Here is a 57671-nt window from a genome sequence, read left to right as displayed (position 1 = left end):
GTTCAGTTGTAAGATTTGGTGTTAAGCTACCTCCACCGACAAGCATTACCGCCTTAGGAGCAGTCTGATTATTAAGGCGTAAAATTTCTTCCCCAATGGCTTTTGCAAGTTGCTTAACAGCAGGTTCGATTGCTTGAAGAACCTCTTGTTTCGGATAATATTGATCAAAGCCTAAAATATCCTGAATTAAAATGTCTTCTTCTGTTTGCAGTTGGCGCTTCGCTCCTTCAGCAACAGGGAAGTCGAGTAAGTAGTGGTCACTTAAAGCCTCCGTTATTTCATCACCAGCTGTTGGTACCATGCCATATGCGACAACAGTGCTTTTATCGGTAATGGCAATATCAGATGTACCAGCACCAATATCAACAAGCGCCACATTTAAACGACGCATTGTTGGGGGGATAAGTACATTAATAGCTGCAATAGGTTCTAATGTTAGTGCATCCATTTCTAAATCCGCGCGTTTAAGAGCCGCGATAAGTGATTCTACGACAACTCGTGGCAAGAACGTAGCAATAACTTCAATTTGTGCTTCATCACCTTGCTGATCGAGTAGGCTACCAATTTCTTCGCCATCTAAACGGTAGTATAAAACTGAATAACCAACACAATAATAGTGGCTTATTTTAGCGTCTTCTTTGTGTTGAAGGAGCTGTTGCTGTGCCTGTTGAACAGCTTGCAGTTCCAGACGACTTATATCTTCTTCCGTAAAAATTGGTCGATTACGTATATTGATCGTCACGCTTGCTTGTTCTGTTTTCAATGAGCGACCAGCCGCAGCGACACTCACTTTTTTTAAAGGACCATGCTTCTCTTCAAGTTCATGTTTAATTTCATTGATTAAATCTGCCACATACATGACATTATGTATTTGACCATCAACCATGGCGCGTTCTTTATGTTCTTTTACTAAGATGTCTTCCACGTGAAAGCGGTCATTATCTTCAGCTAAAATAATGCCTACTACAGAACGTGTACCGATATCAAGTGCAAATAATTTTGAACTCAATGTACTCGCTTCCTTTCTCGTAATATATTAACTTCTATCAGCAAAATTCAGCTGGCATAGAGGACCTCAGGCTAAGAAATTCACATCCTGTGAAAACGCCTGAGTGACCAACAACGTGTTGTTGCTGTCGCTTCGCTTTCGCACAGACTAAAACCCTTTGCTGACGCTATGTTGCACTGCGCTTTCGCGCAAAAAACATGTGTTTGCCAAAGCCTCCGACGGATGTCACGAATCGGAAAGGAGTTCTTTGTACTAGCTTCCTTTCTCGTTATATGTTAATATAATTTAGCGAGTTGAAGCGCTAAATTAAAAATGCGTGACATTCTGTGCAACATTGATTATAATGTTGCTAATATCTAAAAATGTAACATACATTTCAGAGTTCTGAAAGTGTCTGTCATGAGGAGAGGAGCAAGAAACATGAGCCAAAAAGATTTAGAAAGCTTACGTAGTCAAATAGACGGTTTAAACTTAGAAATTCTTCGTCTAATTAACGAACGTGCAGCAGTAGTTGATGAAATCGGTAAGATTAAAGAAAAACAAGGTGTGAATCGCTATGATCCATTACGTGAACGCCATATGCTTGATCTTATTAAAGAGCACAATCAAGGTCCATTAAACCAAATGACGGTTGATTATATATTTAAGCAAATCTTTAAAACAGCTTTAAAACAACTTGAAGCGGATAAGAAAAAAGAATTACTTGTTTCTCGTAAGAAAAAATCAGAAGATACTGTCATTAATGTGAATGGTGAGCTAATTGGCCAAGGAAAACCATCTTTCGTATTTGGACCTTGTGCTGTAGAATCATACGAGCAAGTAGCGGCAGTAGCAGCATCTATTAAAGCAAAAGGTGAAAAGTTAATTCGTGGCGGTGCTTATAAACCACGTACTTCTCCATATGACTTCCAAGGTCTTGGATTAGAAGGACTTAAAATTTTGAAACGTGTGTCAGAGGAATACGGTTTAGGCGTTATTACGGAAATCGTTACACCAGGTCATTTAGAGGAAGCTTTAGATTACATCGATGTTATCCAAATTGGTGCACGTAATATGCAAAACTTCGAATTATTAAAAGCGGCGGGTGCAACAAATAAACCTGTACTTTTAAAAAGAGGCTTAGCAGCGACAATTGATGAGTTCATTCACGCAGCAGAATACATTATGTCTAAAGGAAATGAGAACATCATTCTTTGTGAGCGTGGTATTCGTACTTACGAAAAAGCAACTCGTAACACATTAGATATTTCTGCTGTACCAATTTTGAAACAAGAAACGCATTTACCAGTATTTGTAGACGTAACGCATTCAACAGGTCGTCGTGATTTACTATTACCATGTGCTAAGGCAGCAATTGCTATTGGAGCTGATGGCGTTATGGCAGAGGTGCATCCAGATCCATCTGTAGCACTTTCTGATTCACAACAACAAATGGATATTCCAACATTTGATGCTTTCTACGAAACACTACAAAAATTCATGAAGAGCCATGAAATCAATGCATAACTTCCTTCAGCAATTATTTTCTGTAGCGAAAGCGTAGCGCCAGGTACAGAAGTCTCTCACCTCTATAGGTGGTGAGATGAATGCAGATTTAAGTTACTTTTTAGTGGGGGTCCAAACACCTGCTGAAATAGAGGAACTCAGTCTAAGAACGCCACGTCCTGTGGTAATTTATCTGTGCGAAAGCGAAGCGGCAGCAACAACACATGACTGAGTGATCAACATCGGTGCTGCTGACGCTGCGTTAGCACTACGCTTTCGCGCAAAAAACATCTGTTGGCCCAAAGCCTCCGGCGGATGTCACGGAATTATGCCGGGGTATAATTGATATGTTGATAAACACCGCTTGCTTTAATCGGCAGGCGGTGTTTACTATATAGTGACAAAATAATGACTAGAAAAGTACTATTTGTACTTGGTTTTTCTTTTCATGTACATACTGCTTCTTGAAAAGAATATGAAAATTATCGTATGATAAGGCTATAAAAGGAAAAAAGGGAGGCACGTACGATGACTGTTACAATTTATGATGTTGCAAGAGAAGCAAATGTTTCTATGGCAACGGTCTCTCGTGTAGTCAATGGTAATCAAAACGTAAAACCAGCAACACGAAAAAAAGTATTAGAAGTAATTGAACGATTAGAGTATCGTCCAAACGCAGTAGCGCGTGGATTAGCAAGTAAGAAAACAACAACAGTTGGCGTGATTATCCCGGATATTGCAAATAATGTTTATGCGGAGCTGGCACGTGGTGTAGAGGATATTGCAACAATGTATCGTTACAATATTATTTTAGCCAACTCAGATCAACATGAAGATAAAGAGCTTCAGCTACTGGATACAATGCTAGGAAAACAGGTTGACGGTATTGTTATGATGAGTGACGAAGTAACTGAAAAAATGCAACAAACTATGGATCATTCACCTGTACCAATTGTGCTTGCAGGTTCAGTAGATGAATCGCAAACAATTGCGACTGTTAACATTGATTATTTCCAAGCAGCTTATGAGGCGATTACATTACTCATTCAAAATGGCCATAAGCGAATCGCTTTCGTAACAGGACCGCTTACGTATACTATTAATGGAAAATTCAAACTTGAAGCTTATAAAAAAGCCTTACAAGATGCAGGTTTACCTATAGATGAATCACTAATCGCTGCAGAAGAATCGAGCTATGATATGGGATTAGAGGCGTGGGAATCATTATCCTCACTTGAAAATCCTCCAACTGCTTATTTTGCAGGTAGTGATGAATTAGCAATTGGATTGATTCATGGTGCGCAGGATGCAGGCAAAGATGTGCCTGAGGATATCGAAGTGATCAGCTTTGAAAATTCCAAATTAGCACGCATGGTTCGCCCACAGCTAACAAGCGTCGCATTACCACTGTACGATATCGGAGCTGTCGCAATGCGCTTGCTGACTAAATTGATGAACAAAGAGCCTGTTGAGGACGAAGCGGTTATTTTACCTCATCGTATTGAACATCGACAGTCTGTCAAAAGTAAATAACAGTAATTAACACGTAAATCTGAAAATGGATTTGCGTGTTTTTTTATAGACGGATTGATAGCCGAAAGTGATGGCTAGAATGCCAAGAGTCACTGAAAGAGGACTAAGGTAAAAATAAAAAGCCTCACGATTGTCGTGAGGCATAGTGTTAAGCGTGTTTTTCGTTGCGAATAATATGAAGCGCTTTGGTTAGCATTTGCGCGTTTTTTTCTTCAATTTCAGCCTTTCGAGGGATTGGCTCATACAATGGATTTGGATCCTCCCAAGTTGGAATAAAAGGCACTGGTGCTTCAGGTTGCCAACGATCTAACCAAGCTTGAGGTAGGGGTCCTGTTGGTAATTGTTGATCTGTCATTTCAAGCCATAGCATCGACCATGCGCGAGGCACAACACGCCAAATATCATAGCCTCCACCGCCAACGGCAATCCATTTCCCTCCACAATATTCATGTGCTAATTTATGCGCAAGTTTTGGAATTTCTCTATAAATGTTCATTGTTCCATATAAATGTGTTAATGGATCAAAATAATGTGCATCTGCGCCGTTTTGCGTTAACACAACATCCGGCTTGAAAAATTCAAAGACTTCTCGCATAGCCTTTTCATATATTTCTAGGAAACTCTCATCTTCTGTAAAAGCATCAATTGGAAAATTAAAAGAAGTGCCATAGCCCTGCCCATTTCCGCGTTCCGTAATATTACCAGTTCCTGGGAAAAGATAGCGCCCTGTTTCATGAATAGACAATGTACAAACATCTGGATCTTCATAAAAACTCCATTGCACCCCATCTCCATGATGGGCATCGGTATCTACATAAAGAACACGAGCATTGTATTTTTCCTGCAAATAGCGAATAGCTACTGCACTATCGTTATAAATACAAAAACCTGATGCACGGCCACGGAAGCCGTGGTGTAGCCCTCCCCCTAGATTGAGGGCGTGCTCGGCTTTTCCTTCCATTACATAATCGACAGCTGTTAATGTTCCACCGACAAGCTGTGCACTTGCTTCATGCATATTTTCAAAAATGGGTGTATCTTCGGTGCCTATGCCGTAGCTTTCACATTGTGCCTCTGAAAGCTCACCATGTCCTGCTCTTTTAACGATTTCAATATATTTTGGATCATGTGCAAGTAAAAGTTCTTCCTCTGTTGCGACACGAGCTGGAACGATATCCAAATCACCAAGAGCATCAATATTCTTTAACAAATCCATTGTAAGCGTCAAGCGTTTATGATTGAAAGGATGGGTATCTGAAAATTTATATCCGAGTTGCTCTGGTGAGTACACAAATACTGCTTTTTTCATTGTAATGAAACACCTGGTAAATTAGGCCATAATACATCAAAGCCCTCTTTACGAAGTTCTTCAATCATAGCTAGTGGATTGAGAGTTTTTACTCGGATACTTAAAATTTTATTTTGTGTATTTTCAGAGTCAGGATAAACTAAGACGCTTTGGACATTTGCATGATGTTTACGAAAAATTTTAGTAATCTCAAATAATATTCCTGGAGTATCGGATACACGAATTTCAATTTTTGAGCCAGGTTCAGTGGCACCAGTTAACTCTATGTATGTATAGAGTAAATCTGTGGTAGTGACAATCCCAACTAATTTTCCTCCGGAGACAATTGGTAAACAGCCTATTTTAGATTCATAAAAAGTAAGAGCTACTTCTTCTACGAAATCAAGTGGATGACCGACAATCGGATTTTTAATCATAATCTCTTCCACTTTTGCGTTAAAAACTGGAGAATTAGGCTCTTCCCGTAACGAGGAAGGCAATGCCTCTTTAATATCTCTTTCAGTGATTACCCCAAGAACATGATGTTCCTCATCTACAACTGGTAAATGACGTACTTTTTTCTCACGCATGAACTTCAGCGCTTCAACCACTGTATTTGTCGGAGCCAGCGTGTAGGGCTCATCATTCATAATTTCTTCTACGATCATATACTCATCCCCTTTGTGTTGGTTTTAATACATGAAGCGATTTTTAAAGCGAAGTCTATCGAATCTTTCCATTGTCTCAGGTGGCACGCGTTTGCCTTCACGTGCCATCAGGCAGTTAGCAGGATGTGATGTAATTTCAGGGTCATCTGTAGCAAAATATTCGAAGTTGGCAGAGCCCATCATTTTCTCCATCATTTTGCGATAATCCCAAACATTTAAACCAGTCCCTTTTAAGTCCCAATGCCAATAATATTCGGTAGTGATAACAAGATAGTCTTCCATTTCATCTCCCATAAAAGATACGGCTAGTAGTGCTTTACCAGCACCTGTACCACGATAGTCTGGAATGACTTCAATAGCACCTAGCTCAATCATGTTATCAATTCGATCCTCCGCCCAGCGTTCGAGTGGATCGGGATATAGATAAGTGACGTAGCCTACAATAATGTTTTCATTTCGAATAATAATAATTCGTCCTTCAGGAAGTCCTGCAATTTCTATAATGGCTTGCTGCTGTTGCTTTGGAGGTCTAAAAGCAACCAAGCCTTCGTGGAATGAATATGTAGCTAATTTTTCTGGAGGAACAGGTCCTTCCACATACACAGTACCATGCTTTGTTTCCTTTATGACAGAAAAAAAAGTTTTTTTATGTTCCATAATTACACCACCTGAGTTTAATAGTTCCATTATAGCTGATTTCCTGCGGAAAAACGCTATCTTTTGCAAAATATACCTGTGTTTTTAGAAAAATGAAAATACTAAGACATTCTTAATGAATTCGTGTAAAATATATGTATATCGCATCTGTTATTTAACAGAAGAATGTAGTGTGAATAAGCATTCACTAATTTCACACTACAAAATCTGTTGTATAACAAGTGCTGCATAACGTAGTTGTCTTTGGAGAAAGTGGCGGATTTTGAAGGGGGAAATAATGAAATTACAATTTGAAATTTGCCTACTAATGTACTAAGGCGATAGCAAAGAGAGGGGTAGTTTCATGGGGATGAAAATGTTGGAGAAGTTGAATGCTTTACCGGGGCAATATAATTTGCTTGATTATGAGAAAGCTGCGGCAACACATGATTGGGCAGAGACAGAAAAGGAATTCAGTTGGTATGAAACAGGGCTTGTGAATATGGCGTATGAGGCAATTGATCGTCATACAGAAACGCATCGAAAAAACAAAGTTGCACTTTATTTTAATGATGGAAAGCGTAAAGAGGCTTATTCTTTCAATGAAATGAAAAAGCTGACGAATAAAGCCGCAAATGTTTTTAAGGCAGCAACAAATTTAGAAAAAGGTGATCGATTATTTATTTTTATGCCACGTTCACCGGAGCTTTATTTTTCTTTATTAGGCGCATTGAAAATGGGTGTGATTGTAGGTCCACTATTCGAGGCATTTATGGAAGGTGCTGTTTATGACAGACTAGCAGATAGCGAAGCTAAAGTATTAGTGACAACACCAGAGTTACTTGAACGTGTACCTTTAGCAAAGCTACCACATTTGCAGCACGTCTTTTTAGTAGGATCTGATATAGAGGAAACAACACAAATTTTAGATTTTAATAGACGCTTAAAAGAAGCATCTTCTCAATTTGATATTGAATGGGTGGACAGAGAGGATGGTATGATTCTTCATTATACTTCTGGATCAACTGGAGCACCAAAGGGCGTATTGCATGTTCATAATGCTATGCTTCAACAATATCAATCAACGCAATGGGTATTAGATTTGCGTGAAGACGATATATACTGGTGTACGGCTGATCCAGGATGGGTGACAGGTACAGCATATGGCATTTTTGGTCCATGGTTAAATGGTGTCACAATGCTAATTGTTGGTGGGAGATTTTCACCACAAGCTTGGTACCAAGCTATTGAGGATTATAGTGTAACAGTTTGGTATAGTGCACCAACTGCTTTCAGAATGTTAATGGGTGCTGGTAGTGGTATGCTTGAGAACTATGATCTAACATCGGTACGCCACATTTTATCTGTTGGTGAGCCGTTAAATCCAGAGGTGATTCGTTGGGGGACTGATGAGCTAGGTCACCGTATTCATGATACGTGGTGGATGACAGAAACTGGTGCGCATATGATTTGTAACTATCCTTCTATGGATATTAAGCCAGGCTCAATGGGTAAACCATTACCAGGTATTCATGCGACGATTGTTGATGATGCAGGTAATGAAGTACCACCTTTTACAATGGGGAATTTAGCAGTTCGACGTGGTTGGCCTGCAATGATGCGTCAAATTTGGGGAAATCCAGAGCGTTATGAATCCTATTTCTTAAAAGGTGAATGGTATGTGTCTGGGGATTCTGCCTATATGGATGATGATGGTTACTTCTGGTTCCAGGGGCGTGTAGATGATGTTATTATGACAGCTGGTGAGCGGGTAGGTCCTTTCGAGGTAGAAAGTAAGCTACTAGAGCATCCCGATATAGTAGAGGCCGGGGTGATTGGAAAGCCAGATCCTGTCCGAGGTGAAATTATTAAAGCCTTTATATCATTACGTGAGGGTGTTGAACCTTCAGATGCATTGATTGAGGATATTCGTAATTTTGTTAAGAAGGGCTTATCTGCACACGCAGCACCACGTGAAATCGAATTTAAGGATAAGCTACCCAAAACACGTAGTGGTAAGATTATGCGTCGTGTGTTAAAGGCGTGGGAGTTAAATTTACCAACTGGTGATTTATCTACGATGGAAGATTAATTATATGAAGCAGGAATTTATTCGATCGACGAAAAATTCCTGCTTTCTTTTTTGAAAAAAGTAAAATTTCATTCAACAGAGTTTTTGTGGTTTAGTATTAGCCCTCTACAAGCGCCGTATATAATAATTGTTTACCTTCTATTTCAACAATAATCGTGTAAGTGTCATGATCATTTGTAGCGGAAATTTCAGATTCAACTGGCAATTTAGTAGCACAAAAGTCTTTGAAAAATAGAGTGGATGTCGTCGTTTTTTTTATATCTCCGATTTTATCTTCTTTTATAAAAGCATCCTTTTTTAGAGATTCTTGATCGGCTGCTTTTATATAGATTAATTCATCAATTTGTAAAATATCTGCTTGGGCATTTTCTTTAAGAATAGTTTTTGCTGTTAGATTACCTGGTATAACAGAAGAACACCCTGTTAGTACTAATATAAACATGAAAGAATATACTAATATTTTTTGCATAATAATACATCTCCTTTCAAATAGAAAGAACGTCTTACTCTAAGTTTTTAGAGAAATTGGTTTCCTCGCTTTTATACCTTCTAGAAAAAATCGTATTGCTATTATTTAATACAATAATATTAAAAAGTTAAGTAAATATAACTATTTTATTTGCTTAGAGCTTATCATCAAAAGTTGGAGATGACATTTGTTAAATCGTATGCCATGTATATTAATTGATTGGAGTGGAGACTGGGCGACTCCTTGGAGATCAGCGATAGAGGAACGAAGGCTAAAACCATCACGTCCTGTGATAACGCCTTCGTGACCAACATCGTGTTGGCCCGAGACCCTGGAGCGAGCAACGCGAGTGAAGCGGCTCAACGGACGCCCCCAGGAAAGCGCCCAGTCGGAACGGAAATCAACCCCACGTTATGATGATGATCAATGAAGATTGCGAAAAATTTAAAAATAAATAAAAATTCAGTTGACTTAATAAATATGCAGACGTATACTAATTTTAACTTATTTCAGAGGTGAGGGCATTGAAAGTAGGAATTGTTGGTGCAACCGGATATGGTGGATTAGAGCTTATTCGATTTTTACATAATCATAAAGCGGTGGAGCGGATTGATTTATTCACATCTTCAGAAGAAGGCGTAATTTTTTCTTCTAAGTTTGGTCATCTTGTTCATATTGTCGATACACCTTTACAAAAAATTGATTATGGGGCTTTAGAGAAATTTGATGTTGTTTTTACAAGTACACCTTCAGGGGTGACAAGTGAGCTATTACCGTCATTGGTAGGGAAAGGTCCTAAATTAATAGACTTATCTGGTGACTTCCGTTTACAAGATCCAGCGAATTATGAAGCATGGTACGGTAAAAAAGCGGCGCCATTAGAATTCATTCAACAAAGTGTATATGGCTTAACTGAATGGAATGCAGAAAATATTCAACCTGCTCCTCTTATCGCAAATCCAGGATGTTATCCAACAGCCGTTTTACTGTCATTGTTACCATTGCTAAAAGAACGATTGATAGATCCAAGCTTTTTAGTGATTGATGCGAAAAGTGGGATTTCAGGGGCTGGAAATAAACCATCGCAAACAACGCATTTTAGTGAGGCAAACGAAAGCTTTTCGATCTATAAAACGAATACACATCAGCATATACCGGAAATCGAGCAGGCTATTTCAATGTTTGCAGGGGTTGATACAACCATTTCTTTTAATACTCATTTAGTGCCAATGACTAGAGGGATTTTATCTACCTCATATGCACCTGTTATGTCTGGTGTTACAGAGCAACAGTTAGTAGCTTGTTTACAGAATGCCTATGAAAAGCATCCGTTTGTACGGATTGTTACAGATGTAAATAGTCTAGGAACAAACCGTGTTAAAGGTTCGAACTATTGCGATATTTTAGTGAAAGTTGATAGCCGTACGAATCGTGCCACAATTGTTGGCGTCATCGATAATTTAGTTAAAGGGGCTGCAGGGCAAGCCATTCAAAATATGAACGTTCAATTTGATTTACCACAAACGACAGGATTAGATGTCGTTCCGTTCTTTCTATAACTTATTTCAGCGAATCTCAAATGAGCGAAAGCAGAGCGTCAGCTACTCTTATACGCCAAGGAAAATTGATTAACTAAGGAGGAAGGATATATGACATTAATAGCATCCACAAGTATTATGAAAAAATTATCAAGTAAAAATATTGTTTCACCAAAGGGCTTTAAAGCTGCGGGTTTACATTGTGGTTTAAAGCATAAGAAAAAAGATTTAGCTGTGTTAGTTAGTGAAGTACCTGCAAGTGTAGCAGGTGTCTTTACAACGAATGCTGTACAGGCAGCACCATTAAAAGTAACGAAAGACGTTGTGTACACAACGAAGAAAATGCAGGCGATGATTGTTAACTCTGGAAATGCTAATGCATGTACAGGGAAGCAAGGGGCGAAGGATGCACAAACAATGCAGGTCCTCATGGCAGAAAAGCTTGATATCGAGGCAAATTTAGTAGGTGTTTGCTCAACTGGTGTTATTGGTGAAATTATGAATATGGAGCCAGTAACAAATGGGATTAATCAGTTAGAGCCAAAGGATAATTTAGAAAGTGCTATTGATTTTGCACAAGCGATTATGACAACAGATACGGTTATGAAAAACACAAGCTACAGCACTATTGTAGATGGCAAAGAGATTATTATCGCTGGCGTAGCTAAAGGGTCAGGTATGATTGAACCAAATATGGCAACGATGCTAGGTTTTATTACGACAGATGCAAATATTGAATCAGATGTTTTACAGGCTACATTATCTGATATAACAGATATGACTTTTAATGCAATTACAGTGGATGGGGATACATCTACAAATGACACAGTAGTTGTGATGGCAAACGGCTTAGCAGGAAATGTAGCTTTAACTCCTGACCACCCAGATTGGCAAAACTTCTATTTTACATTGAAAACAGTAGCTGAAGACTTAGCGAAAATGATTGCCAAAGATGGTGAGGGTGCAACGAAGCTGATTGAGGTTGAAGTTGAAGGAGCACTTTCGGATGAAGAAGGACGTAAAATTGCTAAAACAGTAGTTGGTTCACCACTTGTGAAAACGGCTGTATTTGGCTGTGATGCAAACTGGGGACGTATTATTGCCGCTGTAGGCTATAGTGGCGCAACAGTTGATCCAGAAAAAATTACGATCCAAATTGGCGGTGTAACAATGGTTGAAAACGGTGAGCCAGTTCCATTTTCGGAGGATGGGTTAATTCAAATTTTAAAAATGCATGAAGTGAAAATCTATGTGTCGCTTGGTATTGGGGAAGGCAAGGGGCATGCTTGGGGATGTGATCTAACTTATGACTACGTTCAAATCAATGCCTCATACCGCTCGTAAACGAATGGTCATTAAGCTTGGTGGAAGTACGTTAGAGGGCTTAAATGAGTCGTTTTTTGAGAATTTTAAAAAACTCCAAGAAAGCGGTATTGAGCTTATTATTACCCATGGTGGTGGCCCAGCTATTAACCGTGAACTGGCGGTGCGCGGAATAGAATCACGTGCATTAAATGGTATTCGTGTCACGAGCGAAGCAGCGATGGATATTGTACAGTCAACATTAATAGGAAAGGTCAATCCTGCGCTTGTTCATGAATTAACAACTGCTGGCATTGCTGCAATTGGATTAAATGGCTTCGATGGTCAGCTAATTGTAGCGGATTATCTAGATAAAGATGTATACGGTTTTGTTGGTGAAGTGAAAACCGTCAATACATCTTTACTAGAAGCAATAATTAGTGCTGGGGTTGTACCGGTTATTGCTTGCGTGGGATCAGATGAACATGGTCAGGCATTAAATATTAATGGAGATACGGTAGCAAGTGAAATAGCACTAGCTATAGATGCGGATAGCTTATTACTTGTAACGGATGTAAGTGGTATTCGAATTAATGATGAATATCAATCGAAAGCAACACCTTCTTTCATCAATCAATGGATTGAGGAGGGTCATATTTATGGTGGGATGATTCCTAAAGTCCATGGGGCTCTCGAATGCTTAAGTGCAGGCATTCCATCAGTGCAAATTGTTGGAGAATCCTTAGTAGGTACGACGATTTTATCTGGGGGATGAAGAAACCAAATCAGTAAAAGTTATTCTTCTTTATAGTTTAAGAGTGACCGTTCTACTGGCATAGAGGTAGCAATATAGTTGTTTAGAGAAGATGATTGTTATAGTCAAAATTAGTAGGGGTTGATAAAATGAGTGCTTTATTTGGAAACTATGGCAAACGCCGCGCCCAAATTGTCAAAGGGCAAGGAACTGTTGTAGAAGATTCGGCTGGGAAAAAATATTTAGATTTTACAAGTGGAATCGCTGTAGTGAGTCTTGGTCATGCACATCCTGCAATGGTGGAGGCTATTCATGATCAGAGTAAAAAGCTTTGGCATATTTCTAATTTATTTGATATTCCCGGTCAGGAGAAGGTTGCACAAAAATTAATAGCAGATACACATTTTTCTTATGCATTTTTCTGTAATAGTGGTGCAGAAGCAAATGAAGCGGCCATTAAGCTTGCTCGTAAGCATACAGGGAAAAATCATATTATTACTTTTGAAAAATCCTTTCATGGGCGAACTTTTGGAGCGATGTCTGCAACAGGTCAGGGCAATATACATAATGGCTTCGGACCACTTGTTGAAAAATTTACGATTCTTCCTTTTAATGATGTGGCAGCACTTGAAGCAACGATTGACGATTCTGTTGCAGCAATTATGCTAGAAATGATTCAAGGTGAGGGTGGTGTTAACAGTGTATCACCAGAATTCGCTGCAGCAATCGCTAAAGCCTGTGATGACAAAGGAATATTATTAATGATCGATGAAGTTCAAACAGGTATTGGACGAACAGGAACAAGATATGCCTATGAGCAAACAATTTTGGAGCCAAATATCGTGACATTGGCAAAAGGGTTAGGTGGTGGATTCCCAGTCGGTGGGATGCTTGGAACAGCCGAGCTATATGATACATTTGGTCCTGGTACACATGGGACAACATTCGGTGGGAACCCACTTGCGATGAGTGTTGCTGAAACCGTGCTTAATTATGTTTTTGAACCTGCTTTCTTACAAAATGTGCAGGAGCGATCTTCGTATTTTGTTAAGCAGTTGAAAGAGAATCTACCGACTACGTATACGGTACAGGGCCAGGGCTTACTTCTTGGCATTGGTTGTGGCGATACTGAGGTAGCCTCGTATATAGCTGCAGCAGAGGAAAACGGCTTATTATTGGTAGGAGCAGGACCAAATGTTATTCGTCTACTACCACCTTTAACCGTTTCAAAAGAAGAAATAGATGAGGCAATTGCGATTTTAAAAACGATACTGTTATAGTATCTGGACAATTCAAATAAAAATGAATCTGCTAGACTTTCTTTTGTGAGAGTCTAGCAGATTTTTAATGGCTTGTCATCGGAAGTTTGGGATTACATTTTGTTAAAACATAGGCCATATGAATAAGTTGATTGGAGGCTGGGCGACTCCTTGGGGATAAGCGATAGAGGAACGAAGGCTAAAATCATCACATCCTGTGATAACGCCTTCGTGACCAACATCGTGTTGGCCCAAGCGTCTCATCGGACGTCCCCAGGAAGCTTTGCTCTGTGCGAAAGCGTAGCGACAGCAACAACAAAGCGCCCAGCCGGAGCGGAAATCAACTTATATACATAACTTAAGTTTTAAAAAATGTCATCCTCAACTTTTGGGTATTTTAGTAATATCTTATTGTAACTCTTTTACTAATGTTTTCACTAAAGTAGGGAGCCAATTATGAAGTTGAGTAAATGTAAAGCCTGCAGCTTCTGCCTTTGTAGTTGACATATACCAATCAGCTGGAACCCCATACGGTGACTGCGACATTTCATCGCCACCTACCAGAGAAATTTTTGCAGACTTTCCGGTCGTTTCTTCAATAAGCCCCAGCAAATCTTTTAACGAAATTGCACCTGCAGCTGTTGCATTATAAGGTCCTTCAATTGGTGTAATGCCAGCAAAATATAAAAATGCAGCTGCTTCGTCATCTGTAATAAAGCTCATCTTTGCTTCAATATTTGGTAATGAAATAGGTTGGTCCTGTAAAATTCGTTCAACATGAAAATGTAAACGGCGTGTATAGTCGTTCTCCCCCATAACGATCGGGAAACGTACAGCGACGACTGGGAATGTGGCCTCTTTGAAAAGTACTGCCTCTGCTTGACGCTTACCTTCACCATATGAAAAATCTTCACGATTCCCCATCCGAACTTCATAATCATATGGATTAAAATCTTCTTCAGTTTTGACAATGCCGTCTAGTTCGTAGGTGGATAGAGTAGATGTGAAAACGAGCTTTTTCGTTTTACCTTCCAAAATTCCACATATTTTATGAGCTTCGTTAGGAGAATAGCAAATATTATCATAGACAATATCCCATGTTGTACCTGATAGTGCCTGTGACAACGAATCGGCATCATCTCGATTAACAATTAGCTGCTTCACCTTTGTGCTAAAAGGATTTCCACTTTGTCCACGTGTTAAAATAGTTACGTTATGCCCATTTTGAAGATAGAGTTCAACAAGCTTTTTACCAAAAAAACGAGTGCCTCCTAAAACTAAAATGTTCAATTATTTCCATCCCTTCAAATTAGTAGTCCCCTTTATAATGACAAAAAAACAGGCATACTACAATTACTTTGTAGTATGCCTGTTTATTATTGGGTAGGTGGTGGATTAGTCGGTGGAGTTGTATTTCCGTTGTTTCCTCCGTTAGAGCCATTTCCGCTATTTCCGGAACCACTGCCGTTATTCGAGCCGTTTCCGTTATTTCCGGAACCACTGCCGTTATTCGAGCCGTTTCCGTTATTTCCGGAACCATTGCCGTTATTCGAGCCGTTTCCGTTATTTCCAGAACCATTGCCGTTATTTGAGCCGTTTCCGTTATTTCCAGAACCATTGCCGTTATTCGAGCCATTTCCGTTGTTTGAGCCGTTCCCGTTACTACCATCTGACCCATTGCCATTTTCCGAACCGTTTCCGTTATGGTTTGAGTCTTCGCCGTTAGTAGGCGGAGTAGTTGGTGGAACTTTTTCTTCCTTGTCTTTTTCAGGTTGTTTTTCATTCGCACTCCCACCAGTAGAAGCGACATTAGATTGCGATGAAGTTAAACCTGTAATATCGACAGCGACAACAACATAGGCTTGACCACTTGCTACCGTCATACTTTGTGATGACTCAGGCACTGATCCGACAAGAGTTCTACCACCATTTGTTACTTTATATATTCGATAACCGACAACATCATTTGAAGAGCCAGTCCAAGACAATGTATTGCCATTAATTGAAGCAGTTACTGCTGCTGGCGAATTGTGATCTGCCGGGAAATCAACAGCTGATACCGATGAATTCGATAATGTCGAATTTTTTGGTAATAGGCTGGCTGGATTACCGCCAAGTCTGCCTAACATTCGTTTAATAAATGCTTGATTAATACCTGCACCACCTGGTTTAACAAATTCTGGTGGTGTGCTAGGGAGTGCATTATACGTTTTACCTTTAATCGTAACAACCTTTGAGGAAGCTAAGCTATCATCAGGCTGCGAAGGTAAAAATACTTTCGCGTTAAACAAATCAGAGCGTACGAGACCAGCATTAGCACATGCTGCTGAAGGTGCTAGACCCGAAATACCACAGAATGATGCAGTGACAACGTTTTTCGGTTGCTTAAATCTAGTTTTAGGGGCAATTAATTGTGGATCGACATCATACACAGAATTCATTAATGTTCCCCATAGCTTGTTAATTCGCACACTAGGCTGCTGATACGTATTATTAAATGTATACAGTGATTGATTGTTATCATAACCCATCCATACACCAAGAGAAACATTCGGGTTATAGCCAACTAGCCAAACGTCTTTATAATTTTGTGAAGTACCTGTCTTAGCAGCAAAGTCAGCAGAGAATTTAAGTGAATTTCTTGCAACTGTACCTGTTCCTTTTGTTAGCACATCTCGTAACATATCTGTAACGATATAAGAAGTTTCAGGACTAAACACTTGTTCAGGTTTAACTTCGTGTTTATAGATGATATTTCCGTTTTGGTCTTCAATTCTATCAATCATGTAAGCGTCAACGAATTGTCCGCCGTTTGCGAAGGTTGCATAGGCATTGGTGTTCTCTTCAACAGTAATACCATCTTTTACTCCCCCAATCCCAGCTGCAAGGTTTGTAAAGTCATCAGGTTGTAAGGTTGAGATCCCCATTTTTACTAAATAATCGGCAGGACGTCTGTTAAGAATATCATAATATAGACGTAAAGCAGATAAGTTTTGTGAACTAGCTAATGCTTCACGTGCAGGTATAAGTCCTCGTTCATCACTAGTAATATAGTTGCTCGGACTCCAACGGCCAACAGAGAATTTTACGTCGACTAAGGGACTACCTGCACCGATTGCACCGTATTCTATTGCAGGTGCATATACGAGTAATGGCTTCATTGTTGAGCCATTTGAGCGTTTTGCCTGTGTAGCATAGTTATAATTTTTTAATTCAAAGTCACGACCGCCGACAAAGCTTAAAATACGTCCAGTATTATTTTCAATTAAAATACTGCCGACCTGTACAGGCATTTCAGCATCCACTTCTTCCCCTGTTACAGGATCCTTGTCTTTAACGGTGTAAGTATGACCATAATTTTTGAAGTTTTCCGCTGCTTTTTGCATCGAATCGTACATATCTTTATTTATAGTTGAATAGATGCGGTAACCTTTTGAGCGGACATCACGATCTGCTAGGATCGTATACTTATCTTTTAATTTTTTTTCATTTTTTAAGCGTTCTGGATCAATACCATCTGCTACTGCTAGTTTTTCAGCAATAATTTCTGTCGCGCGACTTTCAAGCTCATATGTTAGCCATGGGTAGCGATCCTCCGAGCGCATCTCAGGTGAACGGAAGTCAGCAGTAATATCATAAGCGAGTGCTTCTTTATATTGAGCTTCGTTAATGTAACCTGCGTCTTTCATGCGATAAAGTACAGTTTTCATACGATCAATACCCTGTTGAAGAGCTTCTTTACTTTTAAGTGCACCCGTATTTGTAAAAGGTGTGTAAGTAAAAGGTGCTTGAGGAATACCAGCTATATACGCTGCTTGAGGAAGCGTTAAATCCTTTGCTTTTACATTGAAAATACCTTCAGCAGCTGTTTCAACTCCTGCAATGTTTCGACCGGAAGAGTTACGACCATAAGGAATTATGTTTAAATAGGCCTCTAAAATTTCTTCCTTTTTCATAAAGTGCTCTAAACGCATAGCAAGTAAAAGTTCTTTTGCTTTTCGCTCGTAAGATACTTCGTTTGTTAATACTTGGTTTTTTATAAGTTGTTGTGTTAGTGTAGAACCACCAGTTTGAGTGGAAGAGTTTGTGACGTCTTGAAGTAGCCCGCGGATGACGGCTTTCGGAACTATTCCGTTATGTTCACGGAAATACTCGTCCTCTGTCGCTAATACCGCATTAATAACATCAGGTGCGATATTGTTTAATGTTGTTGCTCGACGGTCTAAATCTGTACGTAATTTTCCGATATAAATATCGTTGGCAAAATAAATCTCACTTGTTGAATCGTAGTTGAAAATTTCATTTCGTAATTCTTGCTTTGAGCGTAGTGGCTCTTCTTTTACAAGTGACGCAAAATAGCCAGCGCCAACTGAACCGGCAAATACAGTACCTACCAATGCAAAGACTAAAAATAGTAAAAATAAGTTCCAGGTAACACTTCCTGAAATACGTAATTTCTTCATCCATTTTTGTTGAATTAATTCATCGATCTTTGCATTGATTTTCTCAATCCAATCTTTCAATGTATCGACCTCCTAAAATCTTGTTTATTATAGCACATATTGATTTAGGTCGAACATAGTTATTGACAATGAAAAAGAATCGTATAGAATAATGCTTATAGTTTTCTAGTGATGAAGAGCTTGCAGTAGTGTCTATATTCCCTGTTTAGAGAGCCAGCGGTTGGTGAAAGCTGGTCATAATGTAGAGACGAATTACGTGTTTGGAGCTTAGACGTGCGCGCCTGCGATAAAGGCGGTTGAACGAAGAGGAAGATGGATGACATCTTCAAGCCGGGTGGTACCGCGTTAGATATTAACGTCCCTGCATGCAATGTTTTGCGTGTAGGGACTTTTTTGTTTTTAAAATAATTCTCCCTACACGAAATATTAAACACTTAGGAGGAATAAAAATGACGAACGAATTATTACAAGACTTAGAATGGCGCGGATTGTTATACCAACAAACTGATGCTGAAGGTATGACAAAATTATTAGATGAACAATCTGTATCTTTATACTGTGGCGTTGATCCAACTGCGGATTCTATGCATATTGGGCATATTGTACCTCTTTTAACGCTACGTCGATTCCAAAAAGCAGGTCACCGTCCGATTTTGTTAGTTGGTGGTGCGACTGGTATGATTGGAGATCCATCTGGGCGCTCTGAAGAACGCCAATTACAAACAGTTGAGCAAATTGATAAAAATGTTCAAGGTATCCGTAGTCAATTAGAGCGTATTTTTGATTTTGCAGAAGATGGAAATGGTGCTCAGTTAGTTAATAACCGTGACTGGATCGGCAATATAAATACGATTGAGTTTTTACGTGATTATGGGAAATTAATTAACGTGAACTACATGTTAGCAAAGGATACAATTGCATCACGCCTTGATACAGGGATTTCATTTACTGAGTTTGCGTACACATTAATTCAAGGTATTGATTACAATCATTTATACAACAACTACAACTGTCGCATTCAAGTAGGTGGCTCTGATCAGTGGGGGAATATTACAACTGGTTTAGAAGTTATTCGTAAAACACATGAGGAAGAGACAAAAGCTTTTGGTATCACAATTCCGTTAGTAACGAAAGCAGACGGTACGAAATTTGGTAAAACAGCGGGTGGTGCGGTATGGTTAGATAGTAAGAAAACATCTCCATACGAGTTCTACCAATTCTGGATTAATGCTGCGGATGCTGATGTTGTAAAATACTTAAAAATCTTCACATTCCTTTCTCGTGAAGAAATTGAAGCTTTAGCAGTATCTGTAGAAGAGGAACCACATGTACGTAAGGCGCAAAAAGCACTAGCTGAAGAAATGACTCGCTTAATTCATGGTCAAGAAGCATTAGACCAAGCAATCCGCATTACAGCTGCTTTATTCTCTGGAGACTTAAAAGCACTTTCTGCTGATGAAATGAAGGATGCGTTTAAAGATGTTCCTTCTATTGAATTGGCGAAAGAAGATAAAAACATTGTGGACTTATTAGTGGAAGCGGGTATTTCACCTTCAAAACGTCAAGCTCGTGAAGACGTAACAAATGGTGCGATTAGCGTGAACGGTGAAAAAGTCACTGAATTAGAATATGTAATCGACGGCAAAGATCGTTTAGAAGATGCATTCAGCATTGTTCGTCGCGGCAAGAAAAAATACCATATGGTGAAGTTTGTTTAATCCTAACAAACATGTCAAACATCCCCTCGAAATTTGAGGGGATGTTTTGCTTTGTTGAAAAACGATTGTGTTAATGAAAATAAGATGCAAATAAAGTATGGCTCTTCGGCAAAATGAGGGGTTGATTTTCCGTTCCGGCTCGGCGCTTTCCTGGGGGCGTCCGATGAGCCGCTTCACTCGCGTTCCTCTATATCGCTGATCCCCGAGGAGTCGCCCAGCCTCCACTCCAATCAACCATTTCACATAGCATGTATCTTCTGGCATGTTATAGTTATAAAACGAAACACCAGCAATGCTTTACCTGTGCGAAAGCGAGTAGCTTGGGACGGAAATCACTCTCATTTATAGCGCTACAATATTAACAAAGACTTCATTGACCATTTCTTTTAACTATCTAAAAAGCTAGGAAGCTTTATTTGCTTATATTCTTCTGGGTGAAGCAAATTCGCAAGCTTTAATGCGCCCTCTATGAGGCGTGGTGATGGGCGACAATAAAGCCATTCCTCCATTACGTGAAGCTGTTTCATTTTAACGGCTTGAAGCTCCTGCGCATGTGTACGCTTTAATAAATTTGCTGGTTGAATACGCTCAAAGGCAACTCCTACCCAAGCCAACATAATATAGTCTGGGTCGCGCCTTACTACATCGGACCAATCAGTTTGCACGCTTGCTAGTTCTACATCTTGAAACAGATTTTGCCCGCCAGCAATGGCACTAATTTCAGTTAGCCAATTTATTTTACCTGGCGTAAAGATAGGGTTTGGCCACCATTCCCAATAGAGAGTAGGTTTTTTAGGAATTGTTTCAGCAACTGTGCGAAGACGATCGATACCTTGTAAATATTCCTCAGAAATATTTTTTGCACGCCCTTCAACTCCACAGGCTTTACCTAAAGTATGGAGATCCTGTGCGATTTCCTCTAATGAATTAGCATTAAAAACAATATGGGGAATATTTCTAGCTTGTAATGCTTCAATATTTTTTTCCATGCCAGGGACACTTAAGGATGCGAGTACAAGATCAGGCTGCAATGCCTCTAATGCATCCATATCAATTGATAAATCTGGGCCAAGCTGAGGTAAGTTTTTTACTGCTAATGGCCAATCCGAAAAATCATCGACACCAACAAGTTGATCAGTCAGGCCTAAATAAGCAACGAGCTCGGTATTACTAGGACAAATTGAGATTAAACGCATCTTCTTATCTCCAATTCTTTTTAAGAAAAGTATAGCGAGTGTTGGAGTCACATACAATGACAGAATATTTTCCTCAATAAAAAAAGGCATGCCAAGAGACATGCCTTCTGATTACTTATTAAGAAATTGCGATAGCTTCGAGTGATTCTTCTTTTTTCGCTACAGGGCCCATCGCATTTGTAATAATTTGTTTAATGTCTTCTAACGTTGCTTTACGTGGGTTTGTTGCAGCACATACATCTAACATTGCATTTTTCGCTAAGATTTCAATATCCTCATCCTTCGCACCTAGTTCGCGGAAGCCACTTGGAATGTTCAAATCGCTAGAAAGATTTTCAATTGCTACAATTGCTTTCTCAGCAGCATCACGTTTACTTAATCCTTCAACGTTTTCACCTAACAATTCAGCGATTTTTGCAAAACGCTCAGTACGTGCTGTTAAGTTGAAGCGGCAAACATGGGGCAATAAAATAGCATTACATACACCATGTGGTAGATTATAGAAACCACCTAATTGATGAGCAATTGCATGTACGTAGCCAAGTGAAGCGTTATTAAACGCCATACCTGCTAAAAATTGTGCGTAAACCATTTGCTCACGTGCTTCTAAATCTGCACCGTTTGCATAGGCACGTGGTAAATATTCTGGAACTAGCTGAAGTACCTTTTCTGCACATGCATCAGTAATTGGTGTTGCGTTTGTCGACACAAATGATTCGATTGCATGTGTTAATGCATCTAAACCAGTAGCCGCCGTTAGAGCAGGAGGTAAGCCAATCATTAGCTCTGGGTCATTAATCGATAGTAGTGGAGTAACATGTTTGTCCACAATAGCCATCTTCACTTTACGAGCTGTATCCGTGATAATCGTGAAGCGAGTCATTTCACTTGCTGTACCAGCAGTTGTGTTAATAGCAATTAATGGCACCAATGGGTTTTGTGATTTGTCAACGCCCTCGTAATCATGAATGCGTCCACCATTCGAAGCAATAAGTCCGATACCTTTCGCTGCATCGTGTGCGCTACCTCCTCCAAGAGAAACGATCGAATCACAGTTTTCAGCATGATACACTGTAATCCCATCTTCAATGTTTTGATCTGTTGGATTTGGTTCTGCTTTTGGGAAAATTGCTACATCAATTCCAGCAGCAATAATGATGTTAGCAATTTGTTCAGAGAGACCTAGTTTGTGTAAGCCCTCATCTGTTACGATTAATGTCTTTTTCACTTCTAAATCATTTAAGCGTTTACCAACTTCTTGAATTGCTCCAGGTCCAAATAAGTTTGTTTTCGGCATAACAAATTGCTTTAGAACGTCTGACATAATTCCAACCCCTTTAAAATAATTGTTATTGCTTGAATGATGGCGAACCACCTTTCGAAATTCATAGTATTCTATTCCTTGTAAAAGTTCAACTCGTATTTTTATTAAAATTGTTAATTTTAATCATGTTATTATTTTACAAAAAAGATAGATAGGTTTTTGATATGATGAAAGGTTGAATTGTCTAAGAGTGTTGAATTGAAGATGTTTTGGAAATTGTTTTCCTATAAAAGTAAAATATATTTTTGGGAAATGTGTTCTATTTTAAAAGATTGTTGAATAGTAAATAACTGATATTTGTTTTTAATATAATAGTAGTGATTATGTTGTTTTTTAATTGCGTAATTACTATTTTAAAGTACAAAAAATAGTCATACTTTATAGGGATATTTAAAATTAATCGACCCTCCTTCTTAAATTGTTTAAGGAAATCCATAATGCTAGAGCTACATAAAGAATGACCGTATATCCGAGTAATGCGCACATATAGAAAATTGCCTTTGAATTTGAACTGATTGGAGGATAACCACTGTGAGCATTAAAATGATATACCTCCTGATCATATCCGAACCAAATAGCTACTAACAAAAAGCTTGATAAAAGGAGAGTTAGTAAAGCCTTTTTGTGAAAAGTGATATGCTGTAGACTTTCTTTAAAAGTAATTGGACGCTTAATTGGCTGGTTTTGATGCCTTTTAAAGGGTACTAAGAAAAAAATCATGATCCCACTATAAATTAAAACCATCACAGTAAGTTCAGAAACCTCCATTATTTCCTCCTTTATTCCGATATTTTCTATTTAGACTGCCATAAAGATAAAAGGTTCCTTTTTTATAGATATTTACAAACGGGAATGAAAACTTATTAAAGTTTTTATTTTCAGGGCACTTTTCATTGATATTTACAATTTTGTTGAATATAATTTCAATGAAAATATTTTCAATGAAAGGGTGGGGAAAATGTCGATTAGACATGAACAAAAAGAGCAACGAAGAGCTTTAATTTTACAATCTGCATTGGATTTGTTTATTAGGAAGGGGTATGGTGAAACAAAAGTTGCTGATATTGCTAAAGCTGCCGATATGAGCATGGGATTACTTTTCCATTATTTTGATTCTAAGGAAAAGCTATATGAAGAGCTAATACGCATAGGGTGTGAAAGACTTAAGATGGATATTAATTTTATGAATGAATCGCCATTGGCAATTTTTACAGCGGCTGCTGAGGATTTGTTTGACATGATTCGTACAAACCCGTCTGCTGCAAAAATGTTTGTGCTAATGGAGAATGCACAACATCTTGATTCCTTGTCGGAAGATTTAAAAGAAATGCTTACGGAAGCAGATAAATTAATAAAAAAGAGTATTCCATTAATAGAGAAGGGGCAATTGCTAGGTGAAATTAAACAGGGAAATGCTGAAGCACTTGCGGTAGCATTTTGGTGTGCTATTCAAGGAATCGCACAATACATTGCACTACATCCCGAAACTCCTTGTCCCAATACAATGTGGGTTATTTCAATTCTTGAAAACAGGGAGGGGGATTGAAAATGAAGACTAAACGCAACTTAATAATCTTTATTGTTGTTGTTTTGCTTTGTGGTTGGCTTGGTGTTTTTGTAGATCGCTTCATCCCTGAACAGCCTAAAGGTGACACGCTTGGGATGGGCATTTGGCTAGTATTTCCGCTGCTGACAACTATACTGTTACGTGTCTTTGCTGGAGATGGCTGGCGAGATATAAGCTTATTACCTAATTTGAGAGGCAACATAAAATGGTATATTGTCTCGCTCCTAGTCTATCCTGTCATCACTTCTATAGTTTTGTTATTAAGCTATATATTTGGATGGATGGATTTTTCAGATTTCAATATAGATGCTTTAGTTTCAGTTTTTGCTGGTGGTTTACTGCTTCAATTTGTTAAAAACTTTTTTGAGGAATCGGTTTGGAGAGGTTATTTAACGAGTAAACTTTCATCGTTAAAAATAAATGGTTTTTGGTTGTATTTTATTGTTGGCGGTGTTTGGGGAGCGTGGCATATCCCGTATTTTTTAGTGTTCTTATCAGAAAGGGATATCTTCAGTGTACTTCCTGTAGATAGGTGGCTATTTGCGTTGATAGGTATTGTGACAATGATTTGCTGGACAGTAATGTATACAGAAATTTATTTAATGACGAAAAGTATTTGGCCACTTGTCCTTATGCATATGACAGAAGATGCGCTTGTGAATCCACTTATTCTTGATGGATATATCAAAATTGCTCAGGGAAAAGAATTTCTTGTTTCTCCAACGGCGGGTATTATTACTACAATTCTTTACCTAATGGTAGGGCTTTTATTGCGAACTAAACGAAAGAAGCTGGAGAGGGAAATTGTATCAAAATCAACTACAATAGCTATCGTTAAAATTTGAAAGTTTTAGCGATGAATCAATTTCGCCTTTGCGTAATTGTAGCTGTCGCTGCGCTTTCGCTACAGAAAACATTTGTAGCTGTCGCTTATCCTAAATAGCTCTAATATGGAATATCACACGTTCTCCAATGTTCGTTAGATTCAAGCCTTTTTTGATCCCTATCTGTCTCTAAATTTAATATGGCATGACTGACAGCCGGCTGGGTCATATTTAAAGTTTGTACAGCTTTTGTAAAACTGCCTGTGTCTAGCACTGTTACTAGCACCTGTAGTTGCGTCATTGTCACCATAAGTAAATGCTGCTTATACCACCTATCAAAAACATTCATTTTATTTATGTTATTAAGTATGATCATAGTTTATGAAATCATAACGGGGGTATTATATTAAAGTACCTTGTTAAAACGAAAAAATGCATTTCTTCTCCCATTTCTGGTCATCTTGCCTATAGCTATTTGCTTTATATTATTTTTTAGGTGACCTTAAACTAAGTTTAGGACTGAAATGAAAAAGTCTAGAAAAACTTGGAGGTGCTCTTATGAGTATACGAAATAAACGATTCACTTATGGAAAAAATCAACTGCAGTTTGCGGATCTCCGTCTCCCTGAAGGAGAGGGTCCTTTTCCTGTTGCGATTGTCATTCATGGTGGATTTTGGAAAAATGTTTGGAACCTTGATATTATAGAACCTGTAGCAATAGATTTGGCGTCAAGAGGAATAGCTACTTGGAACATTGAATTCCGTCGTGTTGGAGATGAGGGTGGAGGATGGCCGGGTACATTTATTGATGTTGCAAATGCAGCCGATTATTTACAACAAATAGCAGAAGAAAATCATCTTGATTTAAGCAGGGTTATTACTATTGGGCATTCTGCAGGAGGGCATCTAGCTTTATGGTTAGCAGGTCGTGAAAAACTACCAGAAAATAGTGTTTTAAGAACTACTGTACAACCACTTTCTCTTAAAGGATCGATAAGCTTAGCAGGGGTTAACAACCTTGCACTCATGGATGATGTTCACCGTTTACGTCTATCTGAATTCGGTATAGCAAATAACTATCCTGTATCTGATTTGGTAGGCGGGTCACCCAAAGAGGTTCCAGAGCGTTATGAGCAAGCTTCTCCAATTCAGTTATTACCCCTTCAAGTTCCACAAGTTCTTATTCACGGTTCGCTCGACATTAGTGTGCCAATCGGAATTAGTTATAACTACAAACGTGAAGCAGATGCTTCTGAGGATCAGGTAAAAATGGTGGAAATCCCATCCGCTGAGCACTTTAAGGTGATTGACCCCAAAGCCGAAGAATGGTCATATATTCTTACAGAAGTTACTAATTTATTAGATATCGTACTTTAGTAAAATATCAAGGGGTTTGCTATAGGCAATTATTATTTCTTTTTCAAACAACGCAGCATTTTATGGGGAGCCATTACAATATCTATTCACGATGGTGTAATAATTGGGTACTCAGTAAATTTTCTAGAAAGTGAATTGATTTTAGATATCGAAACGGTGGCAGGTGAAATTGTAACCGTTACATTCGAGAATTATTTAGCACATGATTTTCATCATGTAATGGCGGGAAGTATTTTGTTTGATATTGATGAAGCTGATTTGAATTCATTTTTTGGTAGAGAACAGGGAACAATTTGAGAACTATAATTTATATGCTTGGCCGATTTGGTGCGATAATACGAATGAATTCGAACAAGACTTACAAAAAGATAATTATAAATGCTATGTTATTAGTGCGTCACTAGGATTAACGGGTTATGTATTCGCTAAAGCCCTTAAAATTAAAAGTAAATGATAAGTTGGGTGAGACTTATTGAAATTTGTGAAGTATTCTACTTATGACGGGGGGGTTGGTTAAATAATCCATAATAAGACCACTCTGGATGGGTGATTTTTAATATTAATCGTGTATTTGACTTAATCAGAGCAGCTACAAAAATTATGGCTGCTTTTCATTTTGTGAGGATGTTAAATTTTTACATCATTAAAGAAGAAACCCCCGTAATATTGTGCATTGTCAATAAAAAGCAAAAACCCTAGAGAGCCTTGATATAAAAGGCTTTCTAGGGTTTTCTAAACTACTCTTTGCAGAGCAATTTAATTAACGAGAGTAGTACTCTACGATGAATGCTTCGTTGATTTCAGCTGATAATTCAGAACGCTCTGGAAGGCGAGTGAATGTACCTTCTTTTTTGTCAGCATCAAATGTTAAGTAGTCAGGTACGAAGTTGTTTACTTCGATTGCTTCTGCTACTACAGCAAGGTTTTGAGATTTTTCACGAAGAGAAATCGTTTGACCTGGTTTTACGCTGTATGAAGGAATATCAACGCGTTTGCCATCTACTAAGATGTGGCCGTGGTTTACTAATTGACGAGATCCACGACGAGTACGAGATAAACCTAAACGGTAAACTAGGTTGTCAAGGCGAGTTTCAAGAAGAACCATGAAGTTTTCACCGTGAACACCTTTCATTTTACCAGCGCGGTCGAATAGAGTACGGAATTGACGTTCGTTCATGCCGTACATGTGACGAAGTTTTTGTTTTTCTTGAAGTTGTAAACCGTATTCTGATAATTTTTTACGTTGGTTTGGACCGTGTTGACCTGGTGCGTAAGGGCGTTTTTCGATTTCTTTACCTGTACCGCTTAGTGAGATACCAAGACGACGTGATAATTTCCAAGATGGACCTGTATAACGAGACATATTGTTGTCTCCTCCTTTAAATTTGGTTTTTTTGTTGTAAAACAAAAACCAGTAGTACCCATTCTTATACGCATTTTATTTTCATGTATTTTCGCCTATGCAGCCGTTAGGTTACGCAATACACCATCTATTTGTTTAGAATCTGTTTAGTTATACTAAATAAAATAGAGGAATAAAATACAGTAATAAGCTCATACTACTGCTGCGTTTATTTTACACAAAATCAATTGTAACTGCTTATTACATAGACGTCAATTATTAGACTAACTATTTTTGAAAAAGGTATAATAGTAAAAATTTCCTCCATATACATATTTCGATATTTAGTAATAGTTAATGATACAGTGTGAAATGTAAAACGTAAAAGTAAAATAGAATAACATAGTCAAAATGACACAAATTATGTATACTATACTATAAGTTAATAGTAATTGATTTGGACGTTATATAGAAAAGGTGATTTCATGACAGACCATTTACAAACGCTAAAATATATAAAATCAGATGTTTTGAGCATTTGGGTGAGTTCTAAGGAACAAACCGGTTTTAGTGAGTATTTTTACTCATTAGAACAGTGTCTAAAGAAGCGCTTTGGAATTGTAAAAACGGCATTTCTTGGTTTTGAAGGTAATTCTTTAATACCTGTTGAAGAAATGGCTGCTTTAACAATTGAAACAAAACTAAATGCTGTGTCATGGTTAATGATTGAAGCTAGCTTTTATCAACAGAAGTTGGTAAAAGTCCCTTATATATTAAAAGAAAAAGAAGCCTATACGATGATGACAGATATGGTGCTTTTCCAAGCAGAAGGCAAAAATCCAATTGCTGTGCTACTCGTCGAGGCAACCGATGCTTGGACAGACTTTATGACTTCGGATTACGGGGAAAAGTTTGTCGAAACGCTTACGAAGTTTTTTCAGAACATTAGAGAAAATTTTGAAGTAAAAGTGAATGAAGACCAATTTAGAAAATTGTACAATATGACAGATTTATTTCATTCCACTATGGATATTGATTTAATTTTAGAAAATGTCTTGAAAAATATTAAGGATAATTTCCCGGAGTTTAATGTGGAGCTTATACTATCGAATGATCAAGACCGCCGTACGACTATCGATATTAAGCTATTTGATTACTTATATGAAAGACCTGCGACAATTGAGGCTTTTGTCTCAGGAGAGCTGACGACAGAGCTTGCAAGCGATTTGAATTGTCGATTATTAAACGCCCCTATAAAAGGAAGACAAGCTATTTATGGTATTTTACAAGTAAGTGCACCTACAACATATCTTTTTTCAACGACTGAAAAAGATTTTGTACGAATGCTAGCACAGACATCTGGAAATGCGCTAGAAAATGCAAAATTATATCATCAATCACATCGCCTTGTAAGTGATTTACAACTCATCAATGAAACATCGCATCGTTTAAATATGAGGATTGACATAAATGAAATGTTACTTTTCCTTCAAAAACAGTTAATGAAATCTTTTCAACCAATGGAAGTTTGTTTCGCTTTTAAATATAATGACACCTTTAAAGTGACGGATGCTAGTACAGCTTTATTCAATGCAGAGAAGGGTCAAACATATATAAAACACGTTGAACTTCATTTTGAACATACCAACGATCCACTATTTATTGCTGATTTCAGTCGATTAACCCCTAATCAAATTGAATATCGTTCAATTATGGCAATCCCGATTTTAATGGAAGAAAAAATTAATGGCTTTAGTATTGTGTTACACAAGGAGCCATATTTCTTTTCATTTGATAGCTTTAAATTAATGCAATCGTTAATCCATCACTCTTCTTTAGCAATTGCAAACTCAATACTACGTAATCAACTTCAAGAAATGGTAGATTTGGACCATTTAACGAAATTGTATGCAAGAAGTTATTTAGACCAGTATGTAGAAAAGTCTCTTAAAAATGATCAATCAGGGATGTTCTTACTCATTGATATTGATAATTTCAAACGCATTAATGATACGTATGGTCACCAAATTGGTGATAAGATTCTTAAGCAAATTGCAGTACAGTTAAAAGAAACGATTGGAGCTCGTGGCATTTGTGCGCGCTGGGGTGGAGAAGAAATGTCTGTGTATATCCCGAATATTGATGAGAAAGAAGCAATCGAATTAGCAGCAACAATCGTTGCAATAATTCCAAATACAACAGATCCTCAGGTGACTATTTCAGCAGGTCTCATAACATGGGACGAACAGTACCATCCAGCATTTCAATCTGTTTTCCTACATGCAGATACAGCGCTTTATGAAGCGAAAAACAGTGGTAAAAATCGATTTTGTATTCATGATCGATCGTATCAAAACAATTTATAATGTAATGAAAGAAAACAATTGATTTTGAAAGCCTTATGCGCTGAAATGCCCTGAAATGACGATAAATCATTCCAGGGTATTTTTTTATAAATGGAGAAGTAAGGTTTTTACGAATACCTCTAACCCCGCTTGATCTTCCATTGAAAAGCGGTTTACGGTTGGACTGTCGATATCAAGAACACCGATGACCTGTCCTTCTTTTATTAAGGGAATAACAATTTCGGATTGGGATGCGGCATCACAGGCAATATGCCCTGGGAAGTCATGTACGTCTTTTACCACTATTGTTTCAGCATTGCCTACAGCTGTTCCACAAACTCCGCGTCCAATTGGTATTCTGACGCAGGCAGGTAAGCCTTGGAATGGCCCTAATACAAGTTCATCCCCCTGTAATACATAAAAACCAACCCAGTTAATGTTTGGCAGGAATTGATTAAGTAAAGCAGAGGCGTTGCTTAAATTAGCAATGCGATCGCTTTCTCCAGTAAGTAGGGCATCTAACTGTTTTGCTAATGTATTATATTGCTCGGCAATTGGCCCTTCATAATTAATTTGTGTAAACATAATAGCACCTCGTTTGCAAGTTATTTATTTTGGAAATATAACATTATAGTGTTGATGTAAATCAGCAACACTATGAGCATCTGAACCAAAAACAATTGGTAGCCCAATAGATTTACTATAATCGATAAAGGTAAATGGTGGATAAGGTTCCTGACAATATGTTTTACTTAAACCAGCGCTATTTAAATCTAGCTCATAGCCTTCTTCCTTCATTAAATCTAAAATTTCTCGAATCCGCGTTGAATCATCAATTTTCATCTTATGTGCTAATTGAAATTTGTGAATAAGTGAAGGATGTCCAATGCGCTTAGGCTTGTATTGCCCTAAATCTGCTTTAATGGATTGTAGGACGGTATCGTAATATAAATTATACACTTGTTCAATAGAGCCCACTTTTTTTGAAAAAGCCATAAAGCTTTCTGGAGAAAAGTCTATGCATTCAAAGATATTTTGCCATTGTAAAAAATGGACTGATAAAATAGAATCATCTAAAAAGTGTCCATATGTATCAAGAAATTGACGAGTTTCTTGTTCAAAGCCTTGGATATAGTCAACCTCAAGACCGATATGAATGCGAATGTCTTGTGCGTACTCCTTTTGAAGGCACTGTAAATCTTCAAAATAAGGCATTAAAAATTCCGGATTCATACCACTATCTTGCTGAGGTGTAGGGTCAGTAAAATTCAAAGGTAATGGTGCATGTTCTGTAAAGGTAATATCTGTAAAGTTGTGAGAAATTGCTTTTTCAATGTATTGCTTAAAAGAATCAGAAGTACCATGTGGACAATACGGACTATGAACATGGCCGTCGTATTTCATAAAATTACCACTCCTTTAGCTATTGAATCAAACACTTTTATTTGCGCAAATTGTTCAAAATTTAAGTAGGTGTTATTCTTGAAAGGCGTAAATACATAAAAAACACTCAAATTTTAGTACAAAAGGCGATAACATAGTATATAATAAATACAACTAGCCAATTCGTTTATTGTAGAATAGGAGGCTTACGATGGAGTATATCATCATTCCGGTTATCCTACTATTAATTTTAGCGATAGTAGGATTTATGATGCGACGAAAACATACAACAATCATTGCTAAACTTGAAAATGAAAAATCACAAATACAAAACAATCCCATAAATGAGGAAATTTCAAAAGTTAAATCTTTGAACATGAACGGTGAAACGGAAGAGATGTTTGAACGATGGCGTAATAGCTGGGATGAAGTCATCGATGTACATATGACAAAAATTGATTCACTTTTATTTGATGCAGAGGATCAAATCAATAGACTTCGTTTTAAGAAAGCAACGTTAATTGAACGTGAGATAGAAGATTACATTCAAAAATGTGAACAAGATAAAGATAAAATCTTAGAAGAACTAAATGAATTAATTGGCAGCGAAGAAAAAAATCGTATTGAAATTGAACAATTAAAAGAATACTATCGCTCTGCACGTAAAACATTGTTAGCCCACCAACATTCATTTGGTGTAGCATTACCGGCTCTGGAGAAAAAGCTGGAGATGTTTGTTCAAAAGTTTGAGGAATTCGATGTGCTTACTAGCGAAGGGAATTATTTGCAAGCTCGAGAAATTGTTATTGGATTGAACCAAGAATCACAACAGACATTTGAATATATTAATGATGTCCCAACAATTTTGACTGAATTGCAAGTAAAGCTACCAGGAGCGGTACAGGAATTACGTAGTGGCCAGCGTGAAATGGAGGAGCAATCCTACTATTTACAGCATTTAGAGCTAACTAAGGGGCTCGATAAATTTGATGAAGAATTTGCAACATTAAAAAATGAATTAGCAGAGCTTAATTTAACCGTTGTTAAACCACGTGTAGCTGAAATAAATGAAGAGATTGATCATTTTTACGATCTACTTGAAAAAGAAGTTATTGCTAAAAATTATGTTGACCAAAATTGTGATCGTTTATTAAGCTCAATTACTAATGTAATTAGTTCAACAAGATTAGTAAGTGATGAAGCAACCTTTGTGCAGCAAAGCTATCGTTTAAATGATAAAGATGCAGAAATTCCAAAAGCGGCATTAAAGCAATTAGAGGCTTTACAACGTCGCTATGATTTATTAGCGATGCGTGTTAGAGAGGAAAAATCTGCATACTCAAGTTTGCAGGAAGAATTGATTGAAATTAGCGAAGAGCTTGAAAATATTCATGAAGAGCAAGGTCATTTATCAAATACGATGAAGAAGCTCCGAATTGATGAAAACAAGGCTCGTGCACAAGTAGAAAACTTAAAGAAAACATTACAAGAAACAGATCGTCTATTGAATAAGGCTAATATTCCAGGTGTTCCTGAAGAGATGGATGCCCGTCTAGATGAGGCAGCAGAGCATATTTATGTAGTTATGCAAAGCCTTCAAGAGGTACCACTCAATATGGGAACAGTTCATAACAATTTAAATGCCGCAACACTTTGTGTAGAGGATGTAAAAGCGAAGGCGCATGAATTGATTGAAAATGTAATGCTGATTGAACGTATTATTCAGTATGGTAATCGTCATCGTGCAACAAATCCAAAATTGCATACTCGTTTAAGAGAAGCAGAAAAATCCTTTAATCAATTCCGCTATTCCAAGGCATTAGAAGAGGCTGGAACGGCAGTTGAAGAAATGGAGCCAGGTGCTTTAAAGCGAATTCAAGAACTTGTAGCAGAAGAAACAGTATCAAAATAGTCAAGTATAATAAAGAATTACATCAGCTGTCTAAAGGTATAGTTATTACTTTTTAGACAGTTTTTTTTTAGACTGAGGAAGCTACGCATTCGAGATAAAAGGGAAATGGAGCGGGAAGCTTCATATGATGTCTCGCTACGATTTGATTAAAAACTAATAGAGGTGTTTCAAATGCAATTTTATATTCGGGAAATGAATGAAATTTTTGCGACTGACATTTTGAATTGGAAATATGAAGAACCATATGATTTTTATAACAATGATCTATGCGATGAATCTCTAAAAGAATTTCTTGAAAGTCCGTATTATTCAATTGTCAATGATAAAGAAGAGCTAGTCGGTTTTTTCTGTACAGGAACATCGGCACAAGTACCTAAAGGACGCGATTATGGTGCGTATTTAGACGATTGCATTGATGTTGGGTTAGGGATGAAGCCTAAACTAACAGGAAAAGGTTATGGTTCAGAATTTTTTTTATTTATTTTAAATCAGCTACAACAAGAAAATCATAGTCCCCTTCGTTTAACGGTAGCCACATTTAATACAAGAGCCATTCATCTTTATGAAAAATTAGGCTTTACAAAAGTGATGGAATTCACAGCTTCAACAGAATTTATAACAATGAAGAAAGGTTAATGAATCAGCTAGTCAATTAAGGAAAATTTGTGGGATCGCTTGTTTTTCTTGAACTACTAGTGTGAAATTAGCTTCAATATAGTTAAATATAGCAGCAATAGATTTTACTAAAAGTGGAGGATGACATTTCAAAAAAATGTATGCTATGTGTATAAGTTGATTGGAGTGGAGACTGGGCGACTCCTCGGGGATTAGCGATAGGGGAACGAAGGCTAAAACCATCACGTCCTGTGATAATGCCTTCGTGACCAACATCGGTGCTGCTGCCGCTTCGCTTTCGCGCAAAAAACATCTGTTGGCCCGAGACCCTGAGCGAAGCGAAGCGGCTCATCGAACGCTCCCAGGAAGCTTTGCTATGTGCGAAAGCGAAGCGACAGCAACAACAAAGCGCCCAGTCGAAAGAACGGAAATCAACTACACGTTATGATGATGAGCCTAACAATGCAAAAATCAAATTTTTTATGCTGCTTAATTTTAGCTAGAAACGTTCATAGCAAGTCATTAGATGCCACTCTATAAAGGGTGGTTTTTCACATTAAAAGCAAACAAATAAGTGATTAAATTAGGATAATTGTTAAAGTTAGTAGTCAATTGCCGAAGATTGCGTTATGATAAATACCGTTAAATCAACGTTTTGAAAGTGTGTGAATATTAATGGAAGTTAATACAATCTATTTAGACAACAGTGCAACAACAAAACCTTTAAAAGAGGTTATGCAAGCATTTATGGCAGTGAATGAGCAGTATTATGCCAATCCTGCTTCCATTCATGCAATGGGTGTTGAATCAAACGAATTGTTAATGCGTGCACGTGAGCAAGTAGCAGATATTTTGCAGACAGAAGCAAAAAATGTGCTATTTACATCAGGTGGTACTGAATCCAATAACACGGCTATATTTGGTTTAGCACGTAGCAATACACATAAAGGAAATCATATTTTAACAACTGAAATTGAACATCCATCTGTTCTAGAATCTGTTAAGCAACTTGAGCAAGAGGGTTTTGATGTTGAATATTTGCAAGCCGATAAAAATGGAGTTATTTCTTTAGAGGAGCTTCGGACAAAAGTGCGCAAGGATACCATTTTAGTAAGTATGATGCATGTAAATAATGAAATGGGTGCTATCCAACCAATTTTTGAAGCTGCAAAAATTATTCATGAATCAAGTCGCGCAGCTTTTCACGTGGATGCTGTACAAAGCTTTGGAAAGTTACCGATATCATTTAACGATGACGATGGACCAGACTGTATTTCAATTTCTGGCCATAAAATTCATGGCTTTAAAGGTTCAGGTGTCCTAGCATTCCGTAAAAAAATGAAATGGCAGCCTTATGCACTTGGCGGAGGGCAGGAGTTTGGTTTACGTAGTGGAACAGTAGCTGTACCGCAAGCAGTAGCCTTATCTAAAGCAGCCCGAATAGCAGTCGAGACGATGAATGATCGTGCGAAAAAATACCGTCAATGGAATGAAGAAATATGCACGCAATTACGTGGTTATGGAGATGTAATGCATATTTTATCAACCCCACAAGGTGCGGCACATATTTTATCTTTTAGCATTCGCGACTTAAAAGGTGAAATCATTATTAATGCATTGCAAAAACGCAATGTAATTGTATCGACATCGAGTGCTTGCTCATCGAAACAGACAAAAACAAGCCATGTTGTTGAAGCTTTAAATATTGATGAGCACTTTAAAAAGGGTGTTATTCGTATAAGTTTTGGCGCACATGTAACAAATGAAGATATAGTAAAGTTTAAACAAGTATTAGATGAAGTATTGATGGAACTTAAAGGAGAATTTTAAAAATGATTTGGAAAGAAATTTTAATTCGATATGGAGAGCTTTCTACAAAAGGTCGCAACAAGATGGATTTTATTCGTCGTTTACGCGAGAACATTCGTCATGCGTTTGCAGATTTAGGACATTTACACATTCGCACAGAGCGCGATCGTATGTTTATCGCCATTCAAGATGAAACACAAATGGACGTTTTATTAAAAGGATTACCTAAAATTTTTGGTATCCAATCATTTAGTCCAGTGGCAGCATGTGAAAAAGACATGGAGGCTATGAAAAAACTTGCCATAACAATTATGGATACATTTAAAAATGAGCAGCTTACTTTTAAAGTAGAAGTAAAGCGCACTGATAAAACATTTCCGTTAGAATCACATGCCATTCAACGCGAAATTGGTGGTTATGTATTACCACAATATCAAAATTTATCAGTAAAGGTGAAACAGCCTGATATCGAACTTCGTGTAGAGGTGCGCCATGATGCAACATATATGATGGCACAAGTTATTCCGGGTGCAGGTGGAATGCCTGTAGGTTCGAATGGTAAATCTTTATTAATGCTTTCTGGTGGAATAGATAGTCCTGTTGCTGGTTATTTAATGATGAAACGTGGAGTGCGCCTAGAAGCGATTCACTTCTTTAGCCCACCTTATACAAGCCAAAATTCATTGGAAAAAGTAAAGGTGCTTGCTAATGAATTAACAAAATTTGGCGCTAGTATACGTTTACATGTTATTCCTTTCACTGAAATCCAAGTTCTTATTAAAGAAAAAGTACCTTCTAATGTATCGATGACAACAACTCGTCGTATGATGCTAAAAGTGGCTGACAAAGTACGTGAAGAAATTGGTGCACTAGCAATTGTTACAGGTGAAAGTCTTGGACAAGTAGCGAGTCAAACTCTTGAAAGTCTAACAGCTATTAATGCCGTAACTAACACACCAATTTTACGTCCATTAATCTCATCAGATAAATTAGAAATTATCGATATTGCAGAGAAAATAGGCACATACGAAACGTCTATCCAGCCATTTGAAGACTGCTGTACAATTTTTACTCCAGCAAGTCCAAAAACAAAGCCAAAGCTTGAAAAGGTTGAGCATTATGAAAGCTTCTCGGATTTTGATGAACTAATCGAACGAGCAGTGAAAAACCGTGAAGTTTATATTTTCCCGAAAAAAGAGCAAGAAGCCGATAAATTTGCAGATCTTCTATAGAAGAAACTTGCGATTTCGTAAGCTAATGAGCCGACTCAAAAGTCTTGAGTCGGCTTTTTTTGTTCATTTCCTTTGGAGGTACAATTTACCTATAAAATTTTCGTATTAAAAATCTAATATCGCACATTCTATATTCACAAGGAGGTGAGAGACACATGACTTCAACAAATCGCAGTTCAAACAAACTTGCAGTACCTGGTGTAGAGTACGCTCTAGATCAAATGAAATACGAAATTGCACAAGAATTTGGTGTTCAATTAGGAGCTGACGCTTCAGCTCGTGCTAACGGTTCCGTTGGCGGTGAAATCACTAAACGTCTTGTACAAATGGCTGAATCACAATTAAAAGGTATGCCAAACAACCAATAATTGCTTAATCAGCAAAAAATTAAAACCAGTGACCGTAAAAGGCACTGGTTTTAGTTTGTTTAAATTGTTTAATTTTTATCCCGTATTTAATTTATCTATATCAAAAGAGAAGCGTCAGGTCCTCCCTTTTCAATTCAATGAGAGCAAAGAAATAGGTGGGGCTAACTGCCCGTAAAAAGTAAAGATCCCCACTGATTAAAGTTTCACTTTATCCTACAAATGATTTAAATGTAGAGACTGTATTTGAAATATCCTCACTTTGGCAAATTGCAGAAATAACTGCTATTCCATCCGCACCTGCTTTAAATACTGTAGGAGCATTCGAGCAGTTTATGCCTCCAATTGCAACGATAGGGAGCTCCGGATATTGAATCCGAACTTGCTGTAAAAAGTCAGTTCCACTAGGTGGATTGGCGTCATTTTTAGAAGTGGTTGAAAAAATTGGACCAATTCCTACATAATCAGCACCATATTGTAGAGCAGTTTGTAATTCAGCTTGTGAATGAACAGAAACACCTAAAATCATGTTGCCAATTTTTTTACGTACCATCGACACAGGAAAATCCTCTTGCCCAATATGAACACCGTCCGCTCTAAGCTTTATAGCCAGTTCGACATCATCGTTGACGATAAACGGAACATGATACTGGTGACAGAGCTTTTGACATTTGCGAGCAAAATCTTCATAGGCTTGCCCAGTTAGTGTATTTGGTCCTTTTTCACGATATTGAAACATAGTAATTCCAGATTGCAGAGCTTCCTCTAAAACGTTTAATGGTTCTTGTTTGAAAACATTACTTGTACCCATTATAAAATATAGCTGTAGATCGTCACGTTTCATGAATGATCACCTCGCAGGAATTCTTCAAGTTTTGATAAGCAAAATGATTTGTAGGACCATGGCCCTTGCCAATAGATAAATCATGAGTTATTGCTAATTGAATAAATTTTTTAGCTTCCTCAATCGCTTCTTCTAAAGGTAGTCCGCGACCAAGAAAAGCAGTTAATGCAGCGGAAAACGTACAGCCTGTACCATGCGTATTTTTTGTTGCAATACGAGAGGACTGCATGGAAAATGAACGACCATCTTGGAAAAATACATAATCAGTAGCATAACATTTATCCTCTAAATGACCGCCTTTAATAATGACACATTGAACGCCCATTTGTAATAAGATTTTAGCTGCTTCTTTAATATCTGTTAAAGAATTGATTTTCCTTCCAGAAAGGGTTTCTGCCTCAGGAATGTTCGGTGTTACGATTGTTGCTAAAGGTAGCAAACAACTGCGTAATGCCTCAATTGCTTCTTGCTGTAATAAGCTTTCGCCACCTTTTGCAATCATGACAGGATCTACAATAAGCGGAATATTTATTTCAGCTAAAATCTGTGCAATTGATTGAATTATTTCCGAGGAAAACAGCATTCCGGTTTTAACAGCACTTATTGAAAAATCCTCGACTAGCGCTTGAAGTTGTTTCTCAACAAAACTAACTTCAATTGGTAAGACATCCGATACACCAAGTGTATTCTGAGCAGTTAAAGCTGTAATAACAGACGTTCCAAACACCTTTAATTCCTGAAATGTTTTTAAATCAGCCTGTATACCTGCACCACCACCACTATCAGAACCAGCAATTGTCGTTACAATATGCATCATTGTTCACCACTCTTGGAAAGGCGATGTAGTTCATTCAATACTGCAATTTGAAAATCGCCAATGTATGGAGTAGAAGAAGCAGCTTGTTCTGCCACTTTTTTATAAAGCGATAATGTTTCTATTATTTGGTCAAATGGTTTATTTCCCGCGACGTAGGAAGCACAACAAATTGCACTCAATAAGCAACCTGTTCCAGTAACTTCTGTCATTTGTGAATGTCCACCTGTAACCCATTGCTGATGTTCGCCATCAGTAATAAAATCCTTTTCACCGGTCACAATAACGATACAATTGTAGAGTTGAGCTACTTTTTGTGCCTCAACTTCTAAAGAAATTGAACCACTACCACTATCTACGCCTTTTTGTTGCCATTCTACATCGGCTATAGCTGCAAGCTCTCCGATATTACAACGAATAGCCGCAAAATTTATTTCCTCGAGTAATTGTTGTACCGTTTGTTTCCGATAAGTTGTTGCACCTGCAGCAACAGGATCTAAAATAACGGGAATGCCAAGAACATTTGCTTTTTTTCCAGCAAGTAACATTGATTCTTTCATTCGCTCATTAAGGGTACCGATATTTATCAATAAGCCTGAGGCAATTGCGACCATTTCTTCCACCTCATGACTATCATCAGCCATAACTGGTGAAGCGCCTATTGCTAATAAGCCGTTAGCTTGAAAATTAGCCACAACATAATTAGTAATGCAATGAATAAGTGGGTTTTGTTTACGGATAGTATGAAATACCAATTGAAGTCCTCCTTGTTGGATGGACGTAAGCGTGCAAAAAAGGCTCTTTGTCGTGTAGAAAAAAACACGCAAAAGAGCCTTTCATCAGTAAATAGATGTGAATTGCTCCCTACGTCAGTATTAACTAACAGGTTCAAAGGGTCAGGTTTTACCTTCTCAACTCTAAATGAGTCCCCCTGCAATCTTGCTTTTAGTTGACCAAAATGTACCATATTATTCACTCGTGTTCAATAGGGAGTTTTTTTCTTCATTGTGAAAACGGCACTAAAGCTAAGTCGAAAGTGATAGCACCAATACGTGACTGATGCCATATAGCAGAGCATGATAGTTGTCACGACTTTAATGAATTGGAGTGAATTCCATTGAAAATGATAAAAATTGAGTTTTATAATGAGCGTAATAGAGGGGGCATTTGCCATGAAAAGAGAAGATTTAATCGCACCAGAATGGTATAACATTTCAGAGGAAATTGAAAAATATGCACAGGATTCTACTAAAAATGCATTATTAGTTTATAACGAAGATGAGGAAATTCAGTACTTAACATATCAAGCTTTACTTGAAAAGGCGAACCAGGCAGCACATGTATTTACATCTCAAGGTTTAAAAAAAGGTGATGTTATTTTAGTTATGGTGCCAAGATCAGTTGAAGCGTATATCGTTTATATTGCTGCCTTAAAGGCAGGCTTAACCATTATACCTAGCTCAGAAATGTTGAGAACTAAGGATATTGAATATCGAATCAATCATGCCGATGCAAAAGGCGTTGTTGCATTTGAGCCTTATATTGAACAATTCGATAATGTGGGAAATTTACAAGAAATACAGCAATTTGTCATTGGTCATGCACATGAACCTTGGCAGCCGTTGCTTGAAAAAATGCAAAATCAACCTACGACTTACATAAGTTCTACACCGACTAAGAGTACAGACATTGCATTTTTAGCTTATACGAGTGGTACAACAGGCAATCCAAAAGCAGCGGTTCATACACATAGCTGGGGTTATGCGCACTTGCGAACTACTGCTCCAAATTGGTTAGGAGTACAAGAAGGTGACATTGTTTGGGCTACAGCAGCACCAGGATGGCAAAAATGGATTTGGAGTCCGTTCCTTGCTACTTTAGGAAGTGGTGCAACAGCATTTGTTTACAAAGGTCACTTTGATGCGGCAACATATCTTGCATTGCTTGAAAAATTCAATATTAATATTTTGTGTTGCACACCGACCGAATACAGATTTATGGCAGGTCTTGAAAATTTACAAGACTTCAATTTAAGTACAGTACGTCAGGCTGTGTCAGCGGGTGAACCTTTAAATAGTGAAGTGATCAAAGTATTTTCCGATGTCTTTCATTTACAAGTACGTGATGGCTATGGACAAACAGAGAATACCTTACTTGTTGGAACAATGGTAGGGATGGAGGCTAGAATGGGCTCAATGGGGAAACCTACTCCGGGTAATACTGTTGAAATTATCAATGATTTTGGAAATCCTACAGCAATTGGAGAAGTTGGAGATATTGCTGTACACTGTGAAACACCTGCGTTATTTAAGAAATATTTAAACGATCCCGAACGTACAAATTTACAATTTAGAGGCGATTGGTATATTACAGGAGATCGTGCATATAAAGATGAAAATGGCTATTTTTGGTTTGAAGGACGTGGGGATGATGTCATTATTTCGTCTGGGTATACGATAGGACCATTTGAGGTAGAAGATGCGTTATTAAAGCATCCCTCAGTAAAAGAAACTGCCGTAGTCGCAAGTCCAGATGTAATTCGTGGAAATCTAGTAAAGGCATTTGTTGTGCTCTCTGATGGAGTAGTTGGTGATGAAGCGCTAATTAAAAAACTACAAAGCCATGTGAAAACTTTAACAGCTCCTTATAAATATCCTCGTGTAATTGAGTTTGTTACGGAGCTACCAAAGACTACATCAGGCAAAATTCGTCGTGTCGAATTACGTGAGCAAGAAAAAATTCATTATATTAATCATCGTTAATTTCCTAGGAAATAATGTCGAAAATCAAAGTTCTTGCTTTTTTTATGAACTTTGATTTTTTTTTTAATATTAGATACTGTAGTATAGGTTGAATAGGTTGAATTGCTTAAAGCTTTTGCATAGTATTGGTTAGATACTGAAATTTGGAATTGATATTTGTTGAAACGCGTGACTTGTTTATAAGTGGATTGGAATTTGGAGTCTAGGCACTCCTTGGAGATTTGCGTCATAGATTTAGACCCGAGTGAGCCGAGTAGAGGAGACAAAGGTTAAAAGCATCATATTCTGTAATAACGATGTGCTTTCGCAAAAAACTCTATTGCCCCAAGTGTTCAGTCGGAACAGAGATCAACCCCCATGTTATGGTGATAAGCCATATTATTGCAATAAGTATGAAACAAATTAGGATATCAATCGTATAACGTTATGAGGAGGCGGAAAGAAATGAATGGTAAAAGGTGGGCCGCTTTAATAATTGCAGGTGTCCTATTAGTATTTTCATTAGGGATTAACACGATTTTTGCAATATTTAAATCGGATTTCTTTAGCAATTTTGATAGTGGAAACGACTTGACGGTAATGGAAGAGGTTAAAGAAAGTGGCGATATGGATAAACGTATTGCATACTTAAAGGTCGATGGTACGATTCAAGATGTTGGATCAAGTAGTTTATGGCAACCAGTTGCTTATGATCATCAATTTTTCTTAAATCAATTAGATAATATTTTATATGATCAAACTGTGGAAGGTATCGTTTTAAGTGTTAATACACCAGGAGGCGGTGTAAAGGAATCTGCAGAAATCTATAAAAAACTTTTGAAAATTAAAGAAGAGCGACAAATTCCAATCTATGTTTCTATGGATACGATGGCAGCTTCAGGTGGTTATTACATTTCAGCACCTGCAGATAAAATATTTGCACAACGTGATACAATTACAGGTTCGATTGGTGTCATTATGCAATCTATTAATTATCAGGCATTAGCAGAAAAAGTTGGTATTAAATATGAAACGTTTAAATCTGGTGAACATAAAGATATGCTTAGCCCGATGCGTGAAGTGACACCAGAAGAGCGTGCTATGATGCAAGACATGATTAATGAAAGCTATCAGGAATTCGTTAATATTGTGGCAAAAGGGCGTAATATGTCTGAAGCCAATGTGAAAAAAGTTGCCGATGGTCGAATTCTTAGTGGTAAGAAGGCTCTTGAAGCGGGCTTAGTAGATGAGATTGGCGATGAGGAAGCAACAATTGCTGCACTGCGTAAAGACTTTGGTTTAGAGGACGCAGAATTATTTGAGTATTCATATGATACGGGTGGTTGGTCATCATATGTTGGGATGAAGATTGGATCAATGTTTGGTCCCTCAGCAGAGGAAAAAATGCTGATGAAAATTATGGCAGATTATAAAGCACCAAAAATGATGTACTTATATGGCGAAAACTAAGGAGGGAGTACAATGACAAACAATGATATTGTTATGCAAGGTTCACCCTCTATAGAGAATACCTTCCTAATAGATAAGCCAATTTCGAATAAAAATTATGCGTTAAAAACGGCAGGTTTTTGGATACGTTTTTGGGCATTTTTATTAGATGGATTCGTTATTGCAGCTGTAGGTGGAATTCTCGTTAATCCAATTTTTTATTTAATGGATTGGTCATTATCTGAAACCGTATGGTATGCACCAATTTCGATTATATCCGCTATTCTTTATTACAGTTATTTCGTATTAATGACGAAATTTTTTGGGCAAACATTAGGGAAAATGATATTTGGATTACGTGTTATTTCATTAAAGCATGAGAAGCTGACTTGGTCAGATGTGTTATTCCGTGATTGGATAGGGCGGATCATCAACAGCATTTTTATGCCACTTTATATTCTTGTAGGCATTTTACCAAACAATCAAGGTTTACATGATTTTTTCGCGGATACAACAGTCGTTCACGAAAAAGTTTATATTGAAAAAGATATTGTGCAACCATCTTTGCCAATCAAAGAGGAAAAGACTGAATCTGCACCTCTAGAGGAAAAAATAGAACCTGAAAAGCTAGAGGAGAAAAACGAAGAATAATGGCTAGAGCTGTCTCATTACTTAGAGACAGCTCTTTATTTTTGTGGTGAAAGTGGTGATTAATGGTTAGTTCGTTGGGAAAAAGATCCAAAAGTTAGGATGCATTTATAATAACGTATACCATGGATAAAGTTGATTGTAGTGGAGGCTTGGCGACTCCTTGGGGATTAGCAATAGAGGAACGAAGGCTAAAACCATCACGTCCTGTGATAACGCCTTCGTGACCAACATTCTGTTGGCCCAAGCGGCTCATCGGACGCCCCCAGGAAGCTTTGCTCTGTGCGAAAGCGAAGCGTCAGCGGCAAAGCGCCAAGCCGGAACGGAAATCAACCCTACATTATAGAGATAAGCTTGGAAAATGATGCAACCTTAATCAAATATGGATGCACAATTTCGAAAGGATTTTTTCGAAACTATTTTTAGTAAGCTGTCTCAGTTGCAATTAATTCCCTCCATTTAGTAATATTATGTACATATGAAGATTAGGAGGCGTTTATATGGCACAAGTAACATTTAAAAATGGCCCAGTAACACTTGTAGGTAACGAAGTAAAAGTTGGAGACAAAGCACCAGACTTTACTGTATTAGCGAATGATCTATCACCTGTTACATTAAAAGATTCAGAGGGGAAAATTCGTTTATTTAGCGTTGTACCATCATTAGATACTGGTGTTTGTGATGCACAAACACGTCGTTTTAATGAAGAAGCAGCAAACTTAGGTGACAATGTAGTTATCTATACAGTATCTGTTGACCTTCCATTTGCTCAAAAACGTTGGTGTGGTGCAGCAGGCATTGATGCTGTTCAAACAGTTTCAGATCACCGTGACCTTTCATTTGGTGAAGCATACGGTGTCTACATCCAAGAATTACGCCTTTTAACGCGTGCGGTGTTTGTTGTGGATGCAAATGACAAAGTGACATATGTAGAATATGTTCCTGAAGCAACAGACCATCCAAACTATGAAGCGGCAATTGCAGCTGTCAAAACACTAGCATAATTTATTGATTTTAGGCTAAGATATTACTAGACAAAGGGGCTGTGACAAGTTTTTGTCACGGCTCTTTTCTGCGTGAAAGGAAGTTGTGTATGGAAAATATCGAAAAGTTATTTGGTATGCTAAATGAACATGCTGAAAAGATAGAAAAAGAACATAATGTTACATTGCTAGAGGGTATTTTAGATGGCTTAGAGGCATGGCTAGATGGGGAAGTTAATTTTTCACAAGACGGTGCTACAAAGGAAGATGTGCGCAAAGCGATTCAAATTGCTGTTTTAAAGGGGATGCGAAAAGGCTCTCAGCCGAATCACCAAATGACACCTGATACTCTTGGATTATTAGTTGGCTATTTTGTAGAACAGCTATTTGCAGCTCGTCTAGAAATAGAAAAAATTTCTATTTTAGATCCAGCAGTAGGTACAGGAAATTTACTATTAACAGTTATGAATTTATTAGACGGAAAAACAGAAGCAACAGGTGTAGAAGTTGATGAGCTACTTATTCGTATAGCTGCTGCTACAGCTGATTTGACAGAGCAGCCAGTTTCCTTATTCCGTCAAGATGCATTACAAGATTTACTAGTAAATCCTGCAGATGCTGTTGTTTGTGATTTACCGGTCGGGTATTATCCGAATGAAGATATCGCATTAGATTATGAACTATGCGCTTCAGAAGGAATGAGTTATGCACATCACTTATTTATTGAGCAGTCCATTAATTACACAAAAGATGGAGGCTACTTATTTTTCTTAGCACCAACCCATCTTTTTGAGTCTGAGCAGTCAAAACAACTGCATAAATACATTCAAAAGCATGCTTGGATTCAAGCGATTATTCAATTACCAGATACAATGTTCGCCAATAAAGCACTTGAAAAGAGCATTGTCATTTTGCAAAAGCAAAGTAAGGAATTCGATGCTCCAAAAGAGGTACTGTTAGCAAAAGTACCAAACATGCAAAATAAACAAGCTCTTGCTATGTTCTTTGAAAAAGTGAAGATGTGGCAAGAAGGGAAATAAGTATAAAAGGTATCCAATATAGGATACCTTTTTGTTTGTCGCTAATAAAATATATATCAATGAACAACAGTTGTTTATCACCTAAGTCTCCACTTAGCGCTAAAATCAATCGTCCCACATCATAGAATAGGTGAAAAGCTTAATCTAAAATAGTATTAACTATAATAAAAAGCTAAAAAGATTCAGCCTAAATTATAAATGGATAAATTTGATTATTTTTCTATACTTCAATTTTGTACAAAAAACATTTGTTGGTTGTTACAGCTGCTTAGCACATTATTGTCGCTTAGCTTTTGAACAGACCTACTGCTGATATTTCTTTTATGGCGTGCCAGAAGATACATTTAAGTGAATTAGTTGATTGGAGTTGGAGACTGGGCGACTCCTTGGGGATTTGCAATTGTGGAACGAAGGCTAAAACTATCACATCTTGTGATAACGTCTTCGTGACCAACATCGTGTTGGCCCGAGCGGCTCATCGGACGCCCCCAGGAAGCTTTGCTCTGTGCGAAAGCGAAGCGACAGCAACAATAAATGTTTTATCTGCGCGAAAGCGAAGCGTCAGCGGCAAAGCGCCCAGTCGGAACGGAAATCAACCTCTCATTTTTGCAGGAGAGCCATACCTTATTTAATAGAACACTTTAATCTCAGTGACATAATAATTTTTCAACAATAAGAAAAAGGTATCCAAAATTGGATACCTTTTATGTAGGACAAAATTAATTTTCAGGTGTACGGATTACAAGTACGTCACATTTAGCTGAGCGTACAATTGCTTCAGATACTGAACCGATTAAGAAGCGTTCTACTGCATTTAGACCAGTTGCACCACAGATAATTAAGTCTGCGTCTACAATTTTAGAAAGCTCTTTTGTAATGATATTTTTTGGTGAGCCGTATTCAATTACAAGGTTAACATTTGTTAAGCCTTCTTCTTCAGCTTCTTTTTTGTAACCATTTAATAGCTCTTCAGAGAATGCTTGAGCACGCTCAGCAATTGAACGATCATATGCTTCGATTGCAGCGAATGAACGTGTGTCAATAACATTTACTAAATTTAATACAGCACCTTCGTTACGTTTTGCTACATCAATCGATTTACGGAAAGCGTATTCAGCTTCCTTAGAACCGTCTACTGCAACTACAATGCTTTTATATTTATTAGCCATTTGAATTACCTCCCAGATTTGTATATGTTGATTATACCAAATGATTTTCTAAAGGAAATACTTTCCGGAAGAAAAAATGTGAAGAAGTGAAGGCATTTACATTCACGAACAAAATAAATATTACTAGTACAAGCATATTTTTTGTTGCTTATGTGGTATTCTCCAGAAAGTCTCTTTTTAATCTACAAAATCGGAATATTTATTGTTATTAGAATAGTAGGAATTTTATTTATTATTATTTTAATTAAAGCATTTTTTGTTTATGTTTGGTAATATGGAAATGCAAGGGGTGCATCAATACATCGAAGAGTATGTAACAAAATGTGCTTATTTTTTATGTAATGGAAGGGGATAGGGAAGATGAAGATTGGTATTCCAAAAGAGATTAAAAACAATGAAAATCGTGTAGCTATGACACCAGCAGGGGTTGTTACATTAACAAATGCAGGCCATGAAGTGTACATTGAATCTGGAGCAGGTTTAGGCTCAAGCTTTACAGATGCAGACTACGTTGCTGCAGGTGCTCAAATTGTTGAGACAGCAAAAGAAGCATGGGCACAAGAAATGATTATGAAAGTAAAGGAGCCTGTAGCATCAGAATACGATTACTTCTATGAAGGTCAAATTTTATTTACTTATTTACATTTAGCGCCAGAGCTTGAATTAACGCAGGCACTTTTAAATAAAAAAGTTGTAGGCATTGCATATGAAACAGTGCAATTAGCAAATGGTTCCTTACCACTTTTAACACCAATGAGTGAAGTTGCTGGTAAAATGGCAACGCAAATTGGTGCACAATTCTTAGAGAAAAACCATGAAGGAAAAGGTATTTTACTAGGTGGTGTATCAGGTGTACCACGCGGTAAAGTTACGGTAATCGGTGGCGGTATAGCTGGAACTAATGCGGCGAAAATAGCTGTCGGAATGGGTGCTGATGTAACGGTTATTGATTTAAGCCCGGAGCGTTTACGTCAATTAGAAGATTTGTTTGGCCGTGATGTTCAAACATTAATGTCCAATCCTTATAATATTGCAGAATCAGTGAAGAACTCTGATTTAGTAGTTGGGGCAGTTTTAATTCCTGGAGCTAAAGCACCAAAGCTTGTTTCTGAGGAAATGATTCAGTCAATGCAACCAGGTTCAGTAGTAGTCGATATTGCTATTGACCAAGGCGGTATTTTTGAGTCATCTGATCGAGTGACGACACATGATGATCCAACTTATGTAAAACATGGGGTTGTGCATTATGCAGTAGCAAATATGCCAGGAGCTGTACCACGTACATCAACAATTGCTTTAACAAATAATACAATTCCTTATGCGCTTCAAATTGCGAATAAAGGTTACAGACAAGCATGTGTTGAAAATGCTTCACTGAAAAAAGGTGTTAATACTATAGATGGACATCTTGTTTACAAGGCTGTTGCAGATTCTCAAGGTTTGCCATATGTAAATGTTGATGAATTAATTCAATAAGAAACATAACAAAGGAAGCACCATGTTTTATTATGGGTGCTTCCTTTTGTGTTGTTGAAGAACTATGGCTCTTAACAAAACGAGGGTTGATTTCCGTTCCAGGCTACTCGCTTTCCTATGGGCGAGCGTCGAGCCGCTTCTTCCGCTGTGCTCCGTGCAGGGTCTCGCCTGTCTCGCTTTCCCACAGGAGTCGAGTAGCCTTCCACTCCAATCAGCAATAGTGTAGAACTTTTATGAATTTTATTGATTTCAAAAGTGAACACTATTGCAACTTATAACAGTGACGCAATTGTACACCTGTTATTGCTAATGCTACTCTTTCGCACAGATAAAACATGAAAGTTAGTAGATAAAATTCAGAAGTTGGTTGATAAAACATGAAAGTTAGTAGATAAAATTCAGAAGTTGGTTGATAAAACGTGAAAGTTAGTAGATAAAATTCAAAAGTTGGGTGACATTTTGTTAAAACGTATGCATGTGGAACGGAAATCAACCCCTCGTTGTGCCGTGGGGCATACTTTATACTAAAAAAGGAAGCACCTTGTAGGTTGCTTCCTTTTTCTTAAATAAACTTACAGTACAATCAAGTCTTTCGGGAACTTTGTTAATACTTCTACTCCGTCTTTTGTTACGACTACATCATCTTCAATGCGGACACCTGTCACATCGGATTTATAGATACCTGGTTCTATTGTGAAGACCATGCCTTCTTCCATAGTCATTTCATTAGCGCCTGTAACAGAAGGGAATTCATGTACAGAAATGCCGAGTCCATGACCAAGTCGATGTGTGAAGTATTCGCCATAGCCTGCGTCAGTGATAGTATCACGAGCGATTTTATCTAAATCCATTGCGCGAACACCTGGTTTTACTGCTGCAATCGCATTTGTATTAGCCGCTAGTACTGTGTTGTAGATTTCTTTTTGTGCCTCACTAGGTTCACCAAAGGCAACCGTACGTGTAATGTCAGAACAATAACCGTCGTAAATTACGCCAAGGTCGAATAAGATCATATCGCCTTTTTCTATTTTTCGAGCACCTGGTTTACCGTGTGGAGAGGCTGTTTTTGGACCGCTCAATACCATAGTTTCAAAGGACATCTTGCAGCCTTTATCCTGAATAGCGCTTTCTATCGCCGTTAAGATTTCCATTTCTGTTTTGCCTTCAGCGATTTCTTTACAGCCGATTTCAATAGCATAGTCAGCTAGTTCTGCAGCTTTACGTAATTTTTCTAATTCAGTTTCATCTTTAATTACTCGCATAGCATTGATTTTTTCATCGAGACGAACAAAATTTGCCTGCGGGAATGATTGTTGTAGGGCTTCGAAACGCTCTACGATGAGCTGAGCTTTTTCAATAGCAAACGTTTGTGGGGTAACATTACGAGCTTTAATAGCTTGGGCAAGAACTTCCATTGAATTTTCAGTATCTTGGTGACCGATGACCTCATAAGACCAACCTGCTTCTTTCGCATCTGGGATTTCCATTTTGGGGCAAATTAAAAAAGGTTCTGCCTCTTTAAAAATCATCACGCCAAGTAATCTCTCATGCGGATTACTTTTAAAGCCTGAAACGTAAAAAACATTGTCAGGTGTCGTTACGAAAGCGGCATCAATTTGGTTTTGTTGTAAATAGTTTTGAATTTCTTCAACCTTTGACATACACAGTTCCTCCTCATTATTGCATTGAAAAAAATTTCACGTGATTGGCTAAATTTATAGCCTGCCCAGCATGCAATTTCGCTAAGGCGAAATCGATCTCTGTTGGGAAAGAATCAATTATTCTCTGTACTAGCATATCAAAAAAAGGGGAAAATCGCATGGATAGCGAATAAAAATGATGAAGAACAATATGTACCGCAGGGAGGAAACTTATATGGAAATTAGTTATCATGGACATTCAGTTGTTAAAATTCAATCAAATGGGAAAACAATATTAATAGATCCATTCATTAATGGGAATGGGCTAACAGATTTAAAGGTTGCTGATGAAGCACCAGATATTATTTTACTTACACATGGCCATAATGATCATGTCGGTGATACAGTGGAGCTTGCAAAGAAAAAAGATGCCCTTGTCATTGCACCAAATGAGCTAGCCAATTGGATTTCTTGGCAAGGAGTGAAGGCGCATCCAATGCATATAGGAGGAGCTAAGGAATTTGATTTTGGTAAAGTGAAGTTTACTCAAGCGTTCCACGGGTCGTCATATGTAACAGAAAATAATGAAATTATATATATGGGAATGCCTGCTGGTATTTTATTATTTATCGAAGGATTAACAATTTATCATGCAGGGGATACAGCTTTGTTTAGTGATATGAAATTAATTGGAGAACGCCATCCTATTGATATTGCGTTTTTACCGATTGGTGACAATTTTACGATGGGCCCAGAGGATGCGGCTTGTGCAGTTTCGTTTTTGAAGCCGAAAATTGTCGTACCAGTTCATTACAATACATTTCCTCCGATCGAGCAGGATCCACAAATTTTTGCGGATTTAGTGCAAAATGCAGAGGTTCAAATTTTAAAAGCGGGTGAAAAAGTAAGCTGTTCCTAATTAGTGACACAGCTGTACTATATGAGTTGGCACCACGTGCGTAGTTGAAACGATGGGAAAAGTAAAACAAATTATCACTTTATATTAAATATTTTTATAAAAAATATGGTACACTAAGAGCAGAATTTGATGCTTGAGAAATAGGTGATATTTTGTCTACAAAACATGAGAGAATTTTACAATACATCGAATCATTACCTGTGGGTGATAAAATTTCAGTACGTCAAATTGCAAAGGAAATGCAGGTGAGTGAAGGAACGGCATACCGTGCCATTAAAGAAGCGGAAAATCGCCGTTTAGTTAGCTCTATTGAACGTGTTGGAACAATTCGTATTGAAAAGAAAAAGAAAGAAAATATTGAGCGATTAACCTTCGCTGAAATAGTTAACATTATAGACGGCCAAGTTTTAGGTGGAAAAACAGGTCTACATAAAACGTTAACGAAATTTGTTATTGGAGCCATGCAATTAGAAGATATGATGCGTTATACAGATGCAGGGAGCTTGCTCATCGTTGGTAACCGTATAAAAGCACATGAAAATGCACTTCGAGCTGGTGCCGCTGTTTTAATTACAGGGGGCTTTGATACAACTGAGGAAAACAAGTTGCTGGCAGATTCCTTGGACTTACCGATCATTTCAACAAGCTACGATACCTTTACTGTGGCAACAATGATTAACCGTGCAATTTATGACCAGTTAATCAAAAAAGATATTTTATTTATTGAAGATATTTTTGTGCCGATGACGGATACTTCTGTTCTTCGAAATGATGAAACAATTCATCATTTCCAAAAGCTAAATGAACGAACAACTCATGGTGCATTTCCTGTTGTTACAGCAAACAATAAGCTTGTTGGGATGATTACCGTAAAAGACGTTATTGGTCGAGAAGAAAACGAGCTTATTGATAAGGTAATGACAAAAAATCCGATTGCTGGATCGATGAAAATGAGCGTTGCTTCTGCAGGACATCGTATGATTTGGGAAGGGATTGACCTATTACCAATTGTTGATGATGACAATATTTTGCAAGGTGTGATTAGTCGTCAAGATGTACTAAAAGCGCTTCAGCTTGCTCAAAGACAACCACAGCATGGTGAAACGATTGATGATTTAGTGAAAAACGAGATGAAGGTACTTGGCGATGAAGAATTAATCGTAGAATTTAAAGTAACACCACAAATGACCAACCAATATGGGGCAATTTCTTATGGAGCATTTACAACTTTGTTAGCGGAAGTTGGCTCATTCGCATTAAAGCGCCGTAAACGTGGGGATGCAGTTGCCGAAAACATGACGATTTATTTCATCAAGCCTGTGCAAATGGAAAGTACACTTACTGTAAAGCCTCGAATATTAGACATGAGTCGTAAGTTTGTGAAAATGGACTTCGAAGTGTTTAATCAACAAATACTTGTTGGGAAGGCTATGATGATGTTCCAACTACTGGAACGTTAAGAAAACACAAAAAGGGATGGTCTAGGGTAAATGCTAGACCGTCCCTTTCACTTCTTTCAGCGGCACTCGCCGGAGGCAAAATTGATTATTTATTGGTTAATTCGGTACTCCTCGTCAACAAATTGACCGTAGTGACGAACCCTTTTAATATTTTCCATAACAACAAAGATGCCTAAAACGACAAGAATTGCTACAATAATAAATGTATATAACCCAGGGAATAAATAGGCTTGGTTTAAACCGAATAAAAGAATAAATGCACCGAAACTCACATTAGCTTTACTTTTGTACCAATTTTTAGCGATTGGTAATGAAGAACGGAACTGTTTTGTTTTAAAATAAAAATAAAAAACAAATGATATGATTATTGCAAACACAAATATTAAATTGAGCATAGTAAACCTCCTAGCATAACTAGTCATTATTGTAACGATAATTAAAGAAAAATGCTAACGGTTATTACTATCATTTTGGGGGAAATTAATTTGAAAAGACAAATCATCGACACAATTGCTTCATATGAAACAATCATTATTCATCGCCATGTGCGTCCAGATCCAGACGCGTATGGATCTCAGCAAGGGTTAAAAGAGCTTATTTTAGCAAATTATCCGGAAAAGAAGGTTTTTGCTGTAGGTGAGCATGATGAATCTTTATCATTTTTAGCAAATCCAGATTCCATTACGGATGATATATACGACGATGCTTTAGTTATTGTGACAGATACGGCTAATACTGAACGTGTAGACGATCAACGCTATACAAAAGGTAAAATGATCATTAAAATAGATCACCATCCAAATGATGATCCGTATGGTGATTTACTTTGGGTGGATACGAATGCGAGCTCTTGTAGTGAAATGATTTATGAGCTTTTTGAAGAAGGAAAACAAGTAGCAAACTGGAAATTATCTGATGCCTCCGCTAGATTATTATTTGCTGGTATTGTAGGGGATACAGGGCGTTTCCAATTCCCTAGTACGACTGTAAAAACGTTTAAAATTGCAGGAGAGCTTATTACATATAATTTTGATCGAAATCAAATTTTCGATGGAATGTATGAAATGGATCAAAAGCTATTAAATTTACAGGGCTATATTTATCAAAATTTCAAAATGGATGAGTATGGAGCAGCACATATCAAGCTAACAAAGGAATTGCTAGCAGGATTCCAGGTTGTACCGTCAGAGGCGTCCTTGTTAGTCGGTTGTCTTGGAAGTGTGAAAGGTATTTGTGCATGGGTGGTCTTCATTGAAGAGGCCGATCAAATTCGTGTGCGTTTACGTTCAAAAGGCCCTATCATTAACACTTTGGCGAAGGAATTTAACGGTGGAGGGCATCCGCTTGCATCTGGGGCTACAGCTTACTCATGGGAAGAAGCAGGGCGTGTTATAACACGATTACAGGAAATTTGTAAGGCGTATCAATAAACTGGTTGCTTTATTAATCAAAACTTAGAAAGGAAGGGATTCATTTGACACATGTATACACGAAAATGCATACGAGTGCGGATTTATTGAAAAGTACGATTCGGCTTGAACAATTGATCCCTTTTTTACAAGAGCAAAATACTCAGGCCTGTGCAATCGTCAATTCAAAATTGTACGGGCTTTTGCCTTTTTGTAAAGCATTGCAGCAAGCGAATATTCATGCTGTATTAGGGCTCACGATAAATGTACAGTGGCAAGAAAGAAAAGTTCCGCTTGTGCTCTATGCTCAGACCCAAGAAGGCTACCAGCATCTTTTAAAGATTAGTAGCGCAGTTTCAATTCGAGAGGACGATGCACTTCCTTGGAAATGGCTTGAAGGATATGCAGCGGGCTGTGTGGCATTACTTTCTTCGGATAACTTAATAGAAATTGAGAATTGGACAGAAGTTGCAAGTGCTCTAAACAAGGTATTTGGTAACCGGTTATTTATGGGTATAGCAAGACCTGCAGGGATGATAGCTGAAAAAGAAGAAACGTATGTAGCATGGTGTGAAACTATGAACATAACACTGGTTGCCTCTCAGAGCTGCTATTTTTTACGTCTAGAAGATCATTTTGCCTTTGAGGTTGCAAGAGCGATAGATTCAGGAGACAAGATTACTGGTACAATGTTACCAACTCATTTACAAGGTTATTTCGCTCCAACGAAAGAGGAATGGCAAAGTTGGTTTGCTGATCATCCAGAATGGCTTGAGTCTAGTGCGACGATGCTAGCTAGCTGTACGGCGGAAATTCCTGAAATGCACGTACAAATGCCTAAATTTCCTGTACCAACAGGTGAAACAGCCGAAAGCTTACTTGTCAAAGAGGTTTTTGCAGGATTGGCAGAACGTTTAAAGCAAACTGAAATTCCTCAAGTTTATCGGGAGCGACTTCAATATGAGCTTGAAATTATTTGTTCAATGGGCTTTGCAGATTATTTTTTAATTGTTGCAGATTTCATGCGCTTTGCTAAAGAAAATCGTATTTTAACAGGTCCTGGTCGTGGTTCATCGGCGAGTTCTCTTGTGGCTTATAGCTTATCTATTACGCAAGTAGATCCATTAGTTTACGGCTTATTATTTGAACGATTTTTAAACCCTGAACGTGTTACTCTGCCAGATATAGATATCGATTTTGTCGACAGTAAAAGACAAAAAGTCATCCAATATGTCGCTCAGAAATATGGAAAGACGAATGTAGCGCAAATTATTACGTTTGGCACTTTATCTGCTAAGGCAGTTGCTAGAGATGTTGCCCGTGTTTTTGGTTTTGACGCTGAAACATTGGAGAAAATCTCAAAAATGATTCCGAATAAACCAGGGATAACATTGCAAAAAGCACTGGCCGAATCACAAGGTTTACAAGGCTGGCTAACCGAGGATGAAAAACATCGTCATTGGTTTGAAGTGGCGTTAAAACTTGAAGGGTTGCCAAGAAATTCTTCTACTCATGCCGCTGGTATTGTGCTGTCACCCTCACCATTAGTCAATACGATACCGATTGAAGAAGGACATGATGGAATATATTGTACGCAATGGCCGATGGGAGATGTAGAAGCTAGTGGACTTGTCAAAATGGATTTTTTAGGTTTGCGCAACCTGACAATTTTAGAGCAGATACGTTGGTCGATTTATAAAGCAGGTGGTCCTTGGATAGAGTTCGAGCTTATTCCAATGCAAGATGAAAAGACATTTCAACTTCTTCAAATGGGTGATACATTAGGGATTTTCCAACTAGAATCGGAAGGGATGAAGCAAGCATTACGTGATATTCATCCAAATCATTTTTTAGATATAGTGGCAGTCAACGCGTTATATCGCCCTGGTCCGATGGATTTTATTCCTGTATATGCAAGACGAAAAGCAGGAAGGGAATCGGTTACTATGCCACATCCAGCTTTAGAGCCCATTTTACGCGAGACGTTTGGTGTCATAGTTTATCAAGAACAAATTATGCAAATTGCTTCGGTGATGGCTGGTTTTACGATGGGACAGGCGGACTTACTGCGTCGGGCGGTAAGTAAGAAAAATCGTCAAGTATTAGAAGAGCAACGTGCCGCATTTGTAAAGGGAGCAATGAAGCAAGGCTTTGACATTCATGTGGCAGAAGAAGTGTATGCATTAATTGTGCGCTTTGCAGACTATGGTTTCCCTAAAAGCCATGCTGTCGCATATAGCGTTATTTCCTACCAAATGGCTTATTTAAAAGCACATTTCCCACAAAGCTTTTATACAGCACTTTTATCAAATGCAACAGGAAATGTGGAGAAAATCCTACAGGTTGTGAGTGAGGCGAAAGAGAAGGGGATTCCATTTTATCCACCGTCATTAAAACAGAGTACAAAATTTTTTACTGTTGAAAAGGATGGAATTCGCTATAGTTTATCAGGAATAAAGGGAGTGCCTCATACATTTATAGAGACAGTGAATGCCTTACGCCAAACGAATGCAGAAGCATTTGATAATCTATTTGACTTGGCAGTTGCTTTAAGTGCACAGCATTTTAAACCAAAAGTAATGGAATCTTTAATTTTTGCTGGAGCTCTCGATTATATAGGTAAAGATCGTGCTGTCCTAATAGCAACATTGGAGGCAGCCTTAAAGCATGCTGAACTGCTAAGACCGACTGAGGATATTGATATAGAATCGGCTACTACCTTTAGTTTTGGTAAGCCGAAGTATATGGAAGCGGAAGTGATGCCACAAAAGGAAAAATTACTTCATGAAAAGGAAAGTCTTGGCTTTTATATTTCTGCACATCCGGTCTCAGAGGAAAGAGTTTTTTGGAATGAAGTAAATAGTACGTGCCGAGAGTTGAAGCATGCTCGTGAGGGAACGTATGTAAAAATGATTGGCGTAATAGAAGAAGTAAAAAAAATACGCACAAAAAAAGGTGAGCAAATGGCCTTTGTGCAGCTTCAGGATGAGTTTGGAACGGTATCTGTAACTTTATTCCCGCAAGTTTTTCATCTTGTTCAAGAGCTGTTACTAGAAGATGAATTGCTTTACATTGAGGGAACGCTTGAAAAACGCTTTGGTAAACCTCAAGTGAAAGTAAAACATGCACAGACGACGAAAAGAATGTGAAATTGAAGGAAATTTTAGAAACTGCATAATTTTTTTATGCAGTTTTTTCTTTACTTTTTAATAATTATTTTGTAAGCTAGAGTCAATGTTGAAAAGTGGCCAGACCACTTTTATCTTCATTCAGTAGAAGACTCCATCTTCTGAAGGTGGTGGATTTAGTTAGGTATCCAAATACTTTCTGAATAAAGATAAAGCCTTTGGACGCATTGTTTATCTGAGCGAAAGCGAAGCGACAGCAACAAATGTTTTCTGTGCGAAAGCGAAGCGACAGCAACAAATGTTTTCTGTGTGAAAGCGAAGCGACAGCAACAATTAGGCCAAGGTGAAATTGATTGAACGAGGAGTTGATCGTATGGATAAAAAAACCGAACAAAAGAAAGTGTTTTTAGATATCGTCCAGCAATTACGACAACTTATTAAAACGG

54 protein-coding genes, 1 riboswitch and 1 other annotated feature (2 of these 56 cut by a window edge) are annotated in these 57671 nt (G+C 37.8%); of the genes, 29 read left to right on the top strand and 25 right to left on the bottom strand.

From position 1 onward, the window contains the following. Positions 1-1009 carry the start of a pilus assembly protein PilM gene (gene pilM, locus ACYQ73_RS15855; RefSeq protein ID WP_460013380.1) on the bottom strand. The gene continues 1145 nt to the left of window position 1, outside the view, so 1009 of the gene's 2154 nt are visible here — the first part of the coding sequence; the start codon lies at positions 1007-1009; the stop codon falls past the left edge of the window. A gap of 420 nt (positions 1010-1429) precedes the next feature. Between pilM and ACYQ73_RS15850 the strand changes: the two genes are divergently transcribed. Both ACYQ73_RS15850 and ccpA read left to right on the top strand, forming a co-directional pair. Next, positions 1430-2515: a bifunctional 3-deoxy-7-phosphoheptulonate synthase/chorismate mutase gene (locus ACYQ73_RS15850; RefSeq protein WP_132357238.1), complete on the top strand. Its 1086-nt coding sequence runs from the start codon at positions 1430-1432 to the stop codon at positions 2513-2515. A 507-nt stretch (positions 2516-3022) separates the two neighbouring features. Continuing rightward, positions 3023-4027, top strand: a complete 1005-nt coding sequence (gene ccpA / locus ACYQ73_RS15845; protein ID WP_132357237.1) for a catabolite control protein A — start codon at positions 3023-3025, stop codon at positions 4025-4027. A gap of 148 nt (positions 4028-4175) precedes the next feature. Here the strand turns inward: ccpA and ACYQ73_RS15840 are convergent, their stop codons facing one another. The 3 genes from ACYQ73_RS15840 to ACYQ73_RS15830 are packed head-to-tail and all read right to left on the bottom strand — an operon-like array spanning position 4176 to position 6640. Further along, positions 4176-5336, bottom strand: a complete 1161-nt coding sequence (locus tag ACYQ73_RS15840) for an acetoin utilization protein AcuC (RefSeq protein ID WP_460013379.1) — start codon at positions 5334-5336, stop codon at positions 4176-4178. Continuing rightward, positions 5333-5983 (bottom strand): acetoin utilization AcuB family protein, encoded by a 651-nt coding sequence (locus ACYQ73_RS15835; protein ID WP_460013378.1) that lies wholly within the window; start codon positions 5981-5983, stop codon positions 5333-5335. Before ACYQ73_RS15835 ends, ACYQ73_RS15840 begins: the two co-directional genes overlap by 4 nt. Before the next feature lie 24 nt (positions 5984-6007). Next, on the bottom strand, positions 6008-6640 hold the full coding sequence (locus ACYQ73_RS15830; protein WP_460013377.1) for a GNAT family N-acetyltransferase: 633 nt from the start codon (positions 6638-6640) through the stop codon (positions 6008-6010). A gap of 343 nt (positions 6641-6983) precedes the next feature. On the opposite strand from ACYQ73_RS15830, the gene acsA reads away from it, so the two are divergent. After that, positions 6984-8711 carry an acetate--CoA ligase gene (acsA, locus tag ACYQ73_RS15825; RefSeq protein ID WP_460013376.1) on the top strand — a complete coding sequence of 576 codons (1728 nt, stop codon included), beginning with the start codon at positions 6984-6986 and terminating at the stop codon, positions 8709-8711. 97 nt (positions 8712-8808) lie between these two features. Here acsA and ACYQ73_RS15820 read toward each other — a convergent pair whose 3' ends face one another. Both ACYQ73_RS15820 and ACYQ73_RS15815 read right to left on the bottom strand, forming a co-directional pair. Next, positions 8809-9180, bottom strand: coding sequence for a hypothetical protein (locus ACYQ73_RS15820; protein WP_460013375.1), 372 nt, complete (start codon positions 9178-9180; stop codon positions 8809-8811). A 141-nt stretch (positions 9181-9321) separates the two neighbouring features. Next, positions 9322-9543, bottom strand: a complete 222-nt coding sequence (locus ACYQ73_RS15815) for a hypothetical protein (protein WP_460013374.1) — start codon at positions 9541-9543, stop codon at positions 9322-9324. A 161-nt stretch (positions 9544-9704) separates the two neighbouring features. Here ACYQ73_RS15815 and argC point away from each other — a divergent pair, with 161 nt between their 5' ends. The 4 genes from argC (at position 9705) to ACYQ73_RS15795 (ending at position 14054) form a co-directional block, all read left to right on the top strand. After that, positions 9705-10739 carry an N-acetyl-gamma-glutamyl-phosphate reductase gene (gene argC / locus ACYQ73_RS15810; RefSeq protein ID WP_460013373.1) on the top strand — a complete coding sequence of 345 codons (1035 nt, stop codon included), beginning with the start codon at positions 9705-9707 and terminating at the stop codon, positions 10737-10739. Positions 10740-10829: 90 nt separating this feature from the next. Further along, a complete protein-coding gene (gene argJ / locus ACYQ73_RS15805; RefSeq protein ID WP_460013372.1) occupies positions 10830-12062 on the top strand; it encodes a bifunctional glutamate N-acetyltransferase/amino-acid acetyltransferase ArgJ in 1233 nt (410 codons plus the stop codon). Next, positions 12025-12795 carry an acetylglutamate kinase gene (gene argB / locus ACYQ73_RS15800; protein WP_460013371.1) on the top strand — a complete coding sequence of 257 codons (771 nt, stop codon included), beginning with the start codon at positions 12025-12027 and terminating at the stop codon, positions 12793-12795. Before argJ ends, argB begins: the two co-directional genes overlap by 38 nt. Before the next feature lie 128 nt (positions 12796-12923). After that, positions 12924-14054: an acetylornithine transaminase gene (locus ACYQ73_RS15795; protein ID WP_460013370.1), complete on the top strand. Its 1131-nt coding sequence runs from the start codon at positions 12924-12926 to the stop codon at positions 14052-14054. A gap of 102 nt (positions 14055-14156) precedes the next feature. Here the strand turns inward: ACYQ73_RS15795 and ACYQ73_RS15790 are convergent, their stop codons facing one another. The 3 genes from ACYQ73_RS15790 to ACYQ73_RS15780 form a co-directional block, all read right to left on the bottom strand. Further along, a complete protein-coding gene (locus ACYQ73_RS15790) occupies positions 14157-14297 on the bottom strand; it encodes a hypothetical protein (RefSeq protein ID WP_460013369.1) in 141 nt (46 codons plus the stop codon). A gap of 144 nt (positions 14298-14441) precedes the next feature. Beyond that, entirely contained in the window at positions 14442-15323 is an 882-nt protein-coding gene (locus tag ACYQ73_RS15785) for an NAD-dependent epimerase/dehydratase family protein (protein ID WP_460013368.1), read from the bottom strand. Between the two features lie 86 nt (positions 15324-15409). After that, complete coding sequence (locus ACYQ73_RS15780) at positions 15410-18556, bottom strand: transglycosylase domain-containing protein (protein ID WP_460013367.1); 3147 nt, start codon at positions 18554-18556, stop codon at positions 15410-15412. Positions 18557-18658: 102 nt separating this feature from the next. After that, positions 18659-18862, top strand: a binding site (T-box leader). A gap of 83 nt (positions 18863-18945) precedes the next feature. Here ACYQ73_RS15780 and tyrS point away from each other — a divergent pair. After that, positions 18946-20214 (top strand): tyrosine--tRNA ligase, encoded by a 1269-nt coding sequence (gene tyrS, locus ACYQ73_RS15775; RefSeq protein WP_460013366.1) that lies wholly within the window; start codon positions 18946-18948, stop codon positions 20212-20214. Between the two features lie 386 nt (positions 20215-20600). On the opposite strand, the gene ACYQ73_RS15770 is transcribed toward tyrS, so the two are convergent. From ACYQ73_RS15770 to ACYQ73_RS15760, 3 genes are all read right to left on the bottom strand, one after another. Beyond that, a complete protein-coding gene (locus ACYQ73_RS15770) occupies positions 20601-21410 on the bottom strand; it encodes a cobalamin-binding protein (RefSeq protein WP_460013365.1) in 810 nt (269 codons plus the stop codon). Positions 21411-21528: 118 nt separating this feature from the next. Beyond that, positions 21529-22734, bottom strand: coding sequence for an iron-containing alcohol dehydrogenase (locus ACYQ73_RS15765; protein WP_460013364.1), 1206 nt, complete (start codon positions 22732-22734; stop codon positions 21529-21531). A gap of 396 nt (positions 22735-23130) precedes the next feature. Beyond that, on the bottom strand, positions 23131-23502 hold the full coding sequence (locus ACYQ73_RS15760; RefSeq protein ID WP_460013363.1) for a hypothetical protein: 372 nt from the start codon (positions 23500-23502) through the stop codon (positions 23131-23133). A 190-nt stretch (positions 23503-23692) separates the two neighbouring features. Here ACYQ73_RS15760 and ACYQ73_RS15755 point away from each other — a divergent pair, with 190 nt between their 5' ends. Together ACYQ73_RS15755 and ACYQ73_RS15750 are read left to right on the top strand one after the other, a co-directional pair. Further along, complete coding sequence (locus ACYQ73_RS15755; RefSeq protein WP_460013362.1) at positions 23693-24280, top strand: TetR/AcrR family transcriptional regulator; 588 nt, start codon at positions 23693-23695, stop codon at positions 24278-24280. Between the two features lie 2 nt (positions 24281-24282). Then, positions 24283-25146: a CPBP family glutamic-type intramembrane protease gene (locus tag ACYQ73_RS15750; RefSeq protein WP_460013361.1), complete on the top strand. Its 864-nt coding sequence runs from the start codon at positions 24283-24285 to the stop codon at positions 25144-25146. Between the two features lie 100 nt (positions 25147-25246). Here ACYQ73_RS15750 and ACYQ73_RS15745 read toward each other — a convergent pair whose 3' ends face one another. Further along, on the bottom strand, positions 25247-25474 hold the full coding sequence (locus ACYQ73_RS15745; RefSeq protein WP_460013360.1) for a helix-turn-helix domain-containing protein: 228 nt from the start codon (positions 25472-25474) through the stop codon (positions 25247-25249). A gap of 209 nt (positions 25475-25683) precedes the next feature. Here ACYQ73_RS15745 and ACYQ73_RS15740 point away from each other — a divergent pair, with 209 nt between their 5' ends. Both ACYQ73_RS15740 and ACYQ73_RS15735 read left to right on the top strand, forming a co-directional pair. Further along, positions 25684-26502 (top strand): alpha/beta hydrolase family protein, encoded by an 819-nt coding sequence (locus ACYQ73_RS15740; RefSeq protein ID WP_460013359.1) that lies wholly within the window; start codon positions 25684-25686, stop codon positions 26500-26502. Between the two features lie 135 nt (positions 26503-26637). Further along, a complete protein-coding gene (locus ACYQ73_RS15735) occupies positions 26638-26799 on the top strand; it encodes a hypothetical protein (RefSeq protein WP_460013358.1) in 162 nt (53 codons plus the stop codon). A 463-nt stretch (positions 26800-27262) separates the two neighbouring features. Here ACYQ73_RS15735 and rpsD read toward each other — a convergent pair whose 3' ends face one another. Beyond that, positions 27263-27865: a 30S ribosomal protein S4 gene (gene rpsD / locus ACYQ73_RS15730; protein WP_370075739.1), complete on the bottom strand. Its 603-nt coding sequence runs from the start codon at positions 27863-27865 to the stop codon at positions 27263-27265. Positions 27866-28329: 464 nt separating this feature from the next. On the opposite strand from rpsD, the gene ACYQ73_RS15725 reads away from it, so the two are divergent. Next, positions 28330-30210, top strand: coding sequence for a sensor domain-containing diguanylate cyclase (locus ACYQ73_RS15725; RefSeq protein ID WP_460013357.1), 1881 nt, complete (start codon positions 28330-28332; stop codon positions 30208-30210). A gap of 84 nt (positions 30211-30294) precedes the next feature. Here the strand turns inward: ACYQ73_RS15725 and ACYQ73_RS15720 are convergent, their stop codons facing one another. Together ACYQ73_RS15720 and hisJ are read right to left on the bottom strand one after the other, a co-directional pair. Next, entirely contained in the window at positions 30295-30774 is a 480-nt protein-coding gene (locus ACYQ73_RS15720) for a GAF domain-containing protein (protein WP_460013356.1), read from the bottom strand. A 24-nt stretch (positions 30775-30798) separates the two neighbouring features. After that, positions 30799-31593: a histidinol-phosphatase HisJ gene (gene hisJ, locus ACYQ73_RS15715; protein WP_460013355.1), complete on the bottom strand. Its 795-nt coding sequence runs from the start codon at positions 31591-31593 to the stop codon at positions 30799-30801. Positions 31594-31783: 190 nt separating this feature from the next. Between hisJ and ezrA the strand changes: the two genes are divergently transcribed. Both ezrA and ACYQ73_RS15705 read left to right on the top strand, forming a co-directional pair. Further along, on the top strand, positions 31784-33484 hold the full coding sequence (ezrA, locus tag ACYQ73_RS15710; RefSeq protein ID WP_460013354.1) for a septation ring formation regulator EzrA: 1701 nt from the start codon (positions 31784-31786) through the stop codon (positions 33482-33484). 171 nt (positions 33485-33655) lie between these two features. Then, a complete protein-coding gene (locus tag ACYQ73_RS15705; RefSeq protein WP_460013353.1) occupies positions 33656-34120 on the top strand; it encodes a GNAT family N-acetyltransferase in 465 nt (154 codons plus the stop codon). Positions 34121-34202: 82 nt separating this feature from the next. Here the strand turns inward: ACYQ73_RS15705 and ACYQ73_RS15700 are convergent, their stop codons facing one another. Continuing rightward, positions 34203-34451, bottom strand: coding sequence for a hypothetical protein (locus tag ACYQ73_RS15700; RefSeq protein ID WP_460013352.1), 249 nt, complete (start codon positions 34449-34451; stop codon positions 34203-34205). Positions 34452-34774: 323 nt separating this feature from the next. Between ACYQ73_RS15700 and ACYQ73_RS15695 the strand changes: the two genes are divergently transcribed. From ACYQ73_RS15695 to ACYQ73_RS15685, 3 genes are all read left to right on the top strand, one after another. Continuing rightward, positions 34775-35929, top strand: a complete 1155-nt coding sequence (locus ACYQ73_RS15695; protein ID WP_460013351.1) for a cysteine desulfurase family protein — start codon at positions 34775-34777, stop codon at positions 35927-35929. A gap of 2 nt (positions 35930-35931) precedes the next feature. Beyond that, on the top strand, positions 35932-37140 hold the full coding sequence (thiI, locus tag ACYQ73_RS15690; protein ID WP_460013350.1) for a tRNA uracil 4-sulfurtransferase ThiI: 1209 nt from the start codon (positions 35932-35934) through the stop codon (positions 37138-37140). A gap of 155 nt (positions 37141-37295) precedes the next feature. Beyond that, complete coding sequence (locus tag ACYQ73_RS15685; RefSeq protein WP_049667479.1) at positions 37296-37508, top strand: alpha/beta-type small acid-soluble spore protein; 213 nt, start codon at positions 37296-37298, stop codon at positions 37506-37508. Positions 37509-37716: 208 nt separating this feature from the next. Here ACYQ73_RS15685 and thiE read toward each other — a convergent pair whose 3' ends face one another. From thiE to thiM, 3 genes are read right to left on the bottom strand one after another with little or no spacing between them, the layout of a single operon-like run. After that, entirely contained in the window at positions 37717-38349 is a 633-nt protein-coding gene (gene thiE, locus ACYQ73_RS15680) for a thiamine phosphate synthase (RefSeq protein ID WP_460013349.1), read from the bottom strand. Next, positions 38339-39163: a bifunctional hydroxymethylpyrimidine kinase/phosphomethylpyrimidine kinase gene (gene thiD / locus ACYQ73_RS15675; protein ID WP_460013439.1), complete on the bottom strand. Its 825-nt coding sequence runs from the start codon at positions 39161-39163 to the stop codon at positions 38339-38341. The genes thiE and thiD overlap by 11 nt, the downstream gene beginning before the upstream one ends. Then, entirely contained in the window at positions 39163-39918 is a 756-nt protein-coding gene (gene thiM, locus ACYQ73_RS15670; protein ID WP_460013348.1) for a hydroxyethylthiazole kinase, read from the bottom strand. The genes thiD and thiM overlap by 1 nt, the downstream gene beginning before the upstream one ends. Before the next feature lie 89 nt (positions 39919-40007). Continuing rightward, positions 40008-40106, bottom strand: a riboswitch (TPP riboswitch). A 229-nt stretch (positions 40107-40335) separates the two neighbouring features. Here thiM and mbcS point away from each other — a divergent pair. From mbcS to ACYQ73_RS15655, 3 genes are all read left to right on the top strand, one after another. After that, positions 40336-41925, top strand: coding sequence for an acyl-CoA synthetase MbcS (gene mbcS / locus ACYQ73_RS15665; protein ID WP_460013347.1), 1590 nt, complete (start codon positions 40336-40338; stop codon positions 41923-41925). Between the two features lie 444 nt (positions 41926-42369). Next, positions 42370-43374 carry a signal peptide peptidase SppA gene (sppA, locus tag ACYQ73_RS15660; protein WP_460013346.1) on the top strand — a complete coding sequence of 335 codons (1005 nt, stop codon included), beginning with the start codon at positions 42370-42372 and terminating at the stop codon, positions 43372-43374. Positions 43375-43386: 12 nt separating this feature from the next. After that, entirely contained in the window at positions 43387-44004 is a 618-nt protein-coding gene (locus ACYQ73_RS15655; RefSeq protein ID WP_460013345.1) for an RDD family protein, read from the top strand. 94 nt (positions 44005-44098) lie between these two features. Here the strand turns inward: ACYQ73_RS15655 and ACYQ73_RS15650 are convergent, their stop codons facing one another. Further along, complete coding sequence (locus tag ACYQ73_RS15650) at positions 44099-44257, bottom strand: hypothetical protein (protein WP_460013344.1); 159 nt, start codon at positions 44255-44257, stop codon at positions 44099-44101. Positions 44258-44501: 244 nt separating this feature from the next. Here ACYQ73_RS15650 and tpx point away from each other — a divergent pair, with 244 nt between their 5' ends. Both tpx and ACYQ73_RS15640 read left to right on the top strand, forming a co-directional pair. Continuing rightward, positions 44502-45005 carry a thiol peroxidase gene (gene tpx, locus ACYQ73_RS15645; protein WP_460013343.1) on the top strand — a complete coding sequence of 168 codons (504 nt, stop codon included), beginning with the start codon at positions 44502-44504 and terminating at the stop codon, positions 45003-45005. An 89-nt stretch (positions 45006-45094) separates the two neighbouring features. Beyond that, the gene (locus ACYQ73_RS15640; protein ID WP_460013342.1) at positions 45095-46024 is read left to right on the top strand and encodes a class I SAM-dependent methyltransferase; all 930 of its coding nucleotides are present in this window, start codon (positions 45095-45097) and stop codon (positions 46022-46024) included. Positions 46025-46377: 353 nt separating this feature from the next. Here ACYQ73_RS15640 and ACYQ73_RS15635 read toward each other — a convergent pair whose 3' ends face one another. Next, complete coding sequence (locus ACYQ73_RS15635) at positions 46378-46503, bottom strand: hypothetical protein (protein WP_460013341.1); 126 nt, start codon at positions 46501-46503, stop codon at positions 46378-46380. A gap of 240 nt (positions 46504-46743) precedes the next feature. Next, positions 46744-47193 carry a universal stress protein gene (locus ACYQ73_RS15630; protein WP_460013340.1) on the bottom strand — a complete coding sequence of 150 codons (450 nt, stop codon included), beginning with the start codon at positions 47191-47193 and terminating at the stop codon, positions 46744-46746. A 360-nt stretch (positions 47194-47553) separates the two neighbouring features. On the opposite strand from ACYQ73_RS15630, the gene ald reads away from it, so the two are divergent. After that, complete coding sequence (gene ald / locus ACYQ73_RS15625) at positions 47554-48669, top strand: alanine dehydrogenase (RefSeq protein WP_460013339.1); 1116 nt, start codon at positions 47554-47556, stop codon at positions 48667-48669. A gap of 572 nt (positions 48670-49241) precedes the next feature. Here the strand turns inward: ald and ACYQ73_RS15620 are convergent. After that, complete coding sequence (locus tag ACYQ73_RS15620; RefSeq protein WP_460013338.1) at positions 49242-50330, bottom strand: M24 family metallopeptidase; 1089 nt, start codon at positions 50328-50330, stop codon at positions 49242-49244. A 214-nt stretch (positions 50331-50544) separates the two neighbouring features. On the opposite strand from ACYQ73_RS15620, the gene ACYQ73_RS15615 reads away from it, so the two are divergent. Together ACYQ73_RS15615 and ACYQ73_RS15610 are read left to right on the top strand one after the other, a co-directional pair. After that, positions 50545-51228: a metal-dependent hydrolase gene (locus ACYQ73_RS15615; protein WP_460013337.1), complete on the top strand. Its 684-nt coding sequence runs from the start codon at positions 50545-50547 to the stop codon at positions 51226-51228. 152 nt (positions 51229-51380) lie between these two features. Further along, positions 51381-52688, top strand: a complete 1308-nt coding sequence (locus ACYQ73_RS15610; protein ID WP_460013336.1) for a DRTGG domain-containing protein — start codon at positions 51381-51383, stop codon at positions 52686-52688. Positions 52689-52777: 89 nt separating this feature from the next. On the opposite strand, the gene ACYQ73_RS15605 is transcribed toward ACYQ73_RS15610, so the two are convergent. After that, positions 52778-53083 carry a YtpI family protein gene (locus ACYQ73_RS15605; RefSeq protein ID WP_460013335.1) on the bottom strand — a complete coding sequence of 102 codons (306 nt, stop codon included), beginning with the start codon at positions 53081-53083 and terminating at the stop codon, positions 52778-52780. Positions 53084-53173: 90 nt separating this feature from the next. On the opposite strand from ACYQ73_RS15605, the gene ACYQ73_RS15600 reads away from it, so the two are divergent. The 3 genes from ACYQ73_RS15600 to ACYQ73_RS15590 form a co-directional block, all read left to right on the top strand. Further along, the gene (locus ACYQ73_RS15600) at positions 53174-54118 is read left to right on the top strand and encodes a DHH family phosphoesterase (protein ID WP_460013334.1); all 945 of its coding nucleotides are present in this window, start codon (positions 53174-53176) and stop codon (positions 54116-54118) included. A 44-nt stretch (positions 54119-54162) separates the two neighbouring features. Then, positions 54163-57246 carry a DNA polymerase III subunit alpha gene (gene dnaE, locus ACYQ73_RS15595; protein WP_460013333.1) on the top strand — a complete coding sequence of 1028 codons (3084 nt, stop codon included), beginning with the start codon at positions 54163-54165 and terminating at the stop codon, positions 57244-57246. 352 nt (positions 57247-57598) lie between these two features. Beyond that, positions 57599-57671 carry the 5' portion of a FadR/GntR family transcriptional regulator gene (locus tag ACYQ73_RS15590; protein ID WP_460013332.1) on the top strand. Its footprint extends 569 nt past the window's final position, so the window shows 73 of its 642 coding nt (coding positions 1-73); it begins with the start codon at positions 57599-57601; its stop codon lies beyond the right edge, outside the window.

This window comes from Lysinibacillus sp. CTST325 (assembly GCF_054665055.1).
The sequence above is the reverse complement of the archived record's forward strand: the minus strand, read 5'-3'. Positions and strand labels throughout refer to the sequence as shown.

Excerpts from the sequence above, each read along its gene's own strand:
- rpsD (WP_370075739.1), bottom strand. The coding sequence starts at position 27,865 with ATGTCTCGTTATACAGGTCCATCTTGGAAATTATCACGTCGTCTTGGT.
- argB (WP_460013371.1), top strand. The coding sequence starts at position 12,025 with ATGACTACGTTCAAATCAATGCCTCATACCGCTCGTAAACGAATGGTC.
- ald (WP_460013339.1), top strand. The coding sequence starts at position 47,554 with ATGAAGATTGGTATTCCAAAAGAGATTAAAAACAATGAAAATCGTGTA.
- ACYQ73_RS15830 (WP_460013377.1), bottom strand. The coding sequence starts at position 6,640 with ATGGAACATAAAAAAACTTTTTTTTCTGTCATAAAGGAAACAAAGCAT.
- ccpA (WP_132357237.1), top strand. The coding sequence starts at position 3,023 with ATGACTGTTACAATTTATGATGTTGCAAGAGAAGCAAATGTTTCTATG.
- thiD (WP_460013439.1), bottom strand. The coding sequence starts at position 39,163 with ATGCATATTGTAACGACAATTGCTGGTTCTGATAGTGGTGGTGGTGCA.
- ACYQ73_RS15630 (WP_460013340.1), bottom strand. The coding sequence starts at position 47,193 with ATGGCTAATAAATATAAAAGCATTGTAGTTGCAGTAGACGGTTCTAAG.
- ACYQ73_RS15620 (WP_460013338.1), bottom strand. The coding sequence starts at position 50,330 with ATGTCAAAGGTTGAAGAAATTCAAAACTATTTACAACAAAACCAAATT.
- ACYQ73_RS15760 (WP_460013363.1), bottom strand. The coding sequence starts at position 23,502 with ATGGAGGTTTCTGAACTTACTGTGATGGTTTTAATTTATAGTGGGATC.
- ACYQ73_RS15850 (WP_132357238.1), top strand. The coding sequence starts at position 1,430 with ATGAGCCAAAAAGATTTAGAAAGCTTACGTAGTCAAATAGACGGTTTA.
- ACYQ73_RS15700 (WP_460013352.1), bottom strand. The coding sequence starts at position 34,451 with ATGAGCCGCTTCGCTTCGCTCAGGGTCTCGGGCCAACAGATGTTTTTT.
- ACYQ73_RS15685 (WP_049667479.1), top strand. The coding sequence starts at position 37,296 with ATGACTTCAACAAATCGCAGTTCAAACAAACTTGCAGTACCTGGTGTA.
- ACYQ73_RS15655 (WP_460013345.1), top strand. The coding sequence starts at position 43,387 with ATGACAAACAATGATATTGTTATGCAAGGTTCACCCTCTATAGAGAAT.
- ACYQ73_RS15640 (WP_460013342.1), top strand. The coding sequence starts at position 45,095 with ATGGAAAATATCGAAAAGTTATTTGGTATGCTAAATGAACATGCTGAA.
- ACYQ73_RS15795 (WP_460013370.1), top strand. The coding sequence starts at position 12,924 with ATGAGTGCTTTATTTGGAAACTATGGCAAACGCCGCGCCCAAATTGTC.
- ACYQ73_RS15840 (WP_460013379.1), bottom strand. The coding sequence starts at position 5,336 with ATGAAAAAAGCAGTATTTGTGTACTCACCAGAGCAACTCGGATATAAA.
- ACYQ73_RS15740 (WP_460013359.1), top strand. The coding sequence starts at position 25,684 with ATGAGTATACGAAATAAACGATTCACTTATGGAAAAAATCAACTGCAG.
- ACYQ73_RS15790 (WP_460013369.1), bottom strand. The coding sequence starts at position 14,297 with ATGAGACGCTTGGGCCAACACGATGTTGGTCACGAAGGCGTTATCACA.
- ACYQ73_RS15605 (WP_460013335.1), bottom strand. The coding sequence starts at position 53,083 with ATGCTCAATTTAATATTTGTGTTTGCAATAATCATATCATTTGTTTTT.
- ACYQ73_RS15755 (WP_460013362.1), top strand. The coding sequence starts at position 23,693 with ATGTCGATTAGACATGAACAAAAAGAGCAACGAAGAGCTTTAATTTTA.
- ACYQ73_RS15750 (WP_460013361.1), top strand. The coding sequence starts at position 24,283 with ATGAAGACTAAACGCAACTTAATAATCTTTATTGTTGTTGTTTTGCTT.
- ACYQ73_RS15745 (WP_460013360.1), bottom strand. The coding sequence starts at position 25,474 with ATGAATGTTTTTGATAGGTGGTATAAGCAGCATTTACTTATGGTGACA.
- ACYQ73_RS15635 (WP_460013341.1), bottom strand. The coding sequence starts at position 46,503 with ATGAGCCGCTCGGGCCAACACGATGTTGGTCACGAAGACGTTATCACA.
- thiE (WP_460013349.1), bottom strand. The coding sequence starts at position 38,349 with ATGAAACGTGACGATCTACAGCTATATTTTATAATGGGTACAAGTAAT.
- ACYQ73_RS15720 (WP_460013356.1), bottom strand. The coding sequence starts at position 30,774 with ATGTTTACACAAATTAATTATGAAGGGCCAATTGCCGAGCAATATAAT.
- hisJ (WP_460013355.1), bottom strand. The coding sequence starts at position 31,593 with ATGAAATACGACGGCCATGTTCATAGTCCGTATTGTCCACATGGTACT.
- argJ (WP_460013372.1), top strand. The coding sequence starts at position 10,830 with ATGACATTAATAGCATCCACAAGTATTATGAAAAAATTATCAAGTAAA.
- tyrS (WP_460013366.1), top strand. The coding sequence starts at position 18,946 with ATGACGAACGAATTATTACAAGACTTAGAATGGCGCGGATTGTTATAC.
- ACYQ73_RS15705 (WP_460013353.1), top strand. The coding sequence starts at position 33,656 with ATGCAATTTTATATTCGGGAAATGAATGAAATTTTTGCGACTGACATT.
- sppA (WP_460013346.1), top strand. The coding sequence starts at position 42,370 with ATGAATGGTAAAAGGTGGGCCGCTTTAATAATTGCAGGTGTCCTATTA.
- ACYQ73_RS15650 (WP_460013344.1), bottom strand. The coding sequence starts at position 44,257 with ATGAGCCGCTTGGGCCAACAGAATGTTGGTCACGAAGGCGTTATCACA.
- ACYQ73_RS15835 (WP_460013378.1), bottom strand. The coding sequence starts at position 5,983 with ATGATCGTAGAAGAAATTATGAATGATGAGCCCTACACGCTGGCTCCG.
- ezrA (WP_460013354.1), top strand. The coding sequence starts at position 31,784 with ATGGAGTATATCATCATTCCGGTTATCCTACTATTAATTTTAGCGATA.
- ACYQ73_RS15725 (WP_460013357.1), top strand. The coding sequence starts at position 28,330 with ATGACAGACCATTTACAAACGCTAAAATATATAAAATCAGATGTTTTG.
- ACYQ73_RS15770 (WP_460013365.1), bottom strand. The coding sequence starts at position 21,410 with ATGCGTTTAATCTCAATTTGTCCTAGTAATACCGAGCTCGTTGCTTAT.
- ACYQ73_RS15820 (WP_460013375.1), bottom strand. The coding sequence starts at position 9,180 with ATGCAAAAAATATTAGTATATTCTTTCATGTTTATATTAGTACTAACA.
- ACYQ73_RS15765 (WP_460013364.1), bottom strand. The coding sequence starts at position 22,734 with ATGTCAGACGTTCTAAAGCAATTTGTTATGCCGAAAACAAACTTATTT.
- thiI (WP_460013350.1), top strand. The coding sequence starts at position 35,932 with ATGATTTGGAAAGAAATTTTAATTCGATATGGAGAGCTTTCTACAAAA.
- ACYQ73_RS15695 (WP_460013351.1), top strand. The coding sequence starts at position 34,775 with ATGGAAGTTAATACAATCTATTTAGACAACAGTGCAACAACAAAACCT.
- tpx (WP_460013343.1), top strand. The coding sequence starts at position 44,502 with ATGGCACAAGTAACATTTAAAAATGGCCCAGTAACACTTGTAGGTAAC.
- acsA (WP_460013376.1), top strand. The coding sequence starts at position 6,984 with ATGGGGATGAAAATGTTGGAGAAGTTGAATGCTTTACCGGGGCAATAT.
- mbcS (WP_460013347.1), top strand. The coding sequence starts at position 40,336 with ATGAAAAGAGAAGATTTAATCGCACCAGAATGGTATAACATTTCAGAG.
- ACYQ73_RS15615 (WP_460013337.1), top strand. The coding sequence starts at position 50,545 with ATGGAAATTAGTTATCATGGACATTCAGTTGTTAAAATTCAATCAAAT.